The organism is Mesorhizobium sp. 01N446, from assembly GCF_056399285.1.
In genome coordinates this window covers 511,238-568,908 of the sequence record NZ_JBFTRA010000003.1, presented here as the reverse complement: position 1 = coordinate 568,908, position 57,671 = coordinate 511,238, and the positions used below count along the sequence as shown (strand labels likewise).

The 57,671-nt window shown below is 64.2% G+C and carries 47 protein-coding genes (2 of these 47 running past the window's edge); 17 read left to right on the top strand and 30 right to left on the bottom strand.

Translation table 11 applies throughout. From position 1 onward, the window contains the following. Both AC1DPX_RS16905 and AC1DPX_RS16900 read left to right on the top strand, forming a co-directional pair. On the top strand, positions 1 to 487 hold the final stretch of the coding sequence (locus AC1DPX_RS16905) for an OmpA family protein (RefSeq protein WP_477238243.1). 614 nt of this gene lie to the left of the window's left edge; the window shows 487 of its 1,101 coding nt (coding positions 615-1,101); its start codon lies beyond the left edge, outside the window; the stop codon is at positions 485 to 487. A gap of 40 nt (positions 488 to 527) precedes the next feature. Further along, positions 528 to 1,733: a caspase family protein gene (locus AC1DPX_RS16900; protein ID WP_477238241.1), complete on the top strand. Its 1,206-nt coding sequence runs from the start codon at positions 528 to 530 to the stop codon at positions 1,731 to 1,733. Positions 1,734 to 1,787: 54 nt separating this feature from the next. Here the strand turns inward: AC1DPX_RS16900 and AC1DPX_RS16895 are convergent, their stop codons facing one another. Then, positions 1,788 to 2,255, bottom strand: coding sequence for a DUF6931 family protein (locus AC1DPX_RS16895; protein ID WP_477238239.1), 468 nt, complete (start codon positions 2,253 to 2,255; stop codon positions 1,788 to 1,790). 290 nt (positions 2,256 to 2,545) lie between these two features. Here AC1DPX_RS16895 and AC1DPX_RS16890 point away from each other — a divergent pair, with 290 nt between their 5' ends. Then, the gene (locus tag AC1DPX_RS16890; RefSeq protein WP_202355681.1) at positions 2,546 to 3,049 is read left to right on the top strand and encodes an OmpA family protein; all 504 of its coding nucleotides are present in this window, start codon (positions 2,546 to 2,548) and stop codon (positions 3,047 to 3,049) included. A 91-nt stretch (positions 3,050 to 3,140) separates the two neighbouring features. Here the strand turns inward: AC1DPX_RS16890 and AC1DPX_RS16885 are convergent, their stop codons facing one another. The 8 genes from AC1DPX_RS16885 to tagH (AC1DPX_RS16850) form a co-directional block, all read right to left on the bottom strand. Then, positions 3,141 to 4,460 carry a caspase family protein gene (locus AC1DPX_RS16885; protein ID WP_477238237.1) on the bottom strand — a complete coding sequence of 440 codons (1,320 nt, stop codon included), beginning with the start codon at positions 4,458 to 4,460 and terminating at the stop codon, positions 3,141 to 3,143. 218 nt (positions 4,461 to 4,678) lie between these two features. Then, positions 4,679 to 7,111 (bottom strand): M23 family metallopeptidase, encoded by a 2,433-nt coding sequence (locus tag AC1DPX_RS16880; RefSeq protein ID WP_477238235.1) that lies wholly within the window; start codon positions 7,109 to 7,111, stop codon positions 4,679 to 4,681. Then, a complete protein-coding gene (locus AC1DPX_RS16875) occupies positions 7,108 to 7,608 on the bottom strand; it encodes a DUF1036 domain-containing protein (protein ID WP_477238233.1) in 501 nt (166 codons plus the stop codon). Before AC1DPX_RS16875 ends, AC1DPX_RS16880 begins: the two co-directional genes overlap by 4 nt. Before the next feature lie 12 nt (positions 7,609 to 7,620). After that, entirely contained in the window at positions 7,621 to 10,182 is a 2,562-nt protein-coding gene (locus AC1DPX_RS16870; RefSeq protein WP_477238231.1) for a serine/threonine-protein kinase, read from the bottom strand. Then, positions 10,179 to 10,958, bottom strand: coding sequence for a PP2C family protein-serine/threonine phosphatase (locus tag AC1DPX_RS16865; protein WP_477238229.1), 780 nt, complete (start codon positions 10,956 to 10,958; stop codon positions 10,179 to 10,181). Before AC1DPX_RS16865 ends, AC1DPX_RS16870 begins: the two co-directional genes overlap by 4 nt. A 135-nt stretch (positions 10,959 to 11,093) precedes the next feature. Beyond that, the gene (gene tssM / locus AC1DPX_RS16860) at positions 11,094 to 14,621 is read right to left on the bottom strand and encodes a type VI secretion system membrane subunit TssM (RefSeq protein WP_477238227.1); all 3,528 of its coding nucleotides are present in this window, start codon (positions 14,619 to 14,621) and stop codon (positions 11,094 to 11,096) included. Then, the gene (gene tssL, locus AC1DPX_RS16855) at positions 14,621 to 16,135 is read right to left on the bottom strand and encodes a type VI secretion system protein TssL, long form (protein WP_477238225.1); all 1,515 of its coding nucleotides are present in this window, start codon (positions 16,133 to 16,135) and stop codon (positions 14,621 to 14,623) included. Before tssL (AC1DPX_RS16855) ends, tssM (AC1DPX_RS16860) begins: the two co-directional genes overlap by 1 nt. Before the next feature lie 292 nt (positions 16,136 to 16,427). Further along, a complete protein-coding gene (gene tagH, locus AC1DPX_RS16850; protein ID WP_477238223.1) occupies positions 16,428 to 17,501 on the bottom strand; it encodes a type VI secretion system-associated FHA domain protein TagH in 1,074 nt (357 codons plus the stop codon). Positions 17,502 to 17,747: 246 nt separating this feature from the next. On the opposite strand from tagH (AC1DPX_RS16850), the gene AC1DPX_RS16845 reads away from it, so the two are divergent. The 3 genes from AC1DPX_RS16845 to AC1DPX_RS16835 are packed head-to-tail and all read left to right on the top strand — an operon-like array spanning position 17,748 to position 20,873. Next, entirely contained in the window at positions 17,748 to 20,075 is a 2,328-nt protein-coding gene (locus AC1DPX_RS16845; protein WP_477238221.1) for a type VI secretion system Vgr family protein, read from the top strand. 10 nt (positions 20,076 to 20,085) lie between these two features. Further along, entirely contained in the window at positions 20,086 to 20,523 is a 438-nt protein-coding gene (locus AC1DPX_RS16840; protein ID WP_140775179.1) for a DUF6484 domain-containing protein, read from the top strand. Continuing rightward, positions 20,523 to 20,873, top strand: a complete 351-nt coding sequence (locus AC1DPX_RS16835; protein WP_202355671.1) for a hypothetical protein — start codon at positions 20,523 to 20,525, stop codon at positions 20,871 to 20,873. Before AC1DPX_RS16840 ends, AC1DPX_RS16835 begins: the two co-directional genes overlap by 1 nt. 29 nt (positions 20,874 to 20,902) lie before the next feature. On the opposite strand, the gene AC1DPX_RS16830 is transcribed toward AC1DPX_RS16835, so the two are convergent. The 17 genes from AC1DPX_RS16830 to tssA all read right to left on the bottom strand — a co-directional run bounded on the left by AC1DPX_RS16830 (position 20,903) and on the right by tssA (position 41,154). Next, positions 20,903 to 21,883: a hypothetical protein gene (locus AC1DPX_RS16830; protein ID WP_477238219.1), complete on the bottom strand. Its 981-nt coding sequence runs from the start codon at positions 21,881 to 21,883 to the stop codon at positions 20,903 to 20,905. 63 nt (positions 21,884 to 21,946) lie between these two features. Further along, complete coding sequence (locus tag AC1DPX_RS16825) at positions 21,947 to 22,948, bottom strand: DUF4150 domain-containing protein (protein ID WP_477238217.1); 1,002 nt, start codon at positions 22,946 to 22,948, stop codon at positions 21,947 to 21,949. Then, positions 22,945 to 23,958: a beta-ketoacyl synthase N-terminal-like domain-containing protein gene (locus tag AC1DPX_RS16820; protein ID WP_477238215.1), complete on the bottom strand. Its 1,014-nt coding sequence runs from the start codon at positions 23,956 to 23,958 to the stop codon at positions 22,945 to 22,947. Before AC1DPX_RS16820 ends, AC1DPX_RS16825 begins: the two co-directional genes overlap by 4 nt. Beyond that, positions 23,959 to 25,065: a DUF2169 family type VI secretion system accessory protein gene (locus tag AC1DPX_RS16815; protein WP_477238213.1), complete on the bottom strand. Its 1,107-nt coding sequence runs from the start codon at positions 25,063 to 25,065 to the stop codon at positions 23,959 to 23,961. After that, positions 25,065 to 25,607: a type VI secretion system-associated protein TagF gene (gene tagF / locus AC1DPX_RS16810; protein WP_477238212.1), complete on the bottom strand. Its 543-nt coding sequence runs from the start codon at positions 25,605 to 25,607 to the stop codon at positions 25,065 to 25,067. Before tagF ends, AC1DPX_RS16815 begins: the two co-directional genes overlap by 1 nt. After that, the gene (tssM, locus tag AC1DPX_RS16805; protein WP_477238210.1) at positions 25,589 to 29,131 is read right to left on the bottom strand and encodes a type VI secretion system membrane subunit TssM; all 3,543 of its coding nucleotides are present in this window, start codon (positions 29,129 to 29,131) and stop codon (positions 25,589 to 25,591) included. The genes tagF and tssM (AC1DPX_RS16805) overlap by 19 nt, the downstream gene beginning before the upstream one ends. A 1-nt stretch (position 29,132) precedes the next feature. Next, positions 29,133 to 30,461, bottom strand: coding sequence for a type VI secretion system protein TssL, long form (gene tssL / locus AC1DPX_RS16800; RefSeq protein ID WP_477238208.1), 1,329 nt, complete (start codon positions 30,459 to 30,461; stop codon positions 29,133 to 29,135). A gap of 4 nt (positions 30,462 to 30,465) precedes the next feature. After that, entirely contained in the window at positions 30,466 to 31,800 is a 1,335-nt protein-coding gene (gene tssK / locus AC1DPX_RS16795) for a type VI secretion system baseplate subunit TssK (protein ID WP_477238207.1), read from the bottom strand. Between the two features lie 39 nt (positions 31,801 to 31,839). Beyond that, positions 31,840 to 32,292 (bottom strand): type VI secretion system lipoprotein TssJ, encoded by a 453-nt coding sequence (gene tssJ, locus AC1DPX_RS16790; RefSeq protein ID WP_202355662.1) that lies wholly within the window; start codon positions 32,290 to 32,292, stop codon positions 31,840 to 31,842. Between the two features lie 3 nt (positions 32,293 to 32,295). After that, positions 32,296 to 33,753 carry a type VI secretion system-associated FHA domain protein TagH gene (tagH, locus tag AC1DPX_RS16785; RefSeq protein ID WP_477238205.1) on the bottom strand — a complete coding sequence of 486 codons (1,458 nt, stop codon included), beginning with the start codon at positions 33,751 to 33,753 and terminating at the stop codon, positions 32,296 to 32,298. After that, positions 33,750 to 34,817, bottom strand: a complete 1,068-nt coding sequence (gene tssG, locus AC1DPX_RS16780) for a type VI secretion system baseplate subunit TssG (RefSeq protein WP_477238203.1) — start codon at positions 34,815 to 34,817, stop codon at positions 33,750 to 33,752. The genes tagH (AC1DPX_RS16785) and tssG overlap by 4 nt, the downstream gene beginning before the upstream one ends. Continuing rightward, positions 34,781 to 36,655, bottom strand: coding sequence for a type VI secretion system baseplate subunit TssF (gene tssF / locus AC1DPX_RS16775; RefSeq protein WP_477238201.1), 1,875 nt, complete (start codon positions 36,653 to 36,655; stop codon positions 34,781 to 34,783). Before tssF ends, tssG begins: the two co-directional genes overlap by 37 nt. A gap of 1 nt (position 36,656) precedes the next feature. After that, positions 36,657 to 37,409: a type VI secretion system baseplate subunit TssE gene (tssE, locus tag AC1DPX_RS16770; protein ID WP_202355658.1), complete on the bottom strand. Its 753-nt coding sequence runs from the start codon at positions 37,407 to 37,409 to the stop codon at positions 36,657 to 36,659. After that, positions 37,396 to 37,845 carry an Hcp family type VI secretion system effector gene (locus AC1DPX_RS16765; protein WP_023780776.1) on the bottom strand — a complete coding sequence of 150 codons (450 nt, stop codon included), beginning with the start codon at positions 37,843 to 37,845 and terminating at the stop codon, positions 37,396 to 37,398. Before AC1DPX_RS16765 ends, tssE begins: the two co-directional genes overlap by 14 nt. 82 nt (positions 37,846 to 37,927) lie before the next feature. Next, positions 37,928 to 39,433, bottom strand: coding sequence for a type VI secretion system contractile sheath large subunit (tssC, locus tag AC1DPX_RS16760; RefSeq protein WP_010910844.1), 1,506 nt, complete (start codon positions 39,431 to 39,433; stop codon positions 37,928 to 37,930). Between the two features lie 3 nt (positions 39,434 to 39,436). Continuing rightward, positions 39,437 to 39,973, bottom strand: coding sequence for a type VI secretion system contractile sheath small subunit (tssB, locus tag AC1DPX_RS16755; RefSeq protein WP_202355657.1), 537 nt, complete (start codon positions 39,971 to 39,973; stop codon positions 39,437 to 39,439). Between the two features lie 5 nt (positions 39,974 to 39,978). Further along, entirely contained in the window at positions 39,979 to 41,154 is a 1,176-nt protein-coding gene (gene tssA, locus AC1DPX_RS16750; RefSeq protein WP_477238280.1) for a type VI secretion system protein TssA, read from the bottom strand. Between the two features lie 332 nt (positions 41,155 to 41,486). Between tssA and tssH the strand changes: the two genes are divergently transcribed. Beyond that, positions 41,487 to 44,324 (top strand): type VI secretion system ATPase TssH, encoded by a 2,838-nt coding sequence (gene tssH / locus AC1DPX_RS16745; RefSeq protein WP_202355655.1) that lies wholly within the window; start codon positions 41,487 to 41,489, stop codon positions 44,322 to 44,324. Between the two features lie 164 nt (positions 44,325 to 44,488). On the opposite strand, the gene AC1DPX_RS16740 is transcribed toward tssH, so the two are convergent. From AC1DPX_RS16740 to AC1DPX_RS16730, 3 genes are all read right to left on the bottom strand, one after another. Continuing rightward, positions 44,489 to 44,743, bottom strand: coding sequence for a hypothetical protein (locus tag AC1DPX_RS16740; RefSeq protein WP_477238199.1), 255 nt, complete (start codon positions 44,741 to 44,743; stop codon positions 44,489 to 44,491). A 231-nt stretch (positions 44,744 to 44,974) separates the two neighbouring features. Further along, positions 44,975 to 46,561, bottom strand: a complete 1,587-nt coding sequence (locus tag AC1DPX_RS16735; RefSeq protein WP_477238197.1) for a GMC family oxidoreductase — start codon at positions 46,559 to 46,561, stop codon at positions 44,975 to 44,977. 1 nt (position 46,562) lies between these two features. Next, positions 46,563 to 48,065 carry an aldehyde dehydrogenase family protein gene (locus tag AC1DPX_RS16730; RefSeq protein ID WP_477238196.1) on the bottom strand — a complete coding sequence of 501 codons (1,503 nt, stop codon included), beginning with the start codon at positions 48,063 to 48,065 and terminating at the stop codon, positions 46,563 to 46,565. Between the two features lie 208 nt (positions 48,066 to 48,273). Between AC1DPX_RS16730 and AC1DPX_RS16725 the strand changes: the two genes are divergently transcribed. From AC1DPX_RS16725 to AC1DPX_RS16680, 10 genes are all read left to right on the top strand, one after another. Further along, entirely contained in the window at positions 48,274 to 49,173 is a 900-nt protein-coding gene (locus tag AC1DPX_RS16725; RefSeq protein WP_477238195.1) for a hypothetical protein, read from the top strand. Between the two features lie 41 nt (positions 49,174 to 49,214). Then, positions 49,215 to 49,796 (top strand): YceI family protein, encoded by a 582-nt coding sequence (locus AC1DPX_RS16720; protein ID WP_477238194.1) that lies wholly within the window; start codon positions 49,215 to 49,217, stop codon positions 49,794 to 49,796. Positions 49,797 to 50,045: 249 nt separating this feature from the next. Then, the gene (locus AC1DPX_RS16715; protein ID WP_477238193.1) at positions 50,046 to 50,834 is read left to right on the top strand and encodes an SDR family NAD(P)-dependent oxidoreductase; all 789 of its coding nucleotides are present in this window, start codon (positions 50,046 to 50,048) and stop codon (positions 50,832 to 50,834) included. A gap of 33 nt (positions 50,835 to 50,867) precedes the next feature. Beyond that, on the top strand, positions 50,868 to 51,662 hold the full coding sequence (locus tag AC1DPX_RS16710; RefSeq protein ID WP_477238191.1) for a MoaF C-terminal domain-containing protein: 795 nt from the start codon (positions 50,868 to 50,870) through the stop codon (positions 51,660 to 51,662). A gap of 18 nt (positions 51,663 to 51,680) precedes the next feature. Further along, on the top strand, positions 51,681 to 52,070 hold the full coding sequence (locus tag AC1DPX_RS16705) for a nuclear transport factor 2 family protein (RefSeq protein ID WP_202355648.1): 390 nt from the start codon (positions 51,681 to 51,683) through the stop codon (positions 52,068 to 52,070). Positions 52,071 to 52,126: 56 nt separating this feature from the next. Beyond that, positions 52,127 to 53,335: an amino acid ABC transporter substrate-binding protein gene (locus AC1DPX_RS16700; RefSeq protein ID WP_202355647.1), complete on the top strand. Its 1,209-nt coding sequence runs from the start codon at positions 52,127 to 52,129 to the stop codon at positions 53,333 to 53,335. Between the two features lie 98 nt (positions 53,336 to 53,433). Continuing rightward, complete coding sequence (locus AC1DPX_RS16695) at positions 53,434 to 54,171, top strand: ABC transporter ATP-binding protein (RefSeq protein WP_477238190.1); 738 nt, start codon at positions 53,434 to 53,436, stop codon at positions 54,169 to 54,171. Between the two features lies 1 nt (position 54,172). Further along, the gene (locus AC1DPX_RS16690; RefSeq protein WP_477238188.1) at positions 54,173 to 54,880 is read left to right on the top strand and encodes an ABC transporter ATP-binding protein; all 708 of its coding nucleotides are present in this window, start codon (positions 54,173 to 54,175) and stop codon (positions 54,878 to 54,880) included. After that, a complete protein-coding gene (locus tag AC1DPX_RS16685) occupies positions 54,877 to 55,773 on the top strand; it encodes a branched-chain amino acid ABC transporter permease (RefSeq protein ID WP_477238186.1) in 897 nt (298 codons plus the stop codon). The genes AC1DPX_RS16690 and AC1DPX_RS16685 overlap by 4 nt, the downstream gene beginning before the upstream one ends. A 53-nt stretch (positions 55,774 to 55,826) precedes the next feature. After that, the gene (locus tag AC1DPX_RS16680; RefSeq protein WP_477238184.1) at positions 55,827 to 56,780 is read left to right on the top strand and encodes a branched-chain amino acid ABC transporter permease; all 954 of its coding nucleotides are present in this window, start codon (positions 55,827 to 55,829) and stop codon (positions 56,778 to 56,780) included. Positions 56,781 to 56,936: 156 nt separating this feature from the next. On the opposite strand, the gene AC1DPX_RS16675 is transcribed toward AC1DPX_RS16680, so the two are convergent. Continuing rightward, positions 56,937 to 57,671 carry the 3' portion of a helix-turn-helix domain-containing protein gene (locus AC1DPX_RS16675; protein WP_202355643.1) on the bottom strand. It continues 213 nt past the right edge of the window, so the window shows 735 of its 948 coding nt (coding positions 214-948); its start codon lies off the right edge, out of view — the gene reads right to left on this strand; the stop codon is at positions 56,937 to 56,939.

Here is a 57,671-nt window from a genome sequence, read left to right as displayed (position 1 = left end):
CGACTTCGTCTTTGTCGCCGACGGCAGCAAACCGTCGGCGGTGAAGACAGTCGCCGCCGGGACCGCCGATGTCGGTCCCGTGGCCACCGATGCCGCCAAAGCCAATTTCAGCGACGAGGAATGCCTCAACCGGTTTGCCGTGTTGTCGCGCACCGGCGCCATCTATTTTCGCCCGGCCAGCGCCCGGCTCGACGCCAAGAGCCGTCCGCTGCTCGCCGAAGTCGAAGGTGTAGTCGGCAAATGCCCGACCCTGAAGGTGGAGGTGTCCGGCTACACGGATTCGGACGGCTCGCCCGAGGCAAACAAGGCGCTCTCCGAACGGCGCGCGCAGGCGGTTGCCGAAGCGTTGGTCGCCGATGGCGTGCCGCGTCAGCAGATCAGTGCCGCCGGCCATGGCGAGGAGAGCCCGGTCGCCGCCAACGATACGCCGAAGAACAAGGCGCTCAACCGGCGGATCGAATTCTCCGCCACGAAACTCGCGAACTGAGGTCGGGGTGGGCTCCCGGACAATCGCGTCTTGCGCAGTCTTGCTTCGCGGCGCCGGCCTTGTCGCGCTTGTCCTGCTTTTGACTTTGACGGCCGCCAGCGCCGAGCGCCGTATCGCGCTGGTTCTCGGCAACTCGCAATATCAGCACGCCGCGCCGCTCGCCAATCCCGCACGCGATGCCCAGGCGATGGCCGAGCGCCTGCAGGACCTTGGGTTCGAGGTGGTCTCCGGCTTCGACCTCACCAAGCAGCAGACACAGACCACGGTCGCCCAGTTCGCCAAGCAGGTGCGCGGCGCCGATGTGGCGCTCTTCTTCTATGCCGGCCATGGCCTGCAGGTTTCGGGCAAGAACTATCTGCTTCCGGTGGATGCCGCGCTCGAGGACGAGACCTCGCTCGACTTCGAGGCCGTGTCGGTCGATTTCATCTTGCGCCAGATGTCCCGCGAGACCAGCATAAGGCTGGTGTTCCTGGACGCGTGCCGGGACAATCCCCTGGCCGACGTGCTGGCAAAGACCGCCGGCATCAAGGGTGCAAGCAGCGGCCTTGCGGAAATTCCGATCGAGAATGGCGGCGCCGGAACGCTCGTCGCCTTCGCCGCCAGTCCCAACCAGCTCGCCTATGACGGATCCGGCGACCACTCGCCCTTCACGACGGCATTGCTTCAGCACATTGGGGAATCCAATGTCTCCATCACCGAGGCGATGAACAGGGTGACCAGCGACGTCTTCAAGGCGACCGCCGGCAAGCAACGCCCCTGGATCAATGTCTCCTTGACCACCGAGGTTGTCCTGCACAAGGTCGATCTCAATGCGCCGCTGATCGTCGGCGAAGCGAGCACCCCGCAAGCCGAAGCCGGCTCAGACACGCGCAACACCGGCGCTTCGTCAGGCCAGAATGCCGACCAGCTTGCGCTTGATGCCCTGCGTGCGAAAATCCCGAAGCTGGCTAGCGACGGTCCCATCCTTTTCGATCGCCCCGTCAAGTTCGGCGACCCGGCGATCGACGGCAAGAGCATCGCCCAACTGATCAAGAGCGAACCGCTTTTCAGTCCGGTGGAAGGCCTCGACAAATCGGTCTGGCAAGGCAAGCACTGCGACACCTGCCATGAGTGGAATGAGGCCCGGCTTTGCGAGCAGGCGAAGAATTTCGCCGCCAACGACGTCTCGGTCCTGCGCCTGCAGCATCCGCTCGGTACCCGCTTCAAGGTCGCGCTCGCCAGATGGGCGCAAGGCGGCTGCCAATGATGCCGGCCTGATGCAGGCGATGGCGGACGGCGCGCAGGGGATCGGCGAATGCCGTTACGTCTCCATCTCCGCCATCTGGATGCCCATTTCGACGAAGGCCGAAAGCACGGCAAACCGGTCCGCCAGCGAGGCGCGGGCCAGTCCGGCCAGGATTCCGGCATTGACGGCATGGGCGGCAGGAAATCCGGTCGCCACCATGTCGAGGGTCGGGTCGCGCCATACCGCTGCCAGGGCGATCCAGGCGGCCGGCGTCGCCGGCGGCAGGTCCAGGGACTTGCTCAAGACTGCCTGATGGTGAGGATTGTCCGGTTCGCCGACGCGGTCGTGGACAAGCGCCAGCAATTCGAGATCTCGGTCCGCGAGCAGCTCGGCGAGATGGCTCAGGCATTCATGTCCCCACCGGACGGCGGCTCGCTCGGGCAGGAGGTAGGCACAGAACGTGACGGCTTCTTCCGGCACGCGCCCGGCAAGCAGGGTCCGGCAAAAATCAAGCGGCGGCTGGCCGGTGGCCAGCGATTTCATGTCCCTGGCGATGGCGGGACAAGCAAGAAACAGATCCCTTGCCGTTCTGTATCCGAGTTCATTGGCCATGGCTGCTACACCCCAAGAGCCATCAGAACAGCACTCAAGCCTGTGGCCGGGCGCTGGTCAAGCGCCAGTTGCCGGCAGGTGGCGGCCACGAGCGCCACGGGCGGCATGCGTTTGTTCACAGACAACCGCTTCCCGATTTGGTATGATAGGCGCCAGCGAGATACTCTCAGACAGGAGTGACGGTCATGCGATGGGGCAGTTCAGCCTTGGCATTGGCGGCCATGCTTCTTTCAGCGCACGCCTTCGCCGATCCGCTTCAGAAATCGGAAGACATCGTCAAGTTCTTCGCCGGACAGACCGGCAATCTGGGTGCCGCGCGCGGCATCTGCGTCGGCACGGAGGAAGAGTGCAAGAGCAAGGCCGAGAAGACTGGCTCGGCTCAACAGAAGACCGGTCTCGACATGATGATCAATTTCGCCCTTGATTCCGCGCAACTCGACCAGACGGCGCGCGCCGAGCTCGACGAGTTCGCCAAGGCGCTGAAGGACAATCGGCTGAGCACGTTCAGCTTTGTCGTTGAAGGTCATACCGATGCGACCGGCCCGGATCGCTACAACCAGGATCTGTCGCAGCGGAGGGCCCAGTCGGTGGCGGCTTTCCTCGAAGCGAACGGCGTTGAATCGGCGCGGCTCGAAGCGATCGGCCTTGGCAAGTCGCACCCGCGTGTCGCCAACCCTTACGATCCGGTCAACCGGCGCGTGGAAATGCGCATCAGGACCGAGTAGGCGGTCGCCGCCAGGCCGATCTGCTTTTCGTGGAATTGCTCTAGTGGCAAAGGGAACCCGTCCAACGCGGGTTCCCTTCGACTGCCTGTGATCAATATCTCATCGCGCCGCCGATCACGACGCCGCTGCCGAAAATCAGCGCCTTGGTCAGGAAGTCATTGGTGTCTCTCCGTCGCGGCTCGTCGCGCATCACAATCTCCCTGTTGCGCCGGCGCTCGACGATCTGCTGTCTTCGAGGTTTCCGCTGCGCCACCGGTTTCAACGTGCGGGTCTTCTGTATGACCTGTTTTTTCGGTGGTGCGGTGCGAACCTGGTCGGCGGCCGAGGTGCGAACGGCCGAGCCTGGATTTGCGTTCGTGTCGAGCGCTGCGACTTGCTTACCCACCGTCGGGTCCTTCAACTGGTCGATGTTGAGCTTCGCCACCGTGGCGAAACTACCGTTCGGGAACTGGTCGAGGTAGGCCTCGTAGTAGGGAATGGCATTCTTCTTCGAAGCCTCGTCCCAAAGGCGCTGCTCGACCTCCCAGGAGGGCGGCTCGCTGGCCACGGGGGCGGGCGCTGCCGCCGTCTTGCCGGCGTCGGCCACCGGCGCTGCGGCGGGCGGGGCTGCTTGTGCCGCTGGCTTGCCGAGGAAGACCTCGCGCCCAAGCGATGCATTGTGCCACGGCCGCTGCCGGCCCTGCGTGGCCTCCGTCACGTCGCCGCGCACGCGCGTCAGCGCGCTCTGGATCTCGACGCCTGGTTCTGTCAGGTGCCTGGCCAACGCCAGCGAGTAGGGGCTGTCGACGCCGTCGCCGTCGAAAGCGATCGCGCCGGGATCCGTTGCATAAGCAATCAGGACACCGCCGGTGCCGATACCGTCTGCCTTTGCATCCACCGGCGCCAGGCCGGCGCCAAGCGAGCGGCTCTTGGGCAGAGCCGCAGCCAGGGTACGACCCAGCGGATTGTCGCGGCAGGCATCGAGGATGATGACGCCGACGGCGGGATCGGCAGGCAGCGCCGCCATGAATTCGTCGATCTGAACCGTGCGGGTCTTGAGATAGGCGGGCGAGGTCAGATCGGCATCGACCGGTATGAGATAGTTCTTGCCGTCGACCTGCATGCCGTGGCCGGCGTAGAAGATGACCGCAAGGTCGGCGGTGTAGGATTCTTCGGTGAATTTGCTGATCAGGCCATGCATGCCGGCATTGTCCTGGTCGACGCCCTCGATCACTTCGAAGCCGGCGTTGCGTAGCGTCGACGCAATCAGGTGGGCATCGTTCGCCGGGTTGGGCAAGGCAACGGCGTTGACATATTTGCTGTTGCCGATGATCAGCGCGACACGCTTGCCCTCGGCTGTCGCGGCCTGGACGCCGAAGGCGGCAAGGATGGAAAGGACAAGTCCGCTCAAAAGGATGGCAAACGATTTCATGGATCAGCCCTCCGCCCATCGGGGCACGCTATTGATCTCTGCGCATGCTCAGCGACAAAGTCGCTTCAGCCAAAATGGCTCTCAGGCTTATGTCGCCCCGACGGCGGTTTAGGTTCACCGGAAGCACCCTGGCCGCTGCAAATATTTGCCGATGTGCCAGCCGCCAGTGTCACCGATCGACCTGGCGATCGTTGTGCCGCCTTGACCCGAGATGGTCGCTAGCCCGGCTCAAGCGTCGCCTGGATTGAATTGAGGAGCGCGGTTATCGCCTGCTTGTACTTCTCGAACTCCGGCGACGTCTGCCGGACCTCGGACGTGGTTGTCGCCGGCTGGGTCTGATCGGTCACCATGCGCGGCGCTTTCTGCCCCATTTTCCGCTCGGCCCAATCGATGACGTAGCCGACGGTCTTGCCGGTCAGGAACGGGTTGGCCTGGATCACGGCTGCACCAAGAACGGCGCTCAATTGCGACGAACCCGGCGCCGCCAGCACCTGATGCGCACCCTCCATGCCGAGGAAATGGCAAAGATACAGGCGACCGGCGGTGATCTGGTGGCCGCGGGCGCGCAGATAAGCCTCCCCTTCGCGCGCCAGGTTGCGCACCATTTCGCGCGACAGCGTCGCGTCATAGCGAAGCGCGAGCAGGTCGGCGGTCGACAGCGACCGGGCAAGGTCGGGGCGATAGGTGTTCATCATCCGGATCCAGGTCTTGGTGATGAACTGGCCGGCGCCGGTTGCCGACGAGTTGGGGTTCTTGGCGCGGGCGCTGCCGCCGCTTTCGACATGGACGATCCGGTCGGTCAGGGTCTCGACCGCGGAATCGCCGGGCCCGGAACTGATGGAAACGGCGGTGGCGACCGCGGTGACTGTGCCCAGCGGGTCGATCGCCTCGCCGTTCTCGTAGAGCTCGAAATGCAGATGCGGGCCGGTCGAAAGCCCCGTTGTGCCGATATAGCCGATGACGTCGCCGGCCTTGACCTTGGTGCCGATGCCGCTGGCGATGGCGAATTTCTGCATATGCGCGTAGCGCGTCTCGCGACCGTTGGCATGCGTGATCTTCACCAGATTGCCATAGCTGCCGCCATCGCCCTGGAAGGAAATCTCGCCGTCGAAAGCGGCCATGACCGGCGTCCCGACCGGAGCCGCCCAGTCGACGCCCTTGTGGATCCGAACCGTGCCGAGGATCGGATGCTTGCGCGGGCCGAAGGTCGACGTCATCACGCCTGCGACCGGCGTGACCATGCCGTTGGTGACGCTCAGCGAACGAACCTGATCATCGCCGGTCACGCAAGCATACTGGCCGTCGCTTTGCAGGAAGACGAAGCAGTCGAGGTTCTTGTCCTTGCCCAGGACGCCGACGTAAAGTACCCGTCCGGAGATCTCGCCCTGGCCGCGCGGCGTCTGCGAATAGATCATCACCAGGCGCTGGTCCTCGCTGGCGAAAGCGTCGAGATCCTGTCCCCTCGACAGGTACATGATTGCTTCGCCGATCACGCTGGTCGGTACCTTGTTGCGTGCCGCGGTCGAGTAGATTGCGTCGAGCAACCGGTACTGCCGCTTGGGCCCGCCCTGGTCCGAGGCACCGGAATAATTGAAGAGGTCCTCGCGAACCCAGGGGTCGACGCCGGAAACGAAGGCGCCCGCCGCGTTGCGCGTCAGCGTACCGACATAGACGTTCCTGGCGTAGACCGAGACCTGCATCAGCGACATCGCCGTCGTCTCCCGGTTCGGCCGGAAGCCGCGCATGGCGACCACGAAACCGGCCTCGAGCCCATCGCGCCCGAACAGCGCTTTCAGCGCTTCGCCCGCAAGCCTGGCGTCGTCGGCTGAGAAATGCGCGTCGAGCGCCACGCTATCCAGGCTGCGGTCGTTGAGGATTTTCACGAAAGTGTCCTCCGTCGCCGCGAAGCGCTGATATTCGCTGGTGACGGTCGCGACGGTGGTGTTGTTCTCGATCGCGGTTTTCTTGAAGGCCGGGAGCGCTGCCTCGCCCTGGTCGATGGTCTCGCCCCAGCCGGCCTCGGGGTCGTCCGCGTCGGCTTTGGGCGCCGAACCGGCGGAGGGTTCGCCCGCGTCCGGCGGCGCCTGCAGGTCGTTCGCCAGATCGCCGGGTTGATCGTTGGGCGCCGCAGCAGGTGCGGGTGAGGTCGATTGCTGATCGTCCGGGGCTGCGGTTGAAGGCTTCGGAGCAGTCTGCCGCTGCGCCTTGAAGAAGGCAAAATCCTCCTGCGTCGACGGGATCGTCGTCATGAACTTCTCGCTGGCGCTCAGCATCACATCGGAAAGAATCTCGATCTGCGGCGAGGCCCCGGAACTATCGAGTTCGGCCGGGCGCGCAACCGTGTGACCCTTTGCGGCGGTGTCCGCGTCGGGCGCCAGCGTGATCCACATCGGGTCACCGGCAAGGTCAATGATGGCAGGCACATAGACCGAGGCGTCGGGCGGCACGTCTTCCATGCCTTCGACGGGATGCAACTCCTCATCCTCGTCGCCGAACGACCAGTTGTCCCTTGTAAGGTAGAAGCCGGTGGCGATCGCGATGACGGCGAGCGTGGCGACGCCGGCAACAACGCGACGCCAGAGTTTGCGTCTGCGCTCGGCCAGGCGCGCCAGTTTCTTCCGTTTGAAGCTCGTGTCGATGCTGTGCGTCACGGGCTGTTTCCGGTCAGGAAATACGTCCAGCGCACCTGCTCCAGCGTATCGACCTCGACGAAACGCGCCGCGATATAACCGCGCTGCCAGCACTCGTCGATGCCACGGATGGAGAAGCGGCGCCGATCAACGCACATCTCGGTCGATCCGTTGAGGATCGCATGGCCGAACACGTCGGTCGCGTAGAGGTAGATGTAGCGGTTGGCCAGTTCCTCGCGGATGACGTTCACGCACTGGTTGGCGCCGATGGTCCACCAGCCGTCGGTCTGGTCGGCATTGTCGACCTTCTGTCCGACGGCGAGGTTGACGACGTCGAGCGTCTGGTTGCAGACGGTGAATTCGGCATGCGCCCTGTTGGTCGAGAGGACAACGAGCAGCGCCGCGCCGAACAGCGCGCAAGATGCCAGGCGGCCGCGGAAGTCCGGCAACAATCGGAACCAGCTACGCTTTGTGCGTGACGAGGGCCGGCAAAATGGATGCGAGGGGCGAAGGTCCATCGGCGTTCATATCTATCCGCCGAGCCGGAAATACTTGGCGGTGGCGGAGAACCGCGAGCCGTCGGCGCCAATCTCCTCGATGATCTTTGGCAAAAGCTCGGCGACCGGTGTCGGTCTCGAGAACATCGCTGCCTGGATGTCCTTCGGCCCGGTGATCACCAGCATGATCTGCGGCAGCGCCTTGCCGGCCGCCTTGTCGGCGGCGGCCAGACCGATCGGAATGTTGAAGATCGCCTTGTCGGTCTGCGCCACGATGCGGTCATCGAGGTTGAAGGCGATGCCCCTGTGGTCGATCAGCATGACGTTGGAAACCAGCCCGCCACGCGTTGTCAACGTGCCGCTGATCGGCGCGCCATCCGGCACCGATGTCCGGTCGAGAACGAGCTGCGGACTGTCCATCTGGTTCCGGTCGAGGAAGCGCAGGAAGTTGGTCACTTCACACTGCGGCTGGTCGATGAGGCGGACGTTGATGTCCGGCTCGAGATGGAACCTCGAGCGAAAATCATTGAGCATCCGCTCGAAGGGCTGCACGGCCGTTGCGAAGCCTTCGATGGCGACGGCGCTGCCGGTTTGCGATGTCAGGGACGCATAGAAACAGTCGCCGCCGCTGAAGTCGCGCACCCATGAGGCGCGTTGCGTCGTTTCGTCGACTGGCTTCGCCGGCGGAACCGCCGGCTTGGGCACATTGACCGCGACTTCGGTATTTTCGGGCAGCTTGGTTGCCGGCGGCTGCGCTTGCTGGGACGGCTGCGCTGTCTGTGTCGGCTCTGATGGCGAGGTTGATGGCGTCGGCTGGCTGGCGGCGGGCGCCGAGGATGCCGGTTTGGCCGGCGGGCTGGTCGGCTGCGCCGGCAACTGGCTCTCCGAGGCCGGCGGCGAGGAAGCCTCCGGCTTGGTCAACTTGGAAATGATATCGATGATGTCCGTTGCGCTGGGTTTTGTCGCCGGCGGGTTTGCTTCCGGCGCCGGCTCTGCCTCCGCCTGGCCTGGCGCGGACGTCTTCGGCGGGTTCGTATTTTCCTCGGCCTTTGGCGCCGGCGTCTGGGCAGGCTTGATCTCGACCGGAGGCACTTGCGCCTGATTGTTGGCCGTCAAATCGGGCTGGGCCGCAGGCGGCGCCGGCTTCTCGACGGGTGGCGCTACCGGCGCCCGCTCGGCGGGTTGCCGGGCTTCTGTTTTAGGTACCGCGGGCTCGGGGGGCGGCGTGGGGATTTCGGTGGGCTTGGCCGGCTCCGGTTTCTGTTCGCGCGCGGCGTCCGCCTGGTTCTCTGCCGGCTGCACCGGTGATGGTGGCCGAGGGGTCGATGCTTCCGGCTGCGGTGTCTGAGCCGCGGGCTCGGGGCCTTCCACAACGGGTTTGGGCGCCGGCTTCGCCGTCAACGGTTTGAGTTTCTCTTCGGCCGGCGGGGGCGCCAGGATCCCGCTGAAGTAAAGGCCGCCCCCCAACAGGACCGCCAGCGTCATGAGGCCGCCGGCGACAGCCGGCATCCGCGACGATTTTCGCGCCGCCGCCGGCACGGGCGTGCTTGCCGGCGCGGGCGCCGGCGCAGGCCGTGGTTGTGACAGGTGCGCCGGCCGCACATGTTCGACAAAGGGCTTTTCGCCGGCGGACGTCGAAGGCTGCGGCCCGGACTCGGTCAGCGCCGTCCAGCCGGCGCGCGGCAAGCCCGAGCGGTCACGCGGACCATACGATGCCGGCGGCAATGTCACCTCGACATCCTCGCCGCGCGTTGCCCTGGCGATCTCGGCCATGCTGGTCGGCCGATCGCGCGGATCCGGCTGCAGCATCGCGCCAATGAGCTCCTGGAAATCGGGGTCGATGTCAGACAGGTCCGGGACGGTCCGGCGTTTCTCGATCACCTCGTACTGCGAACCGCTCATATCGAGCGGCTTTCCGCGCAATGCCGCGGCGAGCACCAGTCCGAGGCTGTAGATATCGGACTGCTCGCTGACCTCGCCGCCATAGAGGCCGAGCTGTTCGGGCGAGACGTAATTGTATTTGCCGGCGAACTTGCCGCCGATCAGCGTTTCACCGCCTACGGCCGCCGACCGGGCGATGCCGAAATCGATGATCTTGGCGGCTTCCACCTGCCCGCCAGGCAGGATGATGTTGTCGGGCGAGAGGTCGCGGTGAACCGCGCCCGCCCGGTGCACGGCGGCGAGCCCCGACGTCAGGCGATGGCAAAGCCGCCGCACTTCTTCCGCCGGCATCGGTCCGCGACGCATCACGTCGAACAGCGACTGGCCGTCCACGAACTCCATCGCCAGATAGGGGCGGCCGATCCTCGGATCGATGGTGAAGACGTGATAGCGCACCACCGCGTCATGCGACAGATGGTTGAGGATCGAGGCCTCCTTGCGGAACAGCGACAGGATCGTCTGATCGCGGGCGAATTCGGGCAGTACGATCTTGATCGCCACATGGTCGCCGGTCTGGATGTTGTGGCCGCGATAGACTTCTCCCATGCCGCCGGAGGCGATCCTCTCGTCGAGTTCGTAAATGCCGCTGAGCTGCGTGCCGACACCGGCATAGGTGTCGTTCGTCGATATGCGGGTCTTGTCGTCGTCGCTCATCTCGCCAGGCTCTCCGCTCCGGACCGATCCGAATGGAGCGCACCGTTGCGCCCGCCGCCGATCTTCACGAGTACGATGGTCACATTGTCGGTTCCGCCGCGCGCCAGCACCGTCTCGAGCAGGCTTCGGCACGCTGCCTGCGGCGTTGCGGATTTCACCGCGGCTTCGATCTCGGCGTCGCTGACATGCGCCGTCAGTCCGTCGGTGCTCAGAACGAAGACATCCCCCGGCATCAGCTCGCCCTGCTGGAAATCGATCTCGAGCTCATCGCTGACGCCGACGGCATGGGTGATGACGTGGCGGCGCGGCCAGTTGAGCGCTTCCTCCGCGCTGATCATGCCGCGGTCCAGCAGCTCCTGGACCTCGGTGTGATCCTTCGAGACCTGAAAGATCACGCCGTTGCGGACCAGATAGATGCGGCTGTCGCCGGCCCACAGGCCAGCGAAGCGTCCGTCCATGGCAAGCAAGGCCGCGAAGGTGGAGCCGATGGTGATGCCGCGCGATCGCGCGATGTCGCGGATCTCGGAATTGGCGCGGCTCAGCCGGTCCTCGAAGCGCGCGCGAAGGTCCGGCGCAGAGCTGGCAATGCCGATCGTCGCCAGATGATCGACGATGCTGGCCGACGCGACCTCGCCGGCCTCGTGCCCGCCCATGCCATCGGCCACCACCCAGAGCCCGGTCTGCGGCTCAATCAGGTAGTTGTCCTCGTTGTGGTCGCGCACGCAGCCCTTGTGGCTGACGCCGAAACTTTCGATGGGAAGGGCGACGGTGCTCAATTTGCCACCAAGCGCTTCGCGAGCGTCCTCTGTGACCAAGCATGGACAGCATGCCCAGGGCACTTTGCCACAAGCGCATACATTAGAGTACCGAAATGAGGAACGCGGCCGGCGGTGCGCTGGAACACAGCCATGTCAGAACGCCTTCGGACAGCTGAAGCCCGACAGGGCCGGCAGCAGGAAGGGATTGGCCCCCGGTCCGGTCTGCATCGTGTAGGCGACGTCCCGTCCGCCAATCACGAAACGGGCTTCGGTGTTGGCGCCGTTGGCGGTGATGGTCGCCTTGTCCAACAGACGCTTCAGGGCCCACGGTCCTTCGAATTTGAGGGCGGAGTCGCGGCCTGGCATTTCCGGCAACAGGCTGAGGCTGGCGGAACCGGTGGCCGTGCCGTTCGGCCAGGTCACGGTGCTTGGCGCGCTCCCGGCCTGGCTGCTCTGGACGGTCTGGCCGTCAATGTCGAGAACCGCGTTGTCTGCGTCGCTGTTCAGCGAAAAAGGCGTGATGGTGATCGAAACCGACGGCACCGAGCCGCCGGAAGGGAAGAAGGCGCTTCGAATTTCGGCGGCCGCCTGAAATGATTTCAAGGTCGACTTCGCCAGGTCGCGGCTGGAGCGGGCATCCTGTCTCCAGGTCCATTCCTGACCGGTCATGTCGATCAGCGGCGCAAGGTTCTGCGCGAAGAAGCGGTCCATCAGCCCGCCCGGCGCGAAGAGCCTGGCGAAATCCGATATCGAAATCTCTTCCGTGCCGTCACCGGCGAACGGATAGCGGCCGTTGACCGCCTCCTCGCAGGCTCGTGTGACCGTCTGGTCGAGGTTCTGGTTGAGGTTGGCCACAGAGGCTTCGGCGACATTGCCTTCGAACTCGTCCGCCGCCGCATTGACCATGCGCGCGAGCGGCTTCGGAAGGCGCGAGGCATTGGCGCGCATCGTGGAGATCTGCAGCTGCAGGTTGGCATTGACGCGTTCGGTCTGTGAAGGGACATCGGCCGAAAGCTTCAGGCTTTGAAATATGTCGCGGAAATTCCGCGTCAGCGCATCCAGCGGCCGTCGTCCACTGGCGCCGCTGACCAGGGCCTGGAACGGTCGAAACTGTGCCTCGACGCCTGCGCCGGCATTCTGCGCGACAGCCGAATCCAGCCCGGCCCGGCTCTGCGACTTGCCGCCGGCGATCTGCAGCCCGATGCGTGCCAGGCCTTTGGCCATGCTGGCGGGGTCCTCTTGCTCCGTGCTGCCGGCCTCGGCCGTGGTGTCCTGCTTCGTCAATGCAGTCTCATCGGCGATCGCCGTGAACAGCTGATCGAGAGGCGAGTCCGGCGCGGCGAGGGCGGAAAGCGCGAGATATTGCGGCTTGTCCTTGAGCAACGGCTTGAACTTCAGCTGGTCGAGCACGCGGTTCCATGCGGAGGAAAATTCCTTGCCGTAGCGGTCGATCAGTTCGGGGCCGAGCTTGGGCAGGTCCTGGTCGATGCCGCCCTGTTCACCGCCCCCGCCGAGCACCCACTGGTCGTTGACGAGCATTTGCGCGATGCGCGAGAGCTGCGGCAGGAAGAAGCGGTTGAAGCCGGCGCGCGTGTAAAGTCCGGGAACGTTGAGATCGGCGAGGTCGCTGCCGTCCATGCGTTCGAACAGGAGCTGCGCCTCAGGGCCGGCTTTCGCGGCGACGGAGAGGTCCTCCAGTCTTGCGGCGTAGACCGCCGACTTGATCAGCGCCGAAGCGCGGTCGGCAAGGCTCATGCGTCCAAGCGAGCGTTGCGCGGCTTCGATCAGCGGCTGGTTGAGCTCAAAGACGGGATCGTAGGCGTCGTCGAGGGCGAGCATGGCGCGCAGATGCTTTTCGAGCTGCGCGCGGCCCTCGCGGTTGTTCTCGCCGGGATAGCGGTTCTCTTCCCAATCCTGCCTCATCCAGGAGACAATCAACTCGTCATCGACCTTCGGAGCCTTGCCGCCCAGCATCAGGTAGATCTTCAGCGGTTCGTAGAGCGCGATCGGATCGGCCATTTTGGCCTGGATGGTGCGCTCGGCCTGCACCAGGAGCCGGGAGCGGAATGTCCGCTCGAGCGCTTGCCGGTAGGCGGTCCTGGAGGCCGACAACAGCCTCTCGCGCTGGCTGAGCCCGAACGTCTCCTCGATCGGCTTTGCCTGGTCGCCGTTCTCGAAGCCGGCCGGCAGGTTGCGCAACTGGTCGAGCGGGCCGATGACGTTTTCCAGGTCGACGTCGGTCACCGTCGTGCTCTTGAGCAGCGGATCGGCGCTGTCGCGATACTGTGCCATCGCCTGCCTGGTGGAGGCGATCAGCGATTTGTTGGCGAAGAAGCTGAGGCCAAGCACGCCAAGAGCCGCCAGGGCCGCCAGCGCAATGGCGGCGAGGCCGCCAAGTCTCGCAAGCCTGGCGCGTCGTTCGGCTGCCCGGTCGAAGGATACCCAGCCCGATTCCGGGAAGATCACATTGGTCAGCAGATCGTGCAGGAAGAAGCTCTTGCCGGTGCCGGAAAGATGCGCCTGCGAGGCGCTGCCGAAGCTGCGGCCGATTGCGCCCAGCACCTGATCGAATGGTGTTCCTTCCTGAGTACCGGAAGAGAAATAGAGGCCCCGCAGGCTGACATTGACATGCGATCGAGACGCATCGAACAGGCTGGCGATGAAATGCGTTATCCGGTTCCCCAGGGCACCGAACTGTGCCGGGAAGCCGAAGATGGCGATGCGCGCCACCGGGTCGGGCTCTTCCTGCAAGCGATCGACAACTTCCTCCGCCAAGCGCTTCGCCAGCCCGTCGAATTCGGCCGGCGCCTCGCCGGCCATGTTCCTTGTGCGATCGGCGGTCTGGAACGTCGCGCCCCACACCTTGCGCCTGCGGGTTTCGTCGAATTGACCGAAATAATCCATGAAGCCGGAGACGAGATCGGCCTTGGTGAAAAGCAGATAGACGGGAAACTGGATTTTCAGCGTCTCGTGCAATTCGCGCAGACGGCTTCTGATCTCGGTGACATGCGCCTCGACATGCTGGTCGTCGAGGCCAATGAGATCGGCGAGGCTGATGGCCAGGATCACGCCGTTGATCGGTTGCCTCACGCGGTTTTTCTTGAGCAATCCGAGGAAGGCAAGCCAACTGGCCTTGTCGCGCTCTCGGTCCGATTCCTGCGTCGTGTAGCGGCCGGCCGTGTCGATCAGCACCGCCTCATCGGTAAACCACCAGTCGCATGACCGCGTGCCGCCGACGCCGGCAACCGGCTGGGCATTGCCGGAGCCCGCAAGCGGAAACTTCAGCCCGGAGTTGACCAGGGCCGTCGTCTTGCCGGCGCCCGGCGGGCCGATGATGATGTACCAGGGAATATCATAGAGGAAGTTGCGTTTGCCGCTGGTCCGCTTCAGCGTCGCGATGGCCTCGCTCATGCGCGCTTCGAGCACCTGTGCATCATCGTTGCGCTCGTCGCTGCGCACGATGGCCGCCTCGAGCGCCTTTTGCGCCTTGCGCCTTTGCCAGAAGCCGATGCCGTAGAACAACGCCAGCACGGCCACCGTCACCCCGATGATCAGCGCCCTGAGCCACACGGATCCGAGCGGGCGGGTATCGGCGAAGCGGATCAGCGGTCCGGCATACCAGACGGCGGCCGAGAAGCCGGCCAGGGCAAGCACGCTGAATATCCGCAGCCCCCAGCGCATCAGTTGCCGTTCTCCGCCGAGCTTGTCTGCAAGGTCTCCTGTTTCGGGATCATCACGTCGACGCGGCGGTTCCTGGCGCGGCCTTCCGCCGTCCCGTTGTCGGCGATGGGCTCGTCTTCGCCCTTGCCGTCCACGCTCAGACGCGATGGATCCTTCAATTGCATGGCGATCATCGCCTGCACGGCTTTGGCGCGGGCGACCGAGAGATCGAAATTCGATTTGAACGCGCTCGACTTCTTCGGCTTCACATTGTCGGTGTGGCCGACGATCTTGACCGGTCCGGGTTCAGCGTCGAGCGCCGTGGCGATATCGGCCGCGATCGGCTGGAACTGCGCCTTCAACTCCGCCTGGCCGGATGCGAACAGAAGCTGGTTGCTGATCTCGACAACGATGAAGTCGCCCTTTGTGCCGACGTTCAGTCCGACGGCGGCGGTCTCCCGGGCGAGTGCGGCGCGGATGCGGTCGATCTGCGTGGTTTGCGGGGGAGCGGGTGGCGGCGGTTTGGCTTGCACCGGTTCGGCGGGCGCCGCCACGCTGGCGCGTTCAATGGTAACCGGGGTGGAAGGATTGAGCGCCAGCAGCGCGCCGGCGGTTGCATCGCCTTCATCGGTGATCAGGATCCGCAGCCCGAAAAAGGCCGCCGCCACCAGGGTCGCCGCGGCGGCTGCGATCGCCCACAGGGGCAGCCGCCCCCCTGGCCTGGCCATTGCCGCCGCCATGCCTTGCCACCGGGGCGAAATGTCCTCGGCGGCGCGCGGCCTGAAATAGCGCAGCGTGTCGTAGACGTCGCGCCGGACGCGCTCGAGCGCGTTGCGTTCGCCCGACAATCCCCGATACTGGCCCTCGAACCCCAGCGACAGGCAGGCATGCATCAATTCGAGCAGGTCGTAATGCGCTTCAGGCCTGGCGAGGAGGTTGTTCAGCGCTTCGTAGAAGCCGGTGCCTGTCGGTCGTGTGTGGAAGAACTGCACCACCAGGCTGTGCTCAAGCCAGGTTTCCTTGTTCGTCCAGGGCAGGTTGCCAACGAGATCGTCGGCGGTTTCGCAAAGCGCAAATTTCGCGATCCGTGCGTCTTCTTCCCCAATGCCGGCTTTGGCGATGGCATGGTCGAAGGTCTCGAGGGCGTCCGCGATATGCTCCGCCAGGGCCGCGGCCTGCCGTTCGACCGGTATCAGCCGCAGCTGGCCGAACAGCATGAGCAGGGGAGCCGCGGCGGCAAGGATAGGGTTTGTCGCGGCATACTTCACGCCAGCGGTGGCGTCGAGCAAGGCGTCCTGCTGCAACGCTGGCGCCGCTTCAGGCCCAGCTCCTTGGCCGGCCCCCTGAAAGACCACGGTCCCGGACGACCAGCCGGGGGGCATTTGTCGGCCGAGGCCGGGGTCGAACACCGTCGATTCCCGGGTGGGTGAGGGAGCAGCGGGACTCTCGGGAGCAGCGCGCGGCTTTTGCCTTGGCCGTGGCGCGCGGATGACGGTTTTGTCCGGCGGCTCGGAGGGATCGTCCTTCGAGCTCATCGCCGCGCCACCGTCGAGATGCCCCGGACATATTCCAGACGGGACGAGAGACGCGTACCAGGCCGGGTATCAACAGCGAGCCGGATGGAAAGACTGATCTTGCCGAAACATGACATTCCTGCACACGCCCCAAGCCACGCCGCTTTGCCAGCCAGGCAAGCACCCATGCGCTATCCTAGTCGGACCGGAAGCCGATTGAAACCGGGAAGCAGGATGATCAGGGAAGCAGCTTCTTCCACGGGTCCCTCACACAGCCCGTAAGGGCGTTGCCGACGACATTTGCCGAGCGCGGCTATTTCTGCTTGTCAGCCTTGGCGTAGGCTTCGGCGAAATAGGCGAGGAAGACATCCAGCATGCCGTTTTCGTGCTTGTCCTCCATCGTCCGCCACGTTGCGACGAGCGCATCCCAGGCCTGGCTTTTCCTGGACGAAAAGGACGCGGGCGGGATTCTTTTGGCGATCGCCTCCGGCGACAGGTCGTCGAGCAGCCGCGAGAGCGCGGCCTGCATGGCGGCGTAGGTCGCGATTTCGTGGGTCTTCAGGTCGCGGAACGCATCCTCGATACTATGCCTGGCATCGAGATAGCCGGCCCTGCGCCTGGCAAACATGATTTCGAGTATGTCGTCGGTGCCCGGCACGAATTTCAGCGGGTTGTTGTCCTCGGCGCCGATCATCGTGCGGTGCGCGCTCTTGGCGAGCACCTTGGCGGCGGCGCGCGCCTTGAGCAGCAAGGACAGTTGCTCGACCGTAGTTCTCAACACCGCGCCGATCTCGGCAGCGACGTCATGCGGGTCGCGCGACTGCAGCAGCTCCGGCGACAGGCCGGCCGCCCTGGCGATATCGCGCAGTAGACCGTCCGCTTCCCCTGGCTGCCTGGCCGGGACATTCGGGCTGGGCTGCCGCGCCGAAGACACCGGCATGACTTCGGCCGGGCGCTGCTCCGCCGGATTGTGGAACAATGCGCTGCCGGGTTCCAGCGGCGTTCCCGTCGAGGGCGGCAACTCGCGTTGCGTCGAACCGGTCCTGGTTTGCGGATATCCGGTGGCGACGCGCTCTTCGTCGACCGAAACGGCGACGACATAACGGCCGATCAGCAACCGGTCGCCTTGGGTCAGCCGATGCGGCGCCTTCATGCGCTGGCTGGAACCGTTGACGAAAGTGCCGTTGCGCGAGACGTCATGAAGCCAGAACGAGCCCGCCTGATAGCGGACTTCGCAATGCCGGCCCGAGATGACCTTGTCGGGATCGGACAGCGTCCAGTCGCAATTTTCGCGCCCGATCTCGAAGCTGCGGTCGCGCGCGGCATAGCTCGCCGCGATGTCCGGCGGCAAGCTGTCAACATTGCTGATCTGAAGCGAAATGAACATTCGACGCCACTGGCAAAGCTGAAATCCCAGACATTCTAGCATCTTGCCATCGCAGTGGGAGAGGTGCGTTCACTTGAATGCACGCCACGGTTTAGACATTGCTTCTGTTTGGCCTCCATCAAACATATGCTAGGCTTGCGGCGGTCCGATGCGGTGAATTCGAAGACCTCCCGACCGTGATGCGGTTTACGGAGCGGGGGCTTCAATCCATCACATTGGCGGCGGCGTCCAGGAGGGGCACGACCCATGCCGAACGAACGTGCCACGGTTGTACACTCGCCGGTTGGCGCCGATGTGCTGACCTTCACCCATCTCGTCGGTCGTGATGAGATCAGCCGAAGTTTTGCCTATACTGTCGGGTTCGTCAGCAAGAGCCGTGACGTCGATCCGCTGAAGATGCTGGGCGGCGTCGTTTCGGTCGAAGGTGAAGCCGATCCAAAGCGCTGGTTCAGCGGCCTGGTGTCGGATTTCAAGCTTACGCGCGTGGAGGACCGGCTGGCCTATTACGAGGCCACCGTCAGGCCATGGCTCTGGTTTCTCGGCAACACCACCGACTGCCGCATTTTCCAGAACATGACCGCCGTGGAGATCGTCGAAAAGATCTTTTCTAAATACGGCATCGCAAAGTTCGAGAAGCGGCTGCAGGGCTCCTACCCATCGCGCGAATACTGTGTCCAGTATGATGAGAGTGATCTCGATTTCGTGCAGCGGTTGTTCGAGCACGAAGGTATTTTCTATTTCTTCGAGCATGATGAGGACAAGCACACGCTGGTTCTGTGCGATGCGATGAGCAAGCTGAAGCCGGCTCCAGGCTACGAGAAGGTGCTTTACAATTCCGAGGGCTATGGCTCGCGACGCGACGTCGAATACATCACCGAATGGATCCCGGGCAGTGCGGTGCGGCCAGGCGCCTACGCCCATACGGACTATGATTTCGAGAAGCCCGGCGCCGATCTGATGGCGAAGTCCGCCCAGCCCTTCGGCCACAAGGAAGCTTCGGGCGAAAACTACCGCCAGCCCGGAGCGCATCTCGATGTCGGGCGCGGCGACACGATCGCGGGGGTCCGCCGCGAGGAACTCCAGGCCGAGCATCAGCGCAACACCGCCGTGGGTACGGTGCGTGGCCTTTCTTCCGGCTGCAAGTTCACGCTCGAAAGCTTTCCGCGCGACGACCAGAACACGGAATATCTGGTTGTGAGCGCCGAATACCGGCTGTTCGATCCGGGCTACCGGACCCAGAACGAGGCCCACATCGAGAATTTCAAGGTAGTGCTGGGCGTGGCGCCGACGAAATTGCCCTATCGGCCTCCGCGCATCACGCCAAGACCGATCATGCGCGGCCCGCAGACGGCAACGGTGGTCGGCCCTTCGGGAGAGGAGATATTCACCGACAAATACGCGCGGGTGAAGGTGCAGTTCCACTGGGACCGCCTCGGCAAGAAGGACCAGAACTCGTCCTGCTTCGTGCGCGTGTCGCAGACCTGGGCCGGCAGCGGCTGGGGCTTCATCCAAATCCCGCGCATCGGCCAGGAGGTCATCGTCGATTTCATCGAGGGCGATCCGGACCTGCCGATCATCACCGGCCGGGTCTACAATGCCTCCGAGATGCCGCCTTATGCGCTGCCGGCCAACGCCACGCAATCGGGCTGGAAGTCCAATTCCTCGAAAGGCGGCGGCGGTTACAACGAGCTGATGTTCGAGGACAAGGCTGGTTCCGAACTGGTCAATTTCCAGGCGCAGAAGGACCATCATCTGCTGATCAAGCACGACCGCAACAAGACCGTGCAGCACGACCAGTCCGACCGCATCGACCATGACGCCAAGCACTCCGTCGGCCATAACCTCGATGAAGACGTCGGCAACAACAAGACGGTCAAGATCGGCGTCGACCAGACGACGAACATCGGCAGCAACGACACGGAGACGGTGGGCGCGAACCGCTCGCTGACGGTGATGGCGAACGAGACGATCCACGTCGTCGCCAATTCGACCGAAAACATCGACGCCAACCATTCGCAGACCGTGGGACTGGTTCAGACGGTCACCGTGGGCGCGGCACGCATCGACACGGTGGGCGCCGCCGAGACCCGAACCGTAGGCGGCGTTCAGACCAACACGATTGGCGCCGCCCGCTCGGTCACGGTCGGCATCAGCCAGAGCCACGATATCGGCGCGTCGGACAGTTGGAACGTCGGATCAAGCCAAGGCATTGAGATCGGGTCCGATCAGGGCGTCAAGATCGGCGGGGCCCAGAACACGCAAATCGGCAAAACGCATATCATCAAAGTCGGCGAGGATGCCTCAACTCAGGTCAATGGGGCGCACGAGCTCAAGGTCGGGAAAAAGAGCCTTATCCAGGTCGGCGAGGACGCGGGCATCGTGGTCGGCAAGAACCTGACCATCGAGGCCAAGGAGTCGGTCACGATCAAAACAGGAAGTGCCGAAATTATCATGAAAAAGGATGGGACGATCACCATCAAGGGCAAAGACATCACCATCAAGGGTTCAGGAAAGATAGACGTCAATGCTTCGAGCGACATCATCATGAAAGGCTCGGAGATAAAGCAGAACTGAGGACGCACCCATGAGCGATATTGACGAACGGATCGATGGAGTGGTGATTGGCTTGCTGCTTGGGTTCGACCAAGGTGCGCCACTCGTGGTGTTTCCCGGAAATCGGGAGGAGGTGGCCCTGCAGGCGCGAAGTCTGACCGAACTGTCGTCCGACATGATCGGGTCAGAAGTCGCACTGCTGTTCGAAAATGCCAATCCGCTGAAACCGCTGATCGTGGGGCGTATTGTCGACCCCGCAAAACGACAGACAAACAGCCGAGACAACAGTCATGTCGTGCGCGACGGTGAAACGGTGAAAATCAGTTCGAGCGAGCGGCTTGAGCTGAGGTGCGGCAAGTCGGTCATCATTATGGAAAAGGATGGCCATCTCACCATACGCGGCACCAACCTGGTCAGTCACGCCAGCGCCTCCAACCGTATCCGTGGCGGCTCCGTGAATCTGAACTGATGCCAAAGCCGCCGATACTCGAACATATCGTACGTCAGCACGCGGAAATGGCGGCCTTCCTCTGGACGGTCTATGACCACCATCTGCTGCATCCCGGCGAAAACCCCGAGATGGACGAGGAGCATGTGGAGCGGCTCATAGAGCGGCTGGAAGCACATCTGCTTGGGCTGCGTGTCGCGGGTGTCGAAGGCAAGCGTATCGCAAAGGAGCGTTTCGACGAATTTTCGGAAGCTGGAGAGCTTTTTGTGGTCCGGATGCTGGAGGCGACCAGTCCTCTCCCTCTCAAGCAGTTGAACCTCGACCAGGTGCGCAAATACCTGGCTGCCAAGTTGCCGGCGGCCGATATCTGAAGAGTTTTGTACGACCTTCCCGCCGCCACTTACGACAAGGCGTAAGTAACTTCGCCCCAATCGTCTTCATCCAGCGTGTAGATTTGATGCGGGGCGAACGCCGCCAGGAATCCGGCATAGCTCGAAACGTTTATGAAACTTTCGTCAACGCCAGGCAGCGGCGGTTCGAACGGCTCCATCTCGCCGGTCCACCGGAAAAGTGTGCCATCGAAATACACAAGGATCGCTTGCTCCGTTCTTTTTATATCCCAAAACGACTTCTTCTTGCCGAATGCGAATACGTCGTTGAATTCCTGAAAATCGGGTGTCGAGACAATGCGCCCATTGGTTGTGAAAATCTCGATGGATCTGCCTGCCTCCAGCATCTCGACGACAGTTCCGGGATGATCAAAATCCACCTGGCTCCATGAACCGTCGTATGCCCCGACCACAGCTTTGTCCGGTACCTTCGCCGCCAGGATGGCACGCGCGAGACGCCGGCCATCGCCGGCTTGGCTCGCAGCGTCAATCTCCGCCGTGCTCCTGAACCGCTTCGTCTCCGTTCCACCAAAATACAGCCGGCCTTTGTGCGCGACGGCGCAGAAGTAGACCAGGTTTGTCGACCCGTCATCGCTGCCTTTCGGGCCTGCGAGAAATCTCCAGCCCTCCGAAGGCGTCCGCATGTAGACTTGCCCGCCATAGCCGAGCGCCAACAGTCGATTGCCGATCTGCAGTATCTTTGTCATGCGGCCGAGCTTCATCGCATTCTCGGAGGCGAAACCGGCTCCGGGTATCTGCTCGCGTTGACTGACGGCTTCGAAAAAATACACCACCTCCCCCTCTCCAGTCAGTCCAACGGCCTGGGCTTCGAAGGGCGGCTGCAGGGCCGTGAAAGAGATCAGGTCCGCGACCTCCTCTCGAGGCCGAAGCACAACCGAACCATCGGCAACCCGACCGGAGGCGACGAGCCGGTCATCGTCTTCGCCCGGCATCGCTTTGAACAGGATGTAAAGGACCCTGTCCACGCTCACGACACCTCCTGTTATCTCTGGTTTTCGCCTCATCGGTTGCTCAATACTCCCTTGGCATCGATCTCATGCTGTTGGCAGATGCTGCCTGTTCAGCACGCCCTTGGCGGCAGGACTCATATTGCTGGAGCTCTTCTCCGCACGAGCATACTTGTCCTTGATTGGCTCTGTTTGCTCGGTCACCTTTTCACACGCCACTTCGAAGCAGTCCGCGGACACAGGATCATCGACCAGTTCGGCAAGAGCATCCAAACACTGGTTTTTTATTTTTTCCACTTTCTCGACGCCGCGCGGGTTGGCTCTTGTTGCGACCTGCTCGCCGAGTTCGGTCAAAGCATTGTCCAGGTGATGGTGCACGGTGACGTCCTCGCCTGTCGGCGGCCGGGCCGCCGAGTGGTTCACGCGAGGGATGCAGATGCAAATGCCCTGGTCCCTGCTGGGAAACGGCGGGTTCGCCATTCGATCTTCGCTGTTGACGCGAAAACAGCGGTCCGGAACGATATGGTGAGCCTGGTGAGCCACACCTTGCGTACCCGGCTTGGCCAAAGGATCGGTAGGGTCCTTTTTTGCGTTACACTTTTCGTGAATGTCCTCGAAGCTGCCGACCATGCAGTCTTCATCGCCAGGAATGCCGAATGCCGGCTTTCCGACGATCACCATTGGGGGCGCATCGCCGGGATCGGTCCCGTGATTGCTGGTGGCCATGTCGCCGAGCCGAACGACACCCTTGCTCTCGACCTTGACGTCCGACGACCAGCCGTGTGCGTAGACCTTGCCGGTGTTTTTTGAGGTGATTATGCCTTTTTTAGCCGCCGCTCCGGCCTCGTCACCGCTGCATTTGCTGTAGTAGCTGCTGTTTTCCTGGCTGATAGGCTTGTTGCCGATCTTCACGGTTCCGCTACCCGACGTCAGATCGGAGTCGAACCCGAAATCAGGGTAGGGGACGGGCACGCCCGGCGGAGTTGCCGGATTCTCGGGCGGGGTGAAACATGTGTCGGGGAAATCCGCAATGACCTTGCAGCCTTGCGCCTCTGCCGAAATTTCCCGTCCGTTCGCGTAGACGGTCATCTCGCCTCCACCACGGCAGCGCCGCATGCGCCGTCATCGCCCGAGGCCTCGATCAGGATCGGCCCCGACGGCGCGTAGCCGCGTTGTATCGCCGACAGCGCCCACCCCAGCATCACCGGGACAGCGGCCGCCCCGACATTCCCCAAGCTCGCGCCCAGCGCCCATATTGGCCGCACTTGCGAGTGCTCGCGCTGTGTGCGCAGCATGGCGAGGGCAGATTGCTGGAACCAGTATGTCTCGCCGACGAAATCTCCCATCTTGAGAGTGATATCCGAGTGGAGGCGCCCTGACCCGGCAAACGCTTCCTTGTAAGCAGTTGTCATCGCCTGCCCTCGGAAGGGAAGATCCGTCTCGTTGTAAATATGAGCTTCCTCCCGTGCCAGGCCGAGCCCCGTGAGGTGCATGGTGCCGCCTGTGCGCGCGCAGAGAATCGCCGCAGCGGCCTCCCCCGGAATGAAGCCGTTCGAGTTTTTTGGCGTGAGCAACCGCTCACGGGCGAGATAGTGGTTGATGGTCTGGGAGGTCAGATAGCTGTCCACCCCGACAATTATCACAAAAGGAGCGGTATTGGAGGCGAGCAGGCGACGGGCCGCCTCCAGCGCAACATGGCCGGACGGGCGGCCATGCGCCACGACGCGCGCGGCGATGGGACCGACGATTTCCGTGATCTGCTCGATCTGGGCAAGCAGGTTCCGGCTGTCAGGCGCCGGACGCCCGGGACGGTCCTCCTCGGCCAGGCACAGAACGAGGGCCGTCTTGCCCCGGGCCTCGGGCCTCGCTTCGAACGCTTCGACAATCGCCGCGGCGGCCATATGGGCAAGGCGCTTTGCGCCCATCCAGTTGCGCGGCAGCGGGACGGGCGCACCGATCAGCCACTCGCCGGCGGCGCCAAGGAAACGCGTTTCCTGGAAACCGTCGAGACGGGCGCGCATCGCAGCGCAACTTGATGGCGCGTCGAGACCGACTGCCGTCACCATGCCCGCCGAGACGATGTCGAGGTCAGCGTTCATTCATGCGGCCTCCTCTTCATCATCGCGAAGCGGAGTGTTGAACTTGCGGATGTAGCGTTTGCGCTTGGCATAGGCGCGTTGCATGCCGGGTGTCGGCGGCCCGATCCAGCATTCCGAAAAATCGAGGAGCGTGCGCTGGAGGCGCTGCTGCACCCGCCAGACCAGCGAAAACCGCCGCCTCTCCGGATCGAACAGCACCGTATCCGGCAGAAGCTCGCCCACGAACGCCTTTTCGCGACCTTTGAACAGCGTCAGTTGCAACGCTGTCGTTGGCATGCGGAAGCTTTCCTTGCCTGCCGGCGTCAGATTGACCAGCACCACATCCTCGCCGCCTCGCGGATGGTCGATCTGCTGGTCCGGCGGCGCCATCTGGAAATAACGTTCATCGAAATCCGGCGGCAGGAACGGAAAAATATTGTCGATCCAGTTCTGGTCGTAGGTGCCGCCATATTCGATGCGTCCCGGCCAGCCGCGCCCCATCGGCCCGAAACTCATCGGCCTGTAGTCGCCAAAGGGTGAGCGCACTTCCTCGCCGACCGCCTGCGTGTTGGGCAGCCGCAGGCCTGGGACCAGACGCTGGTTCCTGGTGCGCGACCATCCGGTTCCGACCGGGTTGTACTTATAGCTGGCGGGAAGCTTGTCTTCTGGATCCAGCCTGTCGACGCCACCCCAGGCAACGTCATAGGAGATGGGCAGTTTCAGGAAGGGTTGCGGCGACGTGGCGGTAAAGACCGGACCGATGGAGCGCCATTCCCGGTTGCCGACGACCTCGAACAGTTTTGACCAATTTCCAACCTTGATGCCGACCGGAACCCGCTCGGCCGGGCGCCCACCCGGTGCATAGGCGAAGCCATTGGCGACCACGTCGCAGCGCGGCTTGCGGAAGGCAAAATCGGTCTCCCACAGCGTCGCCGAATAGCCCGGCACGCCGGTCTGGGTGTCGGCCATGACCAATGGCACCTGCTCGGTCGATTTCTGCACCAGTCCGCCGGGCGTGGTGGGAAAATCGAAAGTGCCCTTGACCACGACCACGATCCACTGATGGCCGGCCTTGTCCATGCCCATGGTGAACTGATGCGGATAGCCCATCTGGTCCCAGATCTGCATCAGCTGGTCTCCCAGCTTGCGGCGAGGATCTGCTCCAAGGTCGGCTGCGGCGCCCGCGGATCGACGTCGAAAATATCCGTATGCGCCGTCCACGCCACGAACGCGTCGATGAGATCGTCCTCGCCATCGATAAGCGGAACGGGCAGGGTGGCCAACGCCGCGTCGAGTTCGTCCGGCGTCATCTCGCCCCGTTGCGCGGCGAAGGCGGCCTTTTCGATGCTTTCGAACCATGCGTCCGCAAAAGCCAGCTTAAGAGGCGCCTCCGGGAGCCTTGCGACGACGCTCAATGGAAATTGCCGGCCAACCCTGTCGGCGCTTTGCAGTACGATGCCGGCCGAGGCGCCGAAGGAGCCAGGCCCACTGAGGAAACGCAACGCCATGCTCTGGGGCCAGGTTTCCACCCCGAACAGCGGCACGATGTGCTGCGCCAGCCAGCGGTCCCAAGAGCGCACGAAATCCGCCGGCAGCCGCCGGGCCACGAAATCGCCGGTGGCGGGCATCTTGCCATAGAAGCCGGGCACGATCAGATCTGCGGCGGACATGTGAACTTCTTGAACATTTCGAGCGTGTAGGGGTTCTCGACGCTGGCGGCTTTGAGTTCGAAATCGGCCCACATCCCCTTCGTGCCGAGCCGCAGGCTGTAGACATCGCTGAGCTTGGTCGCGGCGAAGCGGCCGCCGCGCAGCATTCTGAGCCACGCCCAACTGCCGGTCTCGTTGAGCATCACTTCGGGTGAGCCGTCGACCGGCTGGAAGGCGAGCGAGATCACTCCGGTGCCATCCTTGCCGGGCCACGTCATCGGCTGCGGTCTGGTTGCGTTGTTGTAGTAGACGAGGTTCTGGCCATCGAGGTTGAGCGTGACACGCGTCACGTTGGGGGAGAGGTCCTTGGGCTCCAGCGTGAAGTTCATCACCGGGCCGGTGCCGCCCGGAAACAGGTCGTCGCGGATATGCCTCGCCTGCTCGAACGCTGCGAGCGCGGCTGGGTCGAGGCCGAAATCGGCACGCCATTTCCACGGCTCGCTGGCTGTGTCGACATAGTTGATCAAATGGTCGTTGGTGAAGGCATCGATCAGGCCGGTCGGTCCGAACAGACGTTGAAAATCGCGCACATTGACATCGACCGCGCTGTCCGGGCTGAATGGATAGCGGTTGTTGAGCGCCGCCTGGCAGAAGGGCAGTATGTCGGCCCGCCAGATGGCGTTGAGCTCGTTGGTGACGGCCTTCTGCGACAGGCCGCTGGTGTCGCCGGCGATGCCGCCCAGCCACTCGTTGATCGGCGAAGGCAGGATCTGCGCCTGCCTGGCGACCGCGCCCGTCAGTTCGGCTAGGCCGCCCTGCTTCTTGATGGCATCCTGCGGGTCGGGATTGGCGGTCACCGTCTGCAACACGTTCGACAGCGCCGTCAGCGCCACGACGGCGGCGTCGAGCGCCGGCGGCTGGCCGTCGACCTGGGCGATGGTGCCTTTGAGAGGCTTGAAATGCTCGGCGACCAGGCTGCCGGTCATGTCCACCTGGTTGGCGGAGCCGGCGCGCGGCAGGAGCTTGGCGCCCGAGGTCACCACCTTGCCCAGCTTGCCGAGTTTGCTGAGCAGCTTGGAGCCGGTCTTGGCGGCGGCGCCACTTTTGTCGTCGGCCGGCGCCTCGTCGGAGCGGGTGAGGTCGGTCTCCTGCACCACTGCCGTCAACAGGCGCTTCAGCGCGGAGTCGGCGCTGGAAAGATCCTTGAGGTTTTCACTGGCGATGTTGAGATCGGTAAGCGGCGCAAGCCGCATGTCACGCAGGAAAGAGTCCCACTGGGCGATATAGTCGTCGTAGTAGAGCTTCAAGATATCCTGCGAGAGCGCCGAAACCGACGTCTCCGAGTTCTCCGAGCAGCCGCCGGCAAACACCGCGCGATCGAGGGCCGCCTGTCCCGCGACATCCTCGACCCGGTCGAGGATCGCGTCGTGGAAACCCGCATAGGTGTAGGGGCCGGGAACACCGACCCGCAACGTCTTGTCGGAGCGGCGCGCGAACACCTTGGCGCCGTTCGGCCCGGCGAAATTGGCCGGCACCCATTCCTTGACGGCTGCCACCTCCGGGTCGGCCAGGAGCTGCTTGTAGGCGCGCTGCGGCAGTGAGATCGTGCATACGGTCTTCAGCGCCTCCGCCACCAGTGCCTTGTCCGGGGTGATGTAGCTGTCGTCGACGGCCATGCGGCGGATGGCGGCGATCTGGTGCTCTTCGGCGTCGGCCGTGGGGAAAGGCGGAGCCGGCGCGAATTGCGGAAGGCTGTTCACCCACCAGTTCTGCACGAAATCGGTGTCCATCTGCGACAGGCCGGTCATCATCCGGTAGGTCTTCAGCGCGCCGAGCATGAAATCCGGATCGCGGATCTGCCGCCACATCGTGCCCTCGAGCAGGGCGACCATATGCGGCTCGAGCACGTTGCGCAGCGCATGGTCGTAGGTATCGGTCTGCGCACGCACCAGCTCCGGCGAAGCGGTCGGGCCAAGCAGGTTATGGACGGCGTCCGGTGGCGGCGTTCGGGCGGCCGCCACCGCGTCCATCGCCGCCAGCGCGCCATCCATGCTCGGCTGCTCGACCGCGGCCGGCATGGCGGCGACCTGGGTGAGGGGCCCTTGCAGGGCTTCGAACTGGCCGGCCTGTTCGGTGATCGCATTGCGGTTGTCGAGGTAGGACCAGGTGAACAGCCCGCCGGCCAGCAAGGCCGCGAGCGCACAGGCGGCCGCGGCCCCGCGCCAGATCCAGGCGCGGCGGCGCTGCGCCAGCGGATCGAATGTGCCGAGGCCGGCCTCCTTGAAGATCACTTCGGTGAGAAGGTTCCTGAGGAAGAAGCTGCGCTTCTCGACGCGCGCCGCCGGCATGGCGCGGCGCGGCGGCAGCCCGAAGGACGATGACAACGCCGCGGTCAGGCGGTCGATGGGAGCGCCTTCCTGTGTCGCCGATGTCAGGTAAAGGCCACGCAGCCACGCGGCTTCCTCGTAGCGGCTTTCGCCGAACATGGCCTCGATCAGCACCTGGATCGGCCCGCAGAGGCTCGCCAACTGCGCCGGAAAGCGAAAGATCTCGGCGCGCGAGCCAAGCTTTTCCTCGTCTTCAAGGCGCGGCACCAACCTTCGCTCCAGCTCGGTACCGAGCCTGGCCAGCTCCGCCTGGATCATGCCGGCGTTGACGCGGGCATCCAGCGCAAAGGTGGTTCCCCACACCTGCTCGCGCGCGCTTGTCGACAAGCCGCCGAAGAAGGCTTCGAAGCCTTTGATCAGGTCGGCTTTCGTCAGCATCAGGTAGACAGGCAGGCGGATCTCCAGTCGATCGTTGAGTTCCGCCAGCCGGCGGCGGATCTTGCGGCCGTGCGCCTTGATCGCTTCGTCGCCTTCCGAGAGCGCATCGATCGACAGCGCGACAATGACGCCGTTGAGCGCGCGGCGACCCCGATGCTTTTTCAGAAGGTCCAGGAAGCCCAGCCATTCCACGGCATCGACGTCTGGCTGGCTCTCCTGCTGGACGTAGCGGCCCGCCGTGTCGATCAGCACCGCGTTCTCGGAGAAAAACCAGTCGCAGTTGCGCGTGCCGCCGACACCCTGCAGATCGTCGGTCAGGTCGATTGGAAAATTGAGGCCCGACTGGCGTAACGCCGTGGTCTTGCCGGTGGCCGGAGGCCCGACGATCACATACCACGGCATCTCGCGCAGGAACTTCCGTCCGCCGAGCTTGCGCCGCTTGAGCTCGGCCATCACCTCGCCGAACTTGGCGCCGACGGCCGCAACGCTCTCCTCGCCGGGGGTGAGCTGCTTTTCGGCCACGGGTGCCGCGATCTCGGCGACGAACATGCGGTTGGCGCGGATCGCGCGCCGTTGCGCGATGATCAGCCAGATCAGCCACAGGATGATCAGCCCCGCGATGATGGCGATGCGAACATTGTCGGATTCGAAGGGCGCGTACGGGCCGACCTGGACGATCGGGCCGAACACCCAGATCAAAAGCGAAAGCAGCGCAATGCCGATCAGGGTCCAGAGAAAGCGCGAGGTGATGACCGCCCAGAGGAAGCGCAGGATGAACATCTCACAGCCTCTTCTCGACCAGGACCTCGACGCGCCGGTTGAGCGCGCGGCCCTCGCGCGTCGAGTTGTCGGCCACCGGATCGGTGTCGGCGCGGCCTTCGGACTGGATGCGCTCCCGTGGCACGCCGGCCCGCACCAGGAGGTCCGCTATGGTTTGGGCGCGTGCCTCCGAGAGCCGCTGATTGCTCGCCAGCGGATTGGACCGTTGCAGGCGTACATTGTCGGTATGGCCGACGATCGTGATGTTTCCGATCAGCTCCTGGTTGGCGAGGATCACCTTGGCGATCGACTCGATCAGAGGCTCATAGCCTTGCGACAGTGTCGGCCGCGAAGATTGGAAGAGCTCCGGGTTGGAGGACTGGACGATCAGCTTGGCCAGCGAGACGCTCTCGGTGCCGCTGAGCGCGCCCTTGAGGCCCGCGGGCGCTCCGGCCTTGAACGCGGGCAGCAGAGCGAAATCGACTGGCTGCGGCGGTTCAGGTGCGGGCGCATCCTGCTTGGGCGCGGCGCGGGCAACGTCCGCGCGCGAGGCCGGCGGCAGCGTGCGCACGAGGGCGGAGAGTTCGACCGCCTGGCTGCTCAAGCCCATCGACAGGCCGATATAAACGACAGCGGCGACGACAATGGCGGCAAGCGCCATCACCCAGATCGGAACGATGAAGCGCTGCGGCTCGTCGGAAGCGATCACGCCTTTCCAGTTCGGCGACAGCGGCGCGTCCTCGGCGTCGGCATTGCGCAGGAAGCGCGCCGCCGCCACGCGTACGGCATTGAGCGAGCGGTCGCCGGCGCGGCCGGGCACCCGATACTTGCCGCGGAAGCCGAGCGCCAGGCAGTAATACTGAAGCTCCAGCATTTCGCGGTCGCGGTTGGGATGGCGCTCCAGCTCGTCAAGGCGGGTGAAAAACTGGGTGCCGGCATCGACGTCGCCACGCAGCATGACCACCAGCGGCTGGCGCGGCCAGGCGCTGGCGCCACCCCACGGCGTGTTCAGCGCGAGGTCGTCGAGCAACGCCGCCACGGCCCAGGCCGCCTGGTCGGCGCGCTCCATGGAGGAGCCCGCTGCCATCGCGGCGTCGCGCGCCTGAACCAATTCGTCGAGCAGGCGCGTGCGCATCGCTTCCGGGTTCTCCGGCGCCAGCGCGCTTTCGAGCTCGGGCGCGAATTCGAGCAATGGCGCGAAGATGTTGATGAGCGTGTTGGGATGGGCGCGCGCCCTTTTGACCGGCGCGCCTGGCGCCAGTGGCGCCATCGGCCGAGGCGCGGCGCCCGCCAGCCTGATGCGTGTGCGTTCGCGATCCTCCGACAGTCCGAAAGGATCATCCCGGCTCATGGCCTCACCTGTTCACTGAGTAGCAGTCGACCTGCGGCTCGCTCGGCAGGACACCGGAAACGCCGATGACGAAGCCGGGGGCGTCGAGCAACGAGGCCCAATGCTCGCTCTTCTGGTCAAGCTCCAGGCACAGCCGGTCGCCATCATAGGGAATCTCGCGTGGCTGCGAATGAAGCGGTTTCAGCGGTATGCCCGGCAGGCGCGACTTCCAAAGACCTTCGAACTGGTCAGCGGAGCCGACTGTCGCCTGGTTGACGAAGATCTTGCGCAGCGCGTCTTCCGACAGTTCCGATCCGACGCGGATGACGATGCGGCTGGCGACCAGGAGCTTCGGGTTGTCGATGCGCACTTTCCAGACATTGGTCGCATGCCGCATGACCGGCAGCGCGCGCGATTTCGGCTCGATGTAGCGCAGGCTCAGGATGAGCGAACGCAAGGCGTCGGCCAGCGCCATATAGGCGGGGCCGGGCGCCATGTGGTCGTAGGCCGGCAATTCGCCGAGCCGCCGCGAGCTCGAGCCGTAGGTAGCCATCTCGCCGGCCAAACCGGCCAGTTCGAGATAGAGCTCGGCCGGATGAAAGACATCCTGCGCGAGCATATGGGCGAGCCGCGGGCGAGCGGCATTGGCGAGGTGCAGCATCAAAAGGTCTTCGACGCTGCGGCCGGCACCGCCCATCACCATCTTGCCATGCGCTTCGGCGATCTGGTCGAGGCCGGTGACGACCTCCTGCAGCAATTGCCGGTACCAGTGAACCGCGCCGGTGATCAGCGTCGGCGGCAGGAACGTCTCATCGAGCGAGATGCCGCCGTCGGCGCGCACACCCTTTATGTCGGCGATCGGCAAGGCGGTATAACCGCCGACCGATTTGCCGGGCGCGAGCAGGGCGGCTTGCGGCCGGGCGATCTCGATCTCTTCCGGATCGGCGCCGCTCTGGACGGCGTCGCGCACCGAAACGATCTTGCCGTGGTAGCGCGCGCCCGTCGATGCCGCATGCGCCGGATCGAATCCGACGCCACCGGGTGGCTCTAGCGGCAATGCGACCAGCACCGGCCCGGCGCCGGTGTCGGCCGTGACCGGCAACGGCTTCGGCGCATCCATCAGTTCGGGGATGGCGAAAGGCGTGCCGTCCGGGAAAATGCCCCGGGCGGACACGATCGAGACCTGGCCGGCGTCGAGCAGCGACTGGTCGAGGGTCAGTTGCTGGAAGCCGAAAGTATGGAGCTGGCCGGCCTGCAATGCGCCGCGCACCATGCCCTCGAAGAACCGATCCTGTTGCTGGAAGTGCTGGGTCCTGAGAAACAGACCCTCCGACCACAGCACCCTGTTTGCATCGCTCATGCCACTACTTTCTGCACACAACCATCTCCAGCCCTGTCGCTAGGCGGAAATGCCGCCTTTGCCGAGGCTGACGTTGATGGTGAATTTCGAGCCTGGCGATACCGATTTGGTCGTGCGCCAGTTGCGTCCGCCCGGCTCGCGGATCAGCGCCACGAAGCCGAGCGCCGCGGCGTTCGGCTCCACCGTGATGGTCTTGGCCGCCGTCTTGCCTGGCGCGACCGAGATCGTGTCGGAGCCGATGAGATCGGCACCGAGCGCCGAGCCCGCGTCGCCCTGCAGCGCGAAATAGTCGGCCGAGTTGAACTTGCCGGTGCTGGCAAGCCGCATCACCAGTACCGTCACCGGCCTGTCGCCGCCGCCCGGTCCTGGATTCATGCCGGCGCCTCCGGTCACGTTGACCGTGATAACCGATGGTTTCGGCGGGCCGCTCTGGCAAGCCGCAAGCAGCCCCGTAGCGCCGAGGGCAACGACGAATTCGCGTCTGTCGATCATGTCCTACTCCTCCTCTTCATATGCGTTCCTGAAGTCTGCGCCGATCTCGCCAAGGAAGCTCGATTCCGCGCTCTGGGCGATGTCGCGATGGCGTTTCTGGTAGAGCTCCCACAGCTTGGCGTTACGTCCGCCGGAGAGCAGATTGCCGATGGCGGAATTGGACTTGAGCTCTTCCTCGATCGCGGCCGGATCGAAACGGTCGATCATGCGCCGAAGCGCAGCCTGAACGCCTCGCCAGGCGCGTACGTGATGCTGTGCAAGATCCTTTACCGCATCGTCGATCGCCGCCTCGCCGGAGAGAAAGCCCGGACTGCGTTCCGAGATGATGGTGACGATGACATCCTCCGCCGTCGGCAGGAATTTGAGCGGGTTGACCTCGGAAGCGCCGACCACCGTCTGGGCGACGCGCGCGCTTCCCTTCTCCTCGGCGCGCTTGCGCAGAAGCTGCATCAAGCCATCCAGCATCAGCCGGTATTCGCGCCCGAATTTTTCCATTTCGGCGATCGGATCGCGGCCGGGAAAATCGGCCTCCTCGACGCCCATGCCGCGCAGGAACGCGGCACGAAGCGCCATGTCGCTGGGTGCGGGCTGCGCCAGGCGCGCCGGCCTGGGCGTCGGCGCGGCGCGGCGCGGCGGGGGCTCGGCCGCCTGGACCGGCGCATCCCAGGGATGCCCGGCGCGCGGCTTTTCAGCCGGATGCTGCACACGTCCCGCCGGGTCGGCGCCGTTGGCGAGAGGCGGAGCGGCGGCCGGCCCGAAGCTGAAATCGTCATCGAAGCTGGCCGGCTTTGCCGCATGCCCGGACGCATCGTTGCGCGAAGGCATTTCGCCGAACCCGAACGGATCCGGCTGACCACCTGGAGCAGCGATATCACTGGATTGCGACGTCGCCACCGGGTCGAGGCTGAACGGATCGTCAAAGGCAGGCGAACTGCGTTGGTTCGATGCGCGATCATAAGCCCCGGGGACAGGCTGTTCGAACGGGTTCGGCAGGTCCGCCGGGCGTGGCGGGCGCGGTTCTTCCTCGACCTTGGCCGAGAAGAAGTCGTCGCCGCCGATGCTGGCAGGCGCCCGCGCTCCCGGCGATGACCACGCAGGCGTCGAGCTCGCGAGCGGGGCTGGGCCGACCGACGTCCGGGTCGCTTTGGATTGAACCTCGACATGGATGACATAGTCGCCCATGCGCAGCCGCATGCCGCTCTGCAGCCGCAACGACCTGCCAGGTCCCAGTGGACTGTCGGAGTCATCGACGAACAATCCGCTGCTCGACGTGTCTGTGATGAAATAGCCATCCCGGCCGCCGCTGATCTTGCAATGCGCGCGCGAGACGAACATGTCCGGGTCGTCGATCTGCCAGCCGGCATCGGCGCTGCGCCCGATCACCAATTCGCCCTCGTCCAGCCGGGTCTGCCTGACCACTTGCGAGCGCGGGCCTTGTTCGAGCGTCAGCAGCAGGCTCATGCGGCCGCCTCCGCCATTTGCGGCCGCCAGCCGACGATGGTGTGCAGCCTGAGATCGTCGGCGTCGCCCTTTTCGGCGGGACGCGCCAGCCAGGCCGTCCGGCCGAGCTGGATGGTTCCGACTCGTGGCGGCGGCACGGCGTCGCGCGCGAGCACGATGCGCAAATCGACGTCGAGCGTCTCGCCGATCATGTCGCGCACCGCCTTCTTGAACAGGTCAAGACGCTGTTCGCCGGGCAGGAACGACCTGAAGTCGTCGAGGCTCAGCGGACCGACGCGCAATTCGATCCTGCTTTGGCGGCTGAAGACCCGCGGCCCGATCGTCGCGCCGCGTCCGAGCCCGGCATAGGCCTTGCCGACACGTGTCTGCAGCGCCGCCGGAATGGTGATCCACGCGGCGACGAATTCCTTGATCTGCACCGGCACCTTGAAGGCGGTGGCGAGAAACAGCGTCAGCCGCTCCACGCCGTCGACCTGGCTGGCGAGCGATCCGGCCTGTCGCAGCCGTACGGTGTCGAGTTCGGGATCCTGCGTGCCGGGGAGGCCGATCCCGGTCATTGCCTCCAGCATGGCGCGAACCCGCCCGCCGACGGATCGTTCGACCTGCACCGCCGGATGCGCGTCGGCCCAGGCGCGATAGTAAAGGGCTATCATGCGGTGCTGCAGGATGTTGATGAAATCGACGAACGTCGTGTCGCTGGTCTGCTCGGCATCGGCCCCGGTGAACCAGCGCTGCGACAGCCGGTCGAGCACCCAGCGTGTCAGATGCAGTGGCATCGGTCCTTCCGGTCCGAGCAGCCCGAGATTGGCGACGGTCACCCGCGCGAGGGCCTTCTCCCCGGCGTCCTGGAGCTTGACGACATCGCGGGCCGAGAAGCTCAGCCGTACATGCTGGCCAAGTCTCGCCGGCTCGCGGTCGGCGGTTCCGGAATGGCCGAACAATCCACCGCGCTGCTCCAGGCGCCGCAGCAGTTCGAAAAAGTCGGAGCTCTCCAGCAACGGTTCGGCCGCAACCGTCGCGGGCTCCTTTAGATCAGGTAGCGATTGCCGGGCGTCATCGGCCATGGCACATCCTCCTGCTTCTGCAACAACCGCGTGCGGGTCCGCACAAATCCGTTTATCCCTGCATGGCGGGCGAACAGCCGCGAAAGCAGGGCCGAAAGCAGCAGCGAACTTTGCCCCGCCAGCACGGACTGGTCGACATGCAATGTCACCTCGGTGCCGCGTCCGAAACACATTGGCCCGTCGATCTGGAGCCGCTCGATCACCGGGCGTGAATCGATGCGCACGATCGAATGCACGTTGCGGGCGAGGCTGGGATCGCCACGATCGGCATAGAGGTCGAGCAAGGCATGCAGCGGATCGACGCCACGGCCTTCCTGGGCGAGGCTGAGGAAGTTGAGAGAGAGCTGCGCCACCAGCCGCCAGGCAAGATTGTCGGCGCGGGATTCGCCCGCCGCGCTGGCCGGGAGGGACGCCGGAATTGCCGGCTGCGGCGCCCGCAGCGCTCCAAGCAGGCGCACCGCTTCGACCGGATCGGCCGTCTCCAGCGTCAGCGTCGGCGTGTCGTCCAGGATCGGCAGGTCGCGGTTGGTGCACAGCGCCGTGATGTCGAGACGCTTGAGCGGCCGGTTCGGGAAGCTTCCCGCCGGCCGCGAGACGGCGATAAAGACATCGTCGCCCGTGTAGGAGGTGCGGGTCAGCCCCTCGCGCCGCTCGTCCTCGGTGGCGCGGCGCGGACGTCGCTCGGTCGAATAGACCCAGCCGCTGCCGCGGTTCTGCCCCAGGCTGAACAATTCGGGAATTGTCGCCTCGCCGCTCTCCGCATCGGCGTCCTCGACCCGGGTGACCCGGAAGATCTCGAAATCCCGCGCCCGGGTGCGGTCGGCGTGCAGCACCTGACGCGTTCTGCGCGGATCGATCTCGATGACGTTGCATTCGCGTTCGAAGAGATTGATGACCGGCGTCACGAACAGTTCGAAGTCGGCAACCGTCACATCGGCGAGCTCGGGCACCGGACGCCGGAACAGGAAGATGATCTCGATTCCCGCATCGCACTTGCGCACCACCGGCTGGAGGCCGGCGACCCGCACATAGTGGAAGCGCTCCGGGATCATGAAATATTCGCGCAGCAGCCGATATCCTTCGAAGGTCGGACGGGTGCGCGGCATCAGCGCTTCGTCGTCGCGGATGCCGATCATTTCGGGCTCGGGCAGCGCTGTCAGCGGGTTGGTCTTGCCTTCCGCCCGTGCGCCGACAGCCGAGCAGGCGCCGAAGATTGCATCGAAAAGCAGGGGCGCCCTGGCACGCCCGGCGAGATAGAGGTCGAGACGGTCGAGCGACAGTTCGGTGAGCTTGCCCTTTCCCGTCCGGGCGAGGGTGACGCGAAACGCCGCCTCCCCGCGCGCGCCGCCGATCGGCGCGATTCCAGCGGCGGCGAGCGCGCTGCGATCCTGGAAATAGCTGACCGAGGTGATAGCGATCGGCCACAGCGTGACCTCCTGCGCGGTGGTGAAGGTCGAGCGCGTCGAAAGCCCTGGATTGAGGCCGGAGACCAGCCGTGTGCCGCGTGCGACGGCGTGGCCGGCAATCATCGACTGCACCTGCTGGCCGGGTTTCAGCACGGCCATTGCCGTCGCCGGCGCCGGCGTCACCAGATCGGGGTAAAGCACATCGAGCACGGCGCGCGAGAAGCGCGAGCGCTCCGCGTCGACCTTCAGGCGGGTACGTGCGGCCAGGAAGGCCACGCCGTCGAGCAGCCGTTCCACATAAGGATCGGGGCATGGGACCGTGTCGAGGGAAAGATTACGGGCGACCGCCGGATGCATGTCGGCGAATTCCGCGGCCAACGCCCGGATATGGGTCAGTTCTTCTTCGTAATACTCCACGAAGACCCGATCCATCTCAGGTCTCCCGGAATTCTGTTCGTGCCAGGCCGTTGTCGAGATTGATCGTGGTGCGCAGCCGCATACGCTCCGGTGTGGGGGCCATGATCAGCACCGCGTCGATCTCGATCTTGAGGCCGACGGTTTTGTCTCCGAGCGTGACGTTGACGGTCGTGGCGCTCTCCTTCAGGCGCGGCTCGAAGGTGGCAAGCACCGCGCGGATTTCGCGCGCCAGCGCATCGCGGTCGAAATCCCGCGAGGAGCGGCCGGAAAAGGACGGAACGCCATAATTGACCACGCTGCGGCGCACCTCCGGAAAGTCAGCCAGCGACGGCAGTTCTTCCAGGGGCTGCTCGTGTTCGGCATCGGAGAGCATCGGTACGGATTCGAAGCGCTCGGTATTGAACAGCGCCTCGATGTCGCGCCGCACGGCTTCTCTCAGCACGCGTGCCGAAACCACCACGCCGCGGCTTTCGATCTCGGCGCGATGCTCGGTCTGGAAGACCAGCCGGTGCAGGCGCCGTTTCTGCTCGGGCGTGAGTTCGGCGTCGGTATCGATGGCGCGCGCGCTGCCGGCAAGAAGAGCCTCGACGCGTTCGGCGCCGAGTTCTTCATCCAGCAGGCGGCGCAGCCCGTCGATCTCCGACGCCAGCCCCGGCAAGTCGTTGACAAGGCGGTCCCAGAGCGAAGGCTGGACCGCCTCGCGTTTTGTCCGCGAACTGCCGGCAAGCTGCGACTTGGCGGCAGGCCGCTTGGCCTCACTTGCCGACATAGACGTCCATTTCGATCTCGTCGTCCTTGTCGTAGACGAACTTGATCTTCTTGTAGGCGAAGCTGACTTCTTCCTCGATGAGATCGGCCTCGTCGGGGGCCTGCCGCATATCGTATTCCATGACCGAGGCGTCGGTGAGCGTCACGACCAGATAGTCGCTGGTCTCGCCGTCGATGGTGCGGCGTGCCGAGAACACCACCTCGTCAAGCGCCTTGTTCTCGAACAGCGCCTTCTTCAGGTATGGCGACGACTTGTCGTAGTGCTTGATGAACTTGATCATTCCCATCGACACGCGGCCACGTCGCGACAGCGAATTCGGGTCGTAGGGCGCGATCATCTTGTAGTCGACGCCATGCACTTCGATCTCGTCTTCATGGCCGTCGCGCTTGCTCGGGCCCTTGATGTCCGGAACTTTCAGAAAACCATCGATCTTCATCGAAGGAGCATCGCTTCTCTCTGTGGTCGGCATTGTCTTTCTCCACCGCTTTTAAACGAAACAAGATGACTTCGCTGCGACTTCACCCCTTCACCGACGGCAGTTCCGATACCAGCCGGAGGGAGGCATTGATGCCTTCCAGCTGGTAGTGCGGACGAAGGTAGAAACGGGCATTGTAGTAACCGGGCCGGCCTTCGACGCTGTCGACCTGAACCTCGGCCGCGGCAAGCGGACGCTTGGCCCGCGCCTTGTCGTCGGCGAAGGCCGGATTGGCCAGCACGTACCGGTTGATCCATTCGGTCAACCAGATCTCCATATCGGTGCGTTCCTTGAACGAGCCGATCTTGTCGCGCGCGATCGCCTTGAGGTAATGCGCGAAACGCGACACCGGGAAGAGGTAGGGCAGGTTGGCGCTCAGCCGTTCGTTCGACTGGGCGTCGGGGTCGACCAGACGCCCGGCGCGCGTCTCGTCATCCTGGAGCGAGTGCGCGCCGATGAAGGCCGCGAGATCGGTGTTCTTGCGGTGCAAGATCGGCATCAGGCCGAGCTTCGCCAGTTCCGCCTCGCGCCGGTCGTCGATGGCGACTTCGGTCGGGCATTTCATTGCGATCGAACCGTCGTCGGTCGGGAAAGCGTGCACCGGCAGGTTGAGCACCGTGCCGCCGTTCTCGACGCCGCGGATCTGCGTTCCCCAGCCATAGAGCTTGTGGCTGCGGTTGATGTTGACGCCCATCGGGAAGGCGGCGTTCATCCAGACATATTTGTTGTGGTCGCCGCCCACCTCTTCCTCGAAGGTGAAGCCCTTCACCGGGACCGTTTCCGAGCCGTAGGGCAGGCGTGCCAGCACGCGCGGCATGGTGAGCCCGATATAGCGGGCGTCCTCGCTTTCGCGCAGCGACTGCCATGAGGCATAGGCCGGGTTGTTCACGATCATCTGAAGGTCTTGCGGGTTCGGCAGTTCCTGCCAGCTGTCCATGCGGAACAGCCGCGGCGAGGCGGCCGCGATGAATGGCGTATGCGCCGAGGCGCAGACACCCGAGATGTTGCGCAGCAGGCCGACGTCGCGCGGATGGTTGGAGAACTCGTAGGCGCCGATGATGCAGCCGATCGGCTCACCGCCCAGCATCGAATACTCGTCCGTGTAGACTTTCTTGAAGATCGGGCTCTGGTCCCACATCTGGCCTTCATAGTCTTCAAGCGTGTCGGCCAACTGCTCCTTGGAGATGTTCATCACCCGGATCTTCAGCTTGGTATCCGTCTCGGTGTTGTTGATGAGATACCAAAGGCCTCGCCAGGTGCCTTCCATCTCCCGCACTTCCGGGGCATGCAGGATTTCGTTGACCTGCGTCGTGAGCATCTTGTCGATCCCCGCGATCAGCGACTTGATCGACTTGATCGCGTTGGACGAGATGGTCGTCGTCTCGGAACGGGATTGAGCGGCCAGCGCCAGGTTGCGCACCAACTGCTGCAGTTTCTCGCTGTCGTCCTTCTTGACCTTGAAATCCTTTTCAAGGAGGCCGCTGAATTCGCCAAGATCGATGGCTTCGGCCTCGGCGGTGGCGGCTGCGGTCTTTTGCTGTTCGGCCATGACTTACTCCTCGCCTTTGCCGTCGGAAATCGCCTGGGTGGCGATCTTGCTCAGCAGCGGCTCGTTGTTCAGAAGCTGCGCGATGCGCTTTTCGGCGTCGACCCGGCCATCCATGAAGCCCAGCAGTTCCTCGAGTTGACGCCGCATCTTGAGGATCTCGGCCAGTTGTGGCACCTGCTCGGCGATCTTGTCGGGCGCGAAATCACCCATCTTGGAGAAGGTGAGATCGATCGCCAATTCCTCGTCCCGCTCGGCGCCTTCGGCTTGCGGCAAGGTGTTCTTCACACGCGCCTTCACGCGCGGTCCCATCGCTTCCATGAATTTGGGGAAGCGATTGGCGTCGGTTTCGACGAAACTGCGGTCCAGAACCGACTTCGACGCTTCCTTGGTCTGCGAGGCGCCCGAAAGGTCGGCCATGACAGCCATGACGAACGGCAACTCGATCGTCGTGGGGCTGCCGTAGGTTTCGACGTCGTAGGCGATCTGCACGCGCGGGGCGCGGTTTCTTTCGATGACCTTGGCTTTGCTCTCTGCTGGCATGCTCGTTACCTTTCATCCTTCTGGGCCGGCTTCTTGGGATCGGCGACACCGGCAAGCAGCCGGAATTCCTTCAGCCCCGACGGGGCGAGATCTTCCATCAGTTCCACGAAATCCATGTGCACCATCCTGCGCACGCGCCGGGCGAGATGCGGGATAGGGCTGGACGGTTCGGTGCGGTCATAGAAGGCGACCACGAGATCGAGGCATTGGACGACCTCGTCGCGCGAGGTGATCCGGTCAGGCAGGCCGGCACCGGGTTCCACAGAGCTTGCCACACTTGCCATCGTCTCGGCTCCATGTCCGTTTTGGGTGGGCGTCGATGCTGGTTGAGCCGGCTGTGGGGCGGGCTTTGCCGCACCGTTGGCCGTGGCGGCGGCGCTGGAATTTCGCTCCAGCGTCGTCAGCAAGCGCTGCAGGAACTTCTTCAAATCCGGAACCGCCGCGCCGTTGCCGTCGATACGGGCATTGAGCGCGGTATCCACCGCCTCCAGTGCATCAATCGCGGCGCGCGCATCGGCCAAAAGTGTCGTGACAGCGTCCGCGCCCTGATCGATCTGCGCCGCGCATCCCGTGCGCACCCGGTTCAGCAGCTGGTTGTGGGCGGCCGCCAGCGCCGCCTTTTCGGCGGTCCCCAGGCCGGAGGCAGCTTCCTGGAGCATGATGCGCTCGTCGAGCGCTGCCTGCTCCAGGTCCCGCCCGCTGATCGGCCCGATGGCGCGCGGGGAGAAGAAAACGGTCTGCCTGAGGTTCGCCAGCAGGCCTTCCTGGCCGTTCTGGAGGTCAAGCAGCGCATTGATGCGTCGCAGCGCCGCGTCGCGGGGCGTGGCACTCGTGCGCAAGGCCGGATGCATGGTGTCCCAATACTGGTCGAAAGTCCTTGCGATCAGGGTCAGCCCCTGGGAAAGGCCGGCGAGCTTCTCTTCATTGGCCAACGCGCGCGTGACGATGACCAGAAGGCGCAAATCCCGGCCGCGCGACCGCAATTCTTCCGATTTTTCGAGGACGGCCGCCCAGTCGACCGAGCTGGTTGACTGCGAAGCCTTGTTGCCACCGTCGTGCACGACCTTGAGCTGGGCTTCCGTGAGCCGCTCCAGCTCATGAAAAGCCGGGTCGTTGCGTAAATCCTCTCCCGACGGGTTCGCACCGTCCAGAGGCTTCAGCCAGAGTGCGAGATCAATCACACCTACCCCCAGCAAAGGGCCCTGTGACCCAAGTGACGCAACGTTATCATCGGTGCCATGCCACGACAATTGAGCACTTCTTCAAAAACTAACAGAAGCTGAATGCTCCCATAGTCTTTCAACCAAACCCATTGCGCGATTGGCGGGCCGCGTCTGTGAAATGGCTCGCATGGTTCGGACCGCAATCCGGGTTTCTTGCAGGAGTTTGCAGGGCTTGTGTAACCACGAGGTGCCGCCCGAACCGGGCCGGAAGGCCTTGTTCGGCACACGGCTTTGTCAAGCAGCCGCTTCTATGGCAGGGTAGGGGCAGCAGATTTCGGGGGCAGGTTCAAATGGAACAGCGCCGATCGTCGCAGAGTTTCAAGCGCAAGGAACTCGTTGCAAAGCTCAATCCCACGGGGATGCGCGCCTTCAAGGCCGCCGCGGACACGGCCAAGCTGCGCGGCAACCCCTATGTCGAGCTCGTCCATTTCGTCCAGCAACTGGTGCTGTCCGAGCGCTCGGACGTGCAGATGATCGTCGCCGACGCCGGGCTGGATGCCAGCCGGCTGACGGCCGATATGACCCGCGCCATCGACAAGCTGCCCTACGGCGCGACCTCGGTGGAGGAATTCTCCGATCACATCTTTCACGCCATACAGGAAGGCTGGAGCCTGGCCACGCTGGAATTCGGTGTCGAGGAGGTGCGCAGCGCGCACATTCTTCTCGCCTGCCTGAAGACACCTGCGCTGGAAGGGCTGGTTTCGAAAATCAGCACCGAATTCGACAAGATCGACGCGGACGGGGTCATTGCCCGCTTCGCCGACGTCACCGAGGGCTCGCTCGAAGCCGGCTCCCCTCCGGCCGCTGCCGCGGCCGAAACACCGATGAAACGCGGCCCGGGCGGGGATTCGGCACTCGCCAAATATGCCACCGACCTGACCCAGCGTGCCCGCGACGGCAAGATCGATCCGGTCGTCGGCCGCGATCCTGAAATCCGCCAGATTGTCGATATCCTGATGCGGCGCCGGCAAAACAACCCGATCTTGACCGGCGAGGCGGGTGTCGGCAAGACGGCGGTCGTCGAGGGCTTTGCCTTGCGCATCGCCCAGGGCGACGTGCCGCCGACGCTTCAGAATGTCAGCGTACGCATGCTCGATGTCGGGCTGATGCAGGCCGGCGCCAGTGTCAAGGGCGAGTTCGAAAAGCGGCTGAAGGCCGTCATCGACGAGGTCCAGGCCTCGGAGACGCCGATCATCCTCTTCATCGACGAGGCGCACACGCTGATCGGCGCCGGCGGCGCGGCGGGAACCGGCGATGCGGCCAATCTCCTCAAGCCCGCGCTCGCGCGCGGCGAGCTTCGCACCATCGCCGCCACGACCTGGGCCGAGTACAAGCAACATATCGAGAAGGATCCGGCGCTGACCCGTCGGTTCCAGGTGGTCAAGATCGACGAGCCTTCCGAAACGGTGGCCGTGCTGATGTTACGCGGTGTCGCCGGTGTTCTTGAGCAGCACCACAAGGTGCAGATCCTTGACGAGGCGATAGAGGCCGCCGTTTCGCTCTCGCACCGCTACATTCCGGCCAGGCAACTGCCGGACAAGGCGGTCAGCCTCCTCGACACCGCGTGCGCCCGCGTCGCCGTCTCGCAGCACGCCACGCCGGCCGAGGTCGAGGACATTCTGCGCCGGCGCCAGGCGCTCGAGGTCGAGGAAGGCATCATTGGCCGCGAGGCGGCGATCGGCATCGAAGTGGCCGACAGACAGGCTCGCGTGGAGGCCGGGTTGGCGGAAACCGAGACCGCGCTTGCGGCAGCGCAGGCGCGCTGGGATCGGGAAAAGGCGCTGGTCGCCGAGATTCTCGACCTGCGCGCCAAACTCCGTGGCGAGGGCATGCCGCTTGACGCGGTGGAGGACGGGGAAGCTGCTGCGGGCGAGGCTGCCGCCGTGCCTGCTGCCGAGGTGCATGAAGGGAAGGCAGCCGAGGCCAAAACGCCGGAACCCGAGACGGCTGAACCCAAGGGCTCGAAGACCAAGTCCGGGAAAGCAAAGGCGGCAAAGACGGAGGCCGTCGCCGCGCACGAGCCTGTCGCTGCGCCGGATTCCGCCGCCGATCTGGCGCGACTGCGCGAATTGATGGCGGAACTTGCCGAGGCGCAAGGCGAGACCCCGCTGATCCTGCCGTCGGTCGATCGCAATGCCGTGGCCGCCGTTGTCCAGGACTGGACCGGCATCCCGACGGGACGGATGCTGTCCAGCCAGACCGAGAAGGCGCTCAAACTGGCCGCCACCTTGTCCGAGCGTGTCGTCGGTCAGGACCATGCGATGGAGATGATCGCGAGACGTGTGCAGACCAGCCGCGCCGGCCTCGGCGCGCCGGAGAAGCCGGTCGGCGTGTTCCTGCTTTGCGGCCCCTCGGGCGTGGGCAAGACCGAGACGGCCCTGGCGCTTGCCGAAACGCTTTATGGCGGCGAGCAGAACCTGATTTCGATCAACATGTCCGAATTCCAGGAGGCCCACACGGTCTCGACGCTGAAGGGCGCGCCACCCGGTTATGTCGGCTATGGCAAGGGCGGCATCCTGACCGAGGCCGTGCGGCGCAAGCCCTATTCGGTCATCCTGCTCGACGAGGTCGAGAAGGCGCATCCGGACGTGCACGAGATCTTCTTCCAGGTCTTCGACAAGGGCATGATGGATGACAGCGAAGGCCGCCGGATCGACTTCAAGAACACGCTGATCCTGCTCACCTCGAATGTCGGCTCCGAAGTTATCATGGACCGAACGAAGAACGGCGCCCTGCGCACCGGCATGGACGACCTGGACACCGCCTTGCGCGCTCCGCTGCTGAAAGTGTTTCCGGCCGCTTTCCTCGGCCGCGTGGTGACAATCCCTTACTATCCGCTCTCGGACGCGATGATCGAGGCGATCACCAGGCACCAGTTCGGCAAGATCGCGCGGCGCCTCAAGGCAACCAACGATGCCGAGCTGGTGATCGGCGACGGTGTCATGGACATGGTCAAGGCGCGCTGCACCGAGATCGAATCCGGCGGACGCATGATCGACGCCATCCTCACCAACACGCTGTTGCCCGAACTCAGCCGCGGTGTGCTCAATCGCTCGCTGGAGGGCAAGAAGATGACGAAAGTCACCGTCGGTGCCTCGTCGGAAGGATTTACCTACTCTTTCGAATAGAGCTCGTTGGGGCCGTTCGTGTCTTCGCAATGATCAAAGCGCATTCCTGTGACTGGTTAGGCCAATCTTCAGCGTACAGGCACTGGTGAAAGGCACTGCGGGACGATACGGAACGATACGGGAAAATGTCTGATTTTGGCCCACGAAAAACTCAATGAAATCAATTATTTTAAGGCGCTTTCCGGGCCCACCATGACCATTGATTTTGCAACGAATAAATGCCCTGGTTCGAACGATGATGGTAATTTTCGAGACGGCTGGGGCGCGCCGTCTAACGCCATAAAGTGCAAAAAATCGCCGATTGGTCTCGATAGTTGGTGAAACCTCAAAATATTTTTTGCTGCGATTTTCCCTTTAAAATCAAATGCGTAACTTTTTGACGGTTTTGATGTCGGAGTTTGCGTGGCGTTGAAAGACATTTGGCAGTGACTTCAATGAGTTATATGCCGATTGGATAATCGAGTGGGAATAATTCAGGCCTACTCGATCGTCGCCGAGAATACGTCAAAGAGTTTGGCGAATTCGGGGAATGGCTAGCGATCAGCATCGTCGGCAGAAGCGTCGTTGCCCGATACTGGCCCATACGGCGTGTATGCAGCCGCGCAGCAATTTGTTCCAAAACCTGACCCGGCCTAAGTCTCGCCCGCGCATCATTGGCCGAGAATAAAATCGGCGCAGCGGTCGCCGATCATGATCGCCGGCGCGTTGGTGTTGCCGCTGGTCAGCCTCGGCATGATAGAAGCATCCGCGACACGCAGGCGCGGCACGCCACGCACGCGAAGCTGCGGATCAACCACCGCCTGGCCATCTGTTCCCATTCGGCAGGTGCCGCAAGGATGGTAGACCGTCTTGGCGTGGCTGATGATGTGGTCGACGATTGCCGCGTCGCCGAGATCATCGGCATTGCCGGGCGCGAGCTCTTCGGCAACGACCTCACGCAGCGCCGGCTGGCGCAGGATGGTCCGCGCAACCTTCATGCCGGCAAGCAGCAGAGCGAGATCGTCGGCATGCGAGAGGAAGCCGGTGGTGAAGCGGATCGGATCGCTTGCATTGCGCGAGCGCAACTGCACCGAGCCGCGCGATTTCGGCCTCAGCACACAAGGGTTCAGCTCCATGCCGTGACGCTCGATCGAGCCGTGTTCTGCGCTTTCGATCATCACCGGCAGGACGTGGAACTGGATATCGGGCCGGCCGTCGCCATCAGTGTCGAAGAAGCCCCCGCTCTCGACGACGTTGGAGGTGAGCAGGCCGGTGCGGAACATCAGGTACTGCAGGCCGTGGCGCAGCGCCTTTAGGCCACCGTCCTGCCCGAGCAGCGAGATCGGCTGGCGCGTCAACGCATAGACGGGAGCGGCGACGTGGTCCTGCAGGTCGCGACCGACCGCGGGCATGTCGCGGATGACGGGAATGCCAAGCCCGGCCAGGTGTTCGGCCGGCCCCAGGCCTGACAGCATCATCAGCTTGGGCGTCGCCAGTGCACCGGCGGCGAGGATCACTTCTGCCTTTGCCGTCGCCGCGTGGTTGTGCCCGTCCGAGGTGGTGTAGGCCAGGCCGCTTGCCGCGCCGTTTTCCAAGGTGACGCCGGTGACCAGTGCATCGGTGACCACGGTGAGGTTGGCGTTGCCGGCCAGCGGCCGCAGGAACACCTTTGCCGCCGACTGCCGTTCGCCATTGGCGGTCGTCGTCTGGTAGAAGCCGACGCCTTCCTGCGCGACGCCGTTGAAGTCGTCATTGTAACGGTAGCCTGCCTGCTGCGCGGCTTGCACAAAGGCCAATGACAGTGGATGGCGGTGGCGCGGGTCGGAGACCGACAATGGTCCCTTGGTGCCGTGGCGCTCGCCGGCAAGGCGCTCATTGCGCTCCAGCCGCCGGAACACCGGCAGCACCTCGTCCCAGCCCCAGCCGTCGCAGCCAAGGTCGCGCCAGCCATCATAATCCTGCGGCTGGCCTCTGATGTAGAGCATGGCGTTGATCGACGAGCCGCCGCCCAGCGTGCGTCCTTGCGGGATCGGCAACCGGCGTCCACCGACGCTGGGTTCAGGCTCGGATTCGTAGATCCAACTGCGCGCCGTGCCGATCACCTTGGCGAAGGTGGCGGGCATGTCGATGAGGCGTGTGTTGTCGGCCGGGCCGGCCTCGACCACCAGCACTCGCTTGCCCGCATTGACCAGCCGGTTGGCCAGCGTGCAGCCGGCCGAACCGGCGCCGGCGATGATATAGTCGTACGCATCACTCATGTCAGGCGTAGCGCATGATGACGGTCTTGGTCTCGAGATAGCCGTCGATCGCGGCGCGGCCATGCTCGCGGCCGATGCCGGACTGCTTGAAGCCGCCGAAGGGTGCCGCAGGGTCGAGCGTGTTGTGCGAATTGACCCACACCGTGCCGGCCTTGAGGCCGTGGATGGCGGTCATTGCCTTGCCCATGTCGCGGGTCCAGATCGAGGCCGACAGGCCGTAGCGCGTGTCGTTGGCGATGCGGATCGCCTCGTCGAGATCGGCGACCGGCATCGCCGCTACCACCGGCCCGAACACCTCCTCGCGCACGATCTCCATGTCGGGCCGGACATTGTGCAGGATGGTCGGCGCCACATAGTGACCCCTGGCCGGCACCGCCCGCGCGCCACTGACCCGCTCGCCGCCCGCCGCCAGGCCACGCTCGATAAAGCCCTCGACGCTTTTTCGATGCTTGGCCGAGACAAGCGGGTTGATCTGGGCTCCAGCGTCGCGGCCGGCGCCCAGCGTCATGCCGTCGGCGATCTCGGCCAGCCGCGACAGCGTGCGATCGTAGATCGACTTCTCGATCAGGAGCCGCGAGGCCGAGGTGCAGACCTGGCCCTGGTTGAAGAACATGCCGAGCCCGGCGATGAGCGGCTCGATGCCTTCTTCCATATCGGCAAGCAGGATCATCGGCGATTTCGAGCCGAGCTCCAGCGTGAAGCGGGCGACGCGGTCGACCGCGGCGTGGCCGACGCGTTTGCCCACCTCAGTCGAGCCGGTGAAGGTCAGCTTGTCGATGCCGGGATGGGGGATCAGCGCTTCGCCGGTGATCGCGCCGCTGCCAGTGACGATGTTGACGACGCCGGGTGGGAAGCCGACCACTTCGATCAGTTCGGCGAGCCTCAGCAGGCCGAGCGGGGTTTCCTGCGGCGGCTTCAGCACCACGGTGCAGCCGCAGGCCAGCGCCGGCGCGATCTTCCACATGCCGATCAGCAGCGGGAAATTCCACGGCACGATGGCGCCGACGACGCCGACCGGTTCCATCACCGTCATCGCCTGGTGCCTGGCGCCGGGCGGCACGGGAATGGAGACCTGGAAGGTCGAGCCCTCGATCTTGGTCGCCCAGCCGGCATAGTAGCGCAGCCAGTCGACGGTGCCGCCGGCGCTCAGCATGCGGGCGACGCCGAGCGATTTGCCGTTCTCGATGCTTTCGATTTCAGCGAGAAGATCGGCGTCGGCCTCGACTGCATCGGCGAGGTTCAGCATCAGCTTCTGGCGGTCGACCGGCCGCATCGAGGCCCAGGGCCCTTCAAGCGCGGCACGTGCCGCGCGCACCGCCTGGTCAACAAGCTCGGGGCCGCTTTCGGGGACGCGGGCTATGATCTCGCCGGAGGCGGAGTCATCGACAGCGAGGCCTTCGCCGGAAAGCCCGTCGACGAAACGGCCATCGATGAAGGGCCGATGCGAACGCGCCAGGAAAGCGGCAGCGGCGGCGCTGATCGGCGGCACAATTCTCTCGTTCACGCCATCCTCCTCGATTGCTGATGAACAGTTGTGCCGAGGGTTATGGAGCCTATCGACCAGCTTCAAGCCGAAGCGGCACGAGTGCGCTCTCAGTCAAAACAAAGTTCCCGCTCGGACAAGACGCTTCGCGATCGGTTGGCCAAGATCAAGGTCACATCACGCCGCGCGTTTTGCGCGAGCCTGCCAGGTGTCAAAGAGGTGTCGGCCATTGAGCGCATTGCTGGGCAATCCGATGGTCACCACGGCGGCACTGCCCTTTGTGCTCGGCGCGGTGATGGCGCTGCTGGCGCGGTTTGCCCTGCCGCCGTCCTCGCCCGTGCTTTCGCTGGTGGCGGCCGCCCTGCTGCTGTTCTTCTACTGGGACACGCTTGGCCCGCCGGTGGTGCCGCCGGTCGCCGCCAGCCAGAAGCTGATCTATCTCGCCTTTGCCGGGATTGTCGCGGGCTTGTTGCCCGAGCGCCTGCTCGGCGCTGCCGTCGCGGGCAATCTTGTCGCCGCCGCCCTTGCGGCCGCGCTGCTGTGGCTCGGCTGGCGCCGTATCGCCGGCGGTGCACTCGACCTGCAGATGATGGCGGCCCTTATCGCCAGCCTGCTGGCAATCGCCGGCGCAGCGCTGCTGTTGTCGTTGCGCACTTCGTCGTCGCCTCCGGCCGAGGAGCCGTTCCTGATGCCGGCGGCGATGCTCGCCATGTGCGCGGCCGGCGCCATCATCTCTGTGCTCGGCGCCTCGATTGTCACCGGGCAATTGCTGGGATCGCTCGCCGCGCTCGGCGGCGGCTGGTGTCTCGTCCAGTATATCGCCGTGATGCGTGGCGGGTCGGCCATTGCCTGGAGCAAKGGCACCGAGGTGATCCTCGTCTTTGCCGCCACCACGGTGCTGATCCAGGTGGCGTTGCTGGCGCCGAAGGCGAACCCGGTCGCGCTCATGCTTTCGCCCTTGCCGCTCGCCGTGGCTGTGCTCGTGCCCGGCCCGCTGCGGGGCTTTGTTCCCGACGCCCGGCCGTTGCGGCCGCTGGTTGCCGGTCTGCTGATCGCCATCCCGGCGATACTGGCGATCCTGACGGCGCTCCTGTTTGCGCCGCATGGAGCCGCGCTTGGCTTTTCCTGAGCCAGGGAATGACAACCAAGAATGGGGAGACTGATGTGACAATGAGAAAACTGACGGCCGCACTTGCCTTAGCCTCGATGTGCGCCTTCGCATCGGCTGCTTATGCCGAGAATTACGAGATCGACGGCCAGCACGCCTGGGTCACCTTCACCATCAAGCATGGCATCTATGGCACCGCGCATGGCCAGTTCGACGCGGTGAAGGGAGCCATCGTGATGGACAAGGCCGATCCGTCGAAGAGCAGCGTCAAGGCCGAGCTCGATGTCAGCTCGGTGCACACCGCCTATGACCAGCGCGACAGCGATCTGAAAGGCCCTGACTTCTTCAACGCCGCCGAATTCCCGGCGATCTCGTTTGAAAGCACCAAGGTCGAGAAGGTCAGCGACAAGACCGGCAAGGTCACCGGCAACCTCATCATCAGCGGTGTGTCCAAGGAGATCACGCTCGACGTGACGCTGGTCAACGAAGCGCCGGCGCCCTGGGATGCGACGCTGACCAAGGCGGCGTTCACCGCCACCGGCAAGGTCAGCACCGCCGACTTCCCGATGGCCAAGGCCGCCGCCGGCTTCGGCCTCGGCCCGGATGTCGACATCGTCATCGATCTCGAGGCAGTCAAGAAATAGGCCGACCTCTTTGCCTTGACGCAATTCCGGACGGAAAACCGCTTCACACTTTTCCTGGAATTGCTCTTGCGGGGGTGTGGCGGGCGCCGCGCGATCGAAAGGTCGCGCGGCACTCCGCCAGGAAGGCGCGAAGTGCGCGCTCAGTCAAAACAAAGTTCCCGCTCGGACAAGACGAGAAATCGGGGATGCCGCACTATCCCCAGCGAAGATCGGCGCTCAGCCGGCGCGCTCAGCAATCGGGATGGAACCATGCGATTTTCGGGAAAGACGGCCTTCATCACCGGCGGCGGCACCGGCATCGGTGCGGCGGTCGCCAGGCGCATGGCGGCGGACGGCGCCAGAGTGGTGCTGATGGGCCGGCGGCGCGAGCCGCTGGAAGTCGTGACCAAAGACATTGGCGGGCTGGTGGTGCAGGGCGATGCAGCCGATCCGCAAGCGGTGCGCGCCGCACTCGCCGAAGTCCACGACAAGATCGGACCGGTCGATATCCTTGTCGCCAATGCCGGCGGCCATGGCGTCGGCCCGACCATTTCGATGAGCGACGAGACCTGGAGCCTGGCGACGCGGACCAATCTCGACACCGCCTTCGTCTGCGCCCGCGAATGCCTGCCGGATCTCATTGCGCAAAAGGGCAATATCGTCGTTGTCGCCTCGATCGCCGGCCTGTTCGCTGGGCCGGACGCGGCCGGTTATGTCACCATGAAACATGCTTGCATCGGCTTCGGCAAATCGCTGGCGCGCGACTATGGCCGCAAGGGCGTGCGCACCAACATCATCTGCCCGGGCTGGGTGTCGACCGACATGGCCGACGAGCAGATGGAGGTGATCGTCGAGAAGCACGGGCTTGGCTCGATCGAGGAGGCCTACCGGCTGGTCACCAAGGACGTACCGCTTGGCCGGCCGGCGGCACCGGAAGAAGTGTCCAACGTCATCTGCTTCGTCGCCTCGAGCGAGGCGGCGATGATGAACGGATCGATCCTGACGGTCGATGGCGGCGCCACCGTTGTCGACCTGCCGACGTTGGCTTTCGTGGATTGATTGGGGCCTTTGTCGATTGATGTGGAGAGTGCGATGACCGACCAGAACAGACCGGCGGATTGGAAGCATTTTGACGATTTCGCCACCGGCATCGCCACCAACCGGCTGGCGACAACGGATGCGCTGCGCGGCCAGACCTTCAAGGTCACGCTCGACACCGGCCGCACCATCGACCTCGCCTTCACATCGCTCGACACGGTGGCGTGGAGCGAAGGCAGCGAGGCGGGCGCCGACTGGTACGAGGCGCTGGAAGTCGCCTCCAACGTGTTCTTCATCAACATGATCTTCTCGGCCCGGCCAACGGAAGACGAGGCCTTTATCGTCAACACCAGCACGCGTCGCGTGCTGTCGGTGCGCGAGCGGGTGCGTGAAGCCGGCGAGGCGCCCGGCGAGCCGCGCGTGGCGCAGACCTGGTCGGCCGGCGTGCTTGGCGATCCCAGCGTGGCGCCTGGCGGCATCGCGCCGGCACCGACCCGCGACCTGATCGGGCTTACCGCGCACTACACATACAGCCCCAATCACGTCTACGAGCACATCTATCTCTCTTCCGAGCGCTATGCCTGGCAGAACCTCGTCGGCATCCAGCGCGGCCATGGCGATGTCGACCTGGCGACGACCTGGAAGTTCGCCGAGAACCAATATGTGTTCGGCTTCCGCGAGTTCATCATCCCGGTCGCTTCGCTGTTCTTCTACAATTGGGACGTCATGCGCTCGACGGGGAAATTCCTCGGCGTGACCAGCCAGGGCAAGATCGAGAACAAGCCGGCCGGCGCCCGTATCGAGAAGAAATCCAGAACCGCCTACGACAAGGACAAGGCGCCGGTCTGACCGAGTGGGGGGAATGCCATGAATAAGAATTACGAAGCGATCAAGGCGCACTATGCCGGCTCCGACGCCAAGGATTTGGCGGCGATGATGGCGCCGGTCACCAGCCGCACCGCCTGGACCGAGATGGCCGGCTTTCCCTATGCCGGCACCTATGTCGGCCCCGACGCCATCATCGAAGGCGTCTTCAAGCGCATCGGCGAGGAGTGGGACGGCTACGCCCTGAAGCTCGAAAAGCTCGTCGATGGCGGCACCACCATCGTCGGCATCGGTACCTATTCGGGTGTCCACAAAAAGACCGGCAAGCCGATGTCGGCGCGCGTCGTCCATGTCTGGGAGATGGAGGACGGCAAGGCGCTCAGTTTCGAGCAGTTCACCGACACCAGCCTGGTCGCGGCAGCGACGGTCTGAGGGCATGCGGCCGGGCACGACCGTGTCCGCCCGATCGAAAAACCTGGGAGGATGAAATGGGAAACAGTCTGAAGGCTATGCTGGCGGGCCTGGCCCTGACAAGCGCGATTGCGCTTGGCGACACCAGCCTGGCGAATGCCGGCGACACCGAGATCGTCATCGGCGCGCCGATCTCCTTGACCGGGCCGCTGGCCGGTGACGGCAAGGAACAGAAATGGGCCTATGAGCAAGCGGTGGCCGACATCAACAAGGCCGGCGGCATCATGGTGAAGTCGGCCGGCAAGAAGCTGCCGGTGCGCCTCGTCGTCGCCGACGACGAAAGCTCGGAAGGCAAGGTGGCGTCGGCGCTGGAAAACCTGATCAAGGTGCAGAAGGTCGATGCGCTGCTGTCGACCCATTCGGGGCCGATGAACATTGCCGGCGCCATCGTCGCCGAGAAGTATAAAAAATTCTACATGATCACGACGGCCTTTCCGTTCGAATGGCAGCCGCTGAAGCTGAAATACTCCGCCTTGTTCTTCTTCCATCCGGGGCCGGGCGCCGAAGTACCGTTCGAGATCTGGGACAAGCTGCCGGCCAATGAGAAGCCGAAGAACCCGGCGCTGGTCTCCGAGGATTCGCCCGACGGCAAGGGCTTTGGCGGCGCCTTCGAGGCGGCGGCCAAGAAATACGGCTACACCTTTGCCGTCGACGATCCCTGGGCGATCGGCGCCACCGACTATTCGGCGCTGATCACCAAGCTCAAGGCCGCCAATGTCGATGCCATGCTGGTGTTCGGCTCGCCGGCCGATACGGTGACGCTGCTACGCCAGATGAAGGAGCTCGGCTTCTCCGTGCCTTACCTGCATGGCTGGAAAGGCACCTGGACGGGCGAGTTCCACGAAGCACTCGGGGCGGATTCCGACTACATCCTGACCGACGGCTTCTGGTCGTCGAGCTATCCCTACCACGGCGCCAAGGAGCTCGGCGACCGCTATGAGGCCGAGTTCAAGAAGGACTCCGTCACCGTCGGCGCCTTCTACGCCAATGCGCAGGTGCTGGCGCAGGCGATCGAGAAGGCGGGCTCGACCGATGCCGGCGCGATCCACGACGCGATCTTCGGCCAGGAGTTCAAGGACACGGTGGTCGGCGATCTCAAATTCGACCAGACCGGCTTTGCGCTCATCCCCAGCGTCGCCACGCAATGGTGGCAAGGCAAGCACCAGCTGATCTTCCCGGACGGCAACTGGACCTACAAGCCGGCGCCGGCCTGGGACAAGCGCTGAGCGGCTGAAAAAGCGGGCGGGAGAGGCGGGCGCCTGATTGCGAAGCCAGGCGCCCGCCTCGATGTCCAGCACCGACGATTTGGAGAACTGGAAACACGATGCAACCTGACGAAACCCTGCTTCGCCTCGAGGCGGTCCAGAAGCGGTTCGGCGGGCTTGTCGTGCTCAACAACATCGACATCGCCGTCGGCGCTAACGAACTGATCGGGCTGATCGGTCCCAATGGCGCCGGCAAGTCGACGCTGTTCAACCTGATCACCGCGCTCTATACGCCGACGCAAGGGCGCATCCGCTTCCGTGGCCGGGACATCACCGGCACGGCACCGCATCGCATCTGCCGGCTGGGCATAGCGCGCACCTTCCAGCTGGTGCGCACGTTCCTCACCATGACGGCGTTCGAGAACATCATGGTCGGCGCCGTCTATGGCGCCGGCGGGCGCGTCAAGCATGCAACGGCGGCGGCAGAGGAAGCGCTGGAGCTTGTCGGGCTGACCGCAAAACGCGATGTCCGCACCGCGCATATGACGCTCTCCGACCGCCGCCTGCTGGAGATCGCGCGGGCGGTCGCCTCCAGCCCGGCGCTGCTTTTGCTCGACGAGCCGATGGCCGGGCTGAACCCGACCGAGATCCAGCGCATGGTCGATGTCATCCGCCGCGTGCGCAGCGAGCGGGGCGTCTCGATCCTGTGGGTGGAGCACAAGGTCGACGCCATCATGAAAGTGTGCAGCCGGGTGATCGTGCTCGACCATGGCGAGAAGATCGCCGACGGCACGCCCCGCGAAATCGTCGCCAACCGCAAAGTGATCGAGGCCTATCTTGGCGAACCGGCTGCTTGACGTGAAAAACCTCGAAGTCGCCTATGGCGATGTCGGTGCGCTGTGGGGCGTATCGATCCATGTCGACCCCGGCACGATCGTCGCCATCGTCGGCGCCAATGGCGCGGGCAAGACGACGCTGTTGAAGACCGTCTCCGGCCTGCTCAAGCCGAAGCGCGGCGAGGTCTTTCTCGCGGGCGTGCCGCTGGCCGGCAAGGCGCCGGAGGAGATCGCCAGCATGGGCATCGCCCATGTGCCGGAAGGGCGCGGCCTGTTTAGGCAGATGACGGTGCTGGAAAACCTCGAGCTCGGCGCCTTCCAGCCCAAGGTGCGCAAGCATTTCAAACAATCGCTGGAGAAAGCCTACATGCTGTTTCCGCGGCTGAAGGAGCGGGCAGGGCAGAAGGCCGGCTCGCTCTCCGGCGGCGAACAGCAGATGCTGGCCATCGCGCGCGCCACCATGTCGGATCCCTCGCTGCTCATCCTCGACGAGCCGTCGCTGGGCCTGAGCCCGATCGTGGTGCAGCAGATGTTCGCGCTGATCGAGACCTTGCACAAACAGGGCGTCACCATCCTCCTGGTCGAACAGAACATCCACCAGGCGCTGAAGGTCGCCGACTATGGCTTCGTGCTGAAGACCGGCGAGCTCGCCATGCAAGGCACGGGCGCCGAACTCATCGCCGACCCGGAAATCCAGAAGGCCTATATGGGCGTGTTGGAGGCGCAATGATGGTCAACCTGCCACCTCCCGAAATCCTGCTGCAGCTGTCGCTTAACGGCGCGCTGGGCGGCGCCATGTATGGTGTCGCTGCCGTGGGCTTGAGCCTCATCTTCGGCACCATGCGGCTGATCTTCCTGGCGCAGGGCGCCATGATCATCCTCGCCGCCTATTTCGTGCGGGCGCTGTTCTACGGGCTCGGCATCGACCCGTTCCTGTCGCTGCTGATCGTCGTGCCGGTCGGGCTCGGTGTCGGCTGGCTGGTCTATCAGGGCCTGTTCCGCCGCGCGGCGGCCGAAGAGGACCGCAACATCTCGCTCTTGATCGCCGTCGGCCTGATGTTCCTGATCCAGAACCTGATGACGGTGGTGTGGGGCGGCAACACGGCGGCTGTGGTCACCTCGTACACGGCGAGCGGCATCGAGATCCTGGGCGTGCGCACCTCGTTCACGCGCTCGATGGGCTTTCTGATCGCGCTCGCCGGCACAGGGCTGGTGGTGCTGTTCCTGCGCAAGACGATTGTCGGCAAGGCGGTGCGCGCCGCGTCCGAGGACATGGAAGCCGCGACGCTGATGGGCATCAGCCCGCACCGCGTCAACGCCATTGCCTTCGCCATCGGCATTGCGCTCGCAGGCGCTGCCGGTGTGGCGGTCGCAACCACATTCCCGTTCAACCCGTTTGCCGGCTTCATCTTCAGCCTCAAGGCGCTGGTGGCGCTGGCGCTGGGTGGCATCGGCAATGTCGCGGGCGCGCTCGCCGGCGGCATCATCCTCGGCCTGATCGAGGCCTATGTGCAGTATTTCATCTCCGGCGGCTGGACCAACGCCATCGCCTACGGCGTGTTCCTGGCGGTGCTGATGTTCAAGCCGGAAGGCCTGTTCAGCCGGCCCTACAAGAAGGCTTGAGCGCCATGTTGAAGCAAGCCTTTTTGGAACGGGCCTGGCCAAGACAAGCCTGGATGTGGATTGCGGCTGCCGCCATCGCGGCGCTCGCCCTGTTGCCGCTGCTGCCCGGCGCGATCGACTCTTACGCCTTCTCATTCCTGTTCTTCGTTTTCATCTACGCCATCATGGCGCAGGGCTGGAACCTGGTCGCCGGCTTCGGTGGCCAGATCAGCCTGGGCAACCATGCCTTCTTCGGGCTCGGCGCCTACACCACCGCGATCCTTTGGAGCGGCAATTATCTCTGGGGCTCGCTCTATGACGCGTACCCGCGCATTTATTATTTCGACCCCGTGACGATGATGCTGGGCGGGCTGGTCGCGGCGGTGGCCGCCATCATCATCGGCCTGCCGCTTCTGTCCAAACTGCGCGGCGACTATTTTGCCTTGGGCACCCTCGGCTTCGGCGAGATCGTCAAGGTGATGTTCATCAATGGAGGCGACTTCACCGGCGGCGCCTTCGGCGTCGTCGCGCCCGCCGGCACGTTCGACACGCTGTTGCCGCACTATCTGGTCGGGCTCGGCCTGATGGTGGGCACGGCACTCGCCATCCACTTGCTGATGCGCTCGCGCTACGGCCTGGCGCTGATCGCCGTGCGCGACGACGAGATGGCGGCGTCGGCCAACGGCATCGATGTGCTCAGGGTCAAGGTCGCCGCCTTCGCCGGCAGCGCCTTCATCGCCGGCATCGCCGGCAGCCTCTACACCTATTACATCTTCCATGTCGGCCCGGACTCCGTCTTCGACCTCGACTGGATGCTCTTGCCGCTGATGATGACCGTGGTCGGCGGCACCGGCACGCTGCTCGGCCCCATCCTCGGCGCTTTCGTGATGTACGCGGTGTTCGACCTCGCGCGCATCGTCGTGCCCGACTACCATCCGGTCATCTCGGGCCTGACCATTATCCTGGCGATGCTGTTCCTGCCGAAGGGGTTGATGCGGAGCTTTGCGGGCAGCGCGCGGGCGGCCTGAGGGTAGAGCACTATGCGACGCGCATTGTCGGGCCTAAAAGCTGCCAGTCTGGACTGAAAGAACTCAAAAACCGACTGATGGTGCGTGATGGGTCATGCCTCGTATTGGCGCAAACAGGGTGAGGTCTCCGCAAACCTTGCGGCTCGCCGCCCATCCCTAATGCACAACCATGCCCACCCTCTCCCTCAACTCTCGGGGCGCCACGTCATACTTGCTCTTGAATGCACGCGAGAAATGCGCGCTGGAATTGAACCCGCACGCAAACGCGATTTCTGAGATCGATGCTGATGCGCGGGCGGGAGAGAGCAACTCCTCCTTGCTGCGCTCGAGCCGCCTATCCCAGACGAAGCGCTCCAGTGTGGCGCCTTCGCCTTCGAAGGCGCGGTGCAGGTAGCGCCGCGAGCAGCCCATGTGGCGGGCTATGTCCTCGGCCGACAGGTTCGAGCGCGCCAGGTTTGCGTCGATAAAGGCGACGATGCGTTCGCGAAGCGCTTCCAGCGGCGAGCGGCGGAATTCCGGCGCCATCGGCTTTGCCTGAATCAGTCCATTGACGAGCTGGATCAGGCTTTCCCCGACACGGCGACAGCCCGCCTCATCGAGCTTATGCGCGGTGCCGATCGCCATCTGCATCAGACCGGAAACGATATGGGTGAGGCTGTCGTCGTCCCCGGGCAATGGCACCGGCGCTGAGAGCCGCGCCAGCGTCTCGTCGCCAAAGGTGGAGCGCGGCACCTGCAGGATAAGCTGGTCGACATCCGACAGGTTCTGTAGCGAGTAGCTGCGCATCGGGTCATAGATGATCGCCGCGCGGGGGCCGAGATCGACCGCCACCTGCCGCTGCTCGAAGCGGCTGCGACCGCTGAGCTGCATCAGGATCTTGATTGCGTCCGG

Excerpts from the sequence above, each read along its gene's own strand:
- AC1DPX_RS16895 (WP_477238239.1), bottom strand. The coding sequence starts at position 2,255 with ATGAAATCGCTGGCCACCGGCCAGCCGCCGCTTGATTTTTGCCGGACC.
- AC1DPX_RS16890 (WP_202355681.1), top strand. The coding sequence starts at position 2,546 with ATGCTTCTTTCAGCGCACGCCTTCGCCGATCCGCTTCAGAAATCGGAA.
- AC1DPX_RS16885 (WP_477238237.1), bottom strand. The coding sequence starts at position 4,460 with ATGAAATCGTTTGCCATCCTTTTGAGCGGACTTGTCCTTTCCATCCTT.
- AC1DPX_RS16875 (WP_477238233.1), bottom strand. The coding sequence starts at position 7,608 with ATGGACCTTCGCCCCTCGCATCCATTTTGCCGGCCCTCGTCACGCACA.
- AC1DPX_RS16870 (WP_477238231.1), bottom strand. The coding sequence starts at position 10,182 with ATGAGCGACGACGACAAGACCCGCATATCGACGAACGACACCTATGCC.
- tssM (WP_477238227.1), bottom strand. The coding sequence starts at position 14,621 with ATGCGCTGGGGGCTGCGGATATTCAGCGTGCTTGCCCTGGCCGGCTTC.
- tssL (WP_477238225.1), bottom strand. The coding sequence starts at position 16,135 with ATGAGCTCGAAGGACGATCCCTCCGAGCCGCCGGACAAAACCGTCATC.
- tagH (WP_477238223.1), bottom strand. The coding sequence starts at position 17,501 with ATGTTCATTTCGCTTCAGATCAGCAATGTTGACAGCTTGCCGCCGGAC.
- AC1DPX_RS16845 (WP_477238221.1), top strand. The coding sequence starts at position 17,748 with ATGCCGAACGAACGTGCCACGGTTGTACACTCGCCGGTTGGCGCCGAT.
- AC1DPX_RS16840 (WP_140775179.1), top strand. The coding sequence starts at position 20,086 with ATGAGCGATATTGACGAACGGATCGATGGAGTGGTGATTGGCTTGCTG.
- AC1DPX_RS16835 (WP_202355671.1), top strand. The coding sequence starts at position 20,523 with ATGCCAAAGCCGCCGATACTCGAACATATCGTACGTCAGCACGCGGAA.
- AC1DPX_RS16825 (WP_477238217.1), bottom strand. The coding sequence starts at position 22,948 with ATGACCGTCTACGCGAACGGACGGGAAATTTCGGCAGAGGCGCAAGGC.
- AC1DPX_RS16820 (WP_477238215.1), bottom strand. The coding sequence starts at position 23,958 with ATGAACGCTGACCTCGACATCGTCTCGGCGGGCATGGTGACGGCAGTC.
- AC1DPX_RS16815 (WP_477238213.1), bottom strand. The coding sequence starts at position 25,065 with ATGCAGATCTGGGACCAGATGGGCTATCCGCATCAGTTCACCATGGGC.
- tagF (WP_477238212.1), bottom strand. The coding sequence starts at position 25,607 with ATGTCCGCCGCAGATCTGATCGTGCCCGGCTTCTATGGCAAGATGCCC.
- tssM (WP_477238210.1), bottom strand. The coding sequence starts at position 29,131 with ATGTTCATCCTGCGCTTCCTCTGGGCGGTCATCACCTCGCGCTTTCTC.
- tssL (WP_477238208.1), bottom strand. The coding sequence starts at position 30,461 with ATGAGCCGGGATGATCCTTTCGGACTGTCGGAGGATCGCGAACGCACA.
- tssK (WP_477238207.1), bottom strand. The coding sequence starts at position 31,800 with ATGAGCGATGCAAACAGGGTGCTGTGGTCGGAGGGTCTGTTTCTCAGG.
- tssJ (WP_202355662.1), bottom strand. The coding sequence starts at position 32,292 with ATGATCGACAGACGCGAATTCGTCGTTGCCCTCGGCGCTACGGGGCTG.
- tagH (WP_477238205.1), bottom strand. The coding sequence starts at position 33,753 with ATGAGCCTGCTGCTGACGCTCGAACAAGGCCCGCGCTCGCAAGTGGTC.
- tssG (WP_477238203.1), bottom strand. The coding sequence starts at position 34,817 with ATGGCCGATGACGCCCGGCAATCGCTACCTGATCTAAAGGAGCCCGCG.
- tssF (WP_477238201.1), bottom strand. The coding sequence starts at position 36,655 with ATGGATCGGGTCTTCGTGGAGTATTACGAAGAAGAACTGACCCATATC.
- tssE (WP_202355658.1), bottom strand. The coding sequence starts at position 37,409 with ATGTCGGCAAGTGAGGCCAAGCGGCCTGCCGCCAAGTCGCAGCTTGCC.
- AC1DPX_RS16765 (WP_023780776.1), bottom strand. The coding sequence starts at position 37,845 with ATGAAGATCGATGGTTTTCTGAAAGTTCCGGACATCAAGGGCCCGAGC.
- tssC (WP_010910844.1), bottom strand. The coding sequence starts at position 39,433 with ATGGCCGAACAGCAAAAGACCGCAGCCGCCACCGCCGAGGCCGAAGCC.
- tssB (WP_202355657.1), bottom strand. The coding sequence starts at position 39,973 with ATGCCAGCAGAGAGCAAAGCCAAGGTCATCGAAAGAAACCGCGCCCCG.
- tssH (WP_202355655.1), top strand. The coding sequence starts at position 41,487 with ATGGAACAGCGCCGATCGTCGCAGAGTTTCAAGCGCAAGGAACTCGTT.
- AC1DPX_RS16740 (WP_477238199.1), bottom strand. The coding sequence starts at position 44,743 with ATGTCTTTCAACGCCACGCAAACTCCGACATCAAAACCGTCAAAAAGT.
- AC1DPX_RS16735 (WP_477238197.1), bottom strand. The coding sequence starts at position 46,561 with ATGAGTGATGCGTACGACTATATCATCGCCGGCGCCGGTTCGGCCGGC.
- AC1DPX_RS16720 (WP_477238194.1), top strand. The coding sequence starts at position 49,215 with ATGAGAAAACTGACGGCCGCACTTGCCTTAGCCTCGATGTGCGCCTTC.
- AC1DPX_RS16715 (WP_477238193.1), top strand. The coding sequence starts at position 50,046 with ATGCGATTTTCGGGAAAGACGGCCTTCATCACCGGCGGCGGCACCGGC.
- AC1DPX_RS16710 (WP_477238191.1), top strand. The coding sequence starts at position 50,868 with ATGACCGACCAGAACAGACCGGCGGATTGGAAGCATTTTGACGATTTC.
- AC1DPX_RS16705 (WP_202355648.1), top strand. The coding sequence starts at position 51,681 with ATGAATAAGAATTACGAAGCGATCAAGGCGCACTATGCCGGCTCCGAC.
- AC1DPX_RS16700 (WP_202355647.1), top strand. The coding sequence starts at position 52,127 with ATGGGAAACAGTCTGAAGGCTATGCTGGCGGGCCTGGCCCTGACAAGC.
- AC1DPX_RS16695 (WP_477238190.1), top strand. The coding sequence starts at position 53,434 with ATGCAACCTGACGAAACCCTGCTTCGCCTCGAGGCGGTCCAGAAGCGG.
- AC1DPX_RS16685 (WP_477238186.1), top strand. The coding sequence starts at position 54,877 with ATGATGGTCAACCTGCCACCTCCCGAAATCCTGCTGCAGCTGTCGCTT.
- AC1DPX_RS16680 (WP_477238184.1), top strand. The coding sequence starts at position 55,827 with ATGTGGATTGCGGCTGCCGCCATCGCGGCGCTCGCCCTGTTGCCGCTG.